Genomic DNA, 57,671 nt, shown 5'->3' on the forward strand with positions numbered 1-57,671 from the left:
GTCGCAAGACCAAAGAGGGGGACCTTCGGGCCTCTTGCCATCGGATGTGCCCAGATGGGATTAGCTAGTAGGTGGGGTAACGGCTCACCTAGGCGACGATCCCTAGCTGGTCTGAGAGGATGACCAGCCACACTGGAACTGAGACACGGTCCAGACTCCTACGGGAAGCAGCAGTGGGGAATATTGCACAATGGGCGCAAGCCTGATGCAGCCATGCCGCGTGTATGAAGAAGGCCTTCGGGTTGTAAAGTACTTTCAGCGGGGAGGAAGGCGACAGGGTTAATAACCCTGTCGATTGACGTTACCCGCAGAAGAAGCACCGGCTAACTCCGTGCCAGCAGCCGCGGTAATACGGAGGGTGCAAGCGTTAATCGGAATTACTGGGCGTAAAGCGCACGCAGGCGGTCTGTCAAGTCGGATGTGAAATCCCCGGGCTCAACCTGGGAACTGCATTCGAAACTGGCAGGCTAGAGTCTTGTAGAGGGGGGTAGAATTCCAGGTGTAGCGGTGAAATGCGTAGAGATCTGGAGGAATACCGGTGGCGAAGGCGGCCCCCTGGACAAAGACTGACGCTCAGGTGCGAAAGCGTGGGGAGCAAACAGGATTAGATACCCTGGTAGTCCACGCCGTAAACGATGTCGACTTGGAGGTTGTGCCCTTGAGGCGTGGCTTCCGGAGCTAACGCGTTAAGTCGACCGCCTGGGGAGTACGGCCGCAAGGTTAAAACTCAAATGAATTGACGGGGGCCCGCACAAGCGGTGGAGCATGTGGTTTAATTCGATGCAACGCGAAGAACCTTACCTACTCTTGACATCCAGAGAACTTTCCAGAGATGGATTGGTGCCTTCGGGAACTCTGAGACAGGTGCTGCATGGCTGTCGTCAGCTCGTGTTGTGAAATGTTGGGTTAAGTCCCGCAACGAGCGCAACCCTTATCCTTTGTTGCCAGCGGTTAGGCCGGGAACTCAAAGGAGACTGCCAGTGATAAACTGGAGGAAGGTGGGGATGACGTCAAGTCATCATGGCCCTTACGAGTAGGGCTACACACGTGCTACAATGGCGCATACAAAGAGAAGCGACCTCGCGAGAGCAAGCGGACCTCATAAAGTGCGTCGTAGTCCGGATTGGAGTCTGCAACTCGACTCCATGAAGTCGGAATCGCTAGTAATCGTGGATCAGAATGCCACGGTGAATACGTTCCCGGGCCTTGTACACACCGCCCGTCACACCATGGGAGTGGGTTGCAAAAGAAGTAGGTAGCTTAACCTTCGGGAGGGCGCTTACCACTTTGTGATTCATGACTGGGGTGAAGTCGTAACAAGGTAACCGTAGGGGAACCTGCGGTTGGATCACCTCCTTACCTTAAAGAACCTGCCTTTGTAGTGTCCACACAGATTGTCTGATGAAAAGTAAATAGCAAGGCGTCTTGCGATTGAGACTGTACGTCCCCTTCGTCTAGAGGCCCAGGACACCGCCCTTTCACGGCGGTAACAGGGGTTCGAATCCCCTAGGGGACGCCACTTGCTGGTTCGTGAGTGAAAGTCACCTGCCGTCATATCTCAAAACTGACTTGCGAGTCATGTTTGAGATATTTGCTCTTTAAAAATCTGGATCAAGCTGAAAATTGAAACGACACACAGCTCATGTGTGTTCGAGTCTCTCAAATTTTCGCAATCATGAAGTGAAACATCTTCGGGTTGTGAGGTTAAGCGACTAAGCGTACACGGTGGATGCCCTGGCAGTCAGAGGCGATGAAGGACGTGCTAATCTGCGAAAAGCGCCGGCGAGGTGATATGAACCTTTGACCCGGCGATGTCCGAATGGGGAAACCCAGTGCAATCCGTTGCACTATCGTTAACTGAATACATAGGTTAACGAGGCGAACCGGGGGAACTGAAACATCTAAGTACCCCGAGGAAAAGAAATCAACCGAGATTCCCCCAGTAGCGGCGAGCGAACGGGGAGCAGCCCGGAGTCTGAATCAGCTTGTGTGTTAGTGGAACGGTCTGGAAAGTCCGACGGTACAGGGTGATAGTCCCGTACACGAAAATGCACAGGTTGTGAACTCGAAGAGTAGGGCGGGACACGTGGTATCCTGTCTGAATATGGGGGGACCATCCTCCAAGGCTAAATACTCCTGACTGACCGATAGTGAACCAGTACCGTGAGGGAAAGGCGAAAAGAACCCCGGCGAGGGGAGTGAAAAAGAACCTGAAACCGTGTACGTACAAGCAGTGGGAGCCTCTTTATGGGGTGACTGCGTACCTTTTGTATAATGGGTCAGCGACTTATATTCTGTAGCAAGGTTAACCGTATAGGGGAGCCGAAGGGAAACCGAGTCTTAACTGGGCGTTAAGTTGCAGGGTATAGACCCGAAACCCGGTGATCTAGCCATGGGCAGGTTGAAGGTTGGGTAACACTAACTGGAGGACCGAACCGACTAATGTTGAAAAATTAGCGGATGACCTGTGGCTGGGGGTGAAAGGCCAATCAAACCGGGAGATAGCTGGTTCTCCCCGAAAGCTATTTAGGTAGCGCCTCGTGAACTCATCTTCGGGGGTAGAGCACTGTTTCGGCTAGGGGGCCATCCCGGCTTACCAACCCGATGCAAACTACGAATACCGAAGAATGTTATCACGGGAGACACACGGCGGGTGCTAACGTCCGTCGTGAAGAGGGAAACAACCCAGACCGCCAGCTAAGGTCCCAAAGTCATGGTTAAGTGGGAAACGATGTGGGAAGGCACAGACAGCCAGGATGTTGGCTTAGAAGCAGCCATCATTTAAAGAAAGCGTAATAGCTCACTGGTCGAGTCGGCCTGCGCGGAAGATGTAACGGGGCTAAACCATGCACCGAAGCTGCGGCAGCGACGCTTATGCGTTGTTGGGTAGGGGAGCGTTCTGTAAGCCGTTGAAGGTGTCCTGTGAGGGGTGCTGGAGGTATCAGAAGTGCGAATGCTGACATAAGTAACGATAAAGCGGGTGAAAAGCCCGCTCGCCGGAAGACCAAGGGTTCCTGTCCAACGTTAATCGGGGCAGGGTGAGTCGACCCCTAAGGCGAGGCCGAAAGGCGTAGTCGATGGGAAACAGGTTAATATTCCTGTACTTGGTGTTACTGCGAAGGGGGGACGGAGAAGGCTATGTCAGCCGGGCGACGGTTGTCCCGGTTTAAGCATGTAGGCGGAGGTTCCAGGTAAATCCGGTACCTTGTTAACGCTGAGGTGTGATGACGAGGCACTACGGTGCTGAAGTGATAAATGCCCTGCTTCCAGGAAAAGCCTCTAAGCATCAGGTAACACGAAATCGTACCCCAAACCGACACAGGTGGTCAGGTAGAGAATACCAAGGCGCTTGAGAGAACTCGGGTGAAGGAACTAGGCAAAATGGTGCCGTAACTTCGGGAGAAGGCACGCTGATATGTAGGTGAAGTCCCTGCGGACGGAGCTGAAATCAGTCGAAGATACCAGCTGGCTGCAACTGTTTATTAAAAACACAGCACTGTGCAAACACGAAAGTGGACGTATACGGTGTGACGCCTGCCCGGTGCCGGAAGGTTAATTGATGGGGTTAGCGGCAACGCGAAGCTCTTGATCGAAGCCCCGGTAAACGGCGGCCGTAACTATAACGGTCCTAAGGTAGCGAAATTCCTTGTCGGGTAAGTTCCGACCTGCACGAATGGCGTAATGATGGCCAGGCTGTCTCCACCCGAGACTCAGTGAAATTGAACTCGCTGTGAAGATGCAGTGTACCCGCGGCAAGACGGAAAGACCCCGTGAACCTTTACTATAGCTTGACACTGAACACTGGTCCTTGATGTGTAGGATAGGTGGGAGGCTTTGAAGCGTGGACGCCAGTCTGCGTGGAGCCAACCTTGAAATACCACCCTTTAATGGCTGGTGTTCTAACGTAGACCCGTAATCCGGGTTGCGGACAGTGTCTGGTGGGTAGTTTGACTGGGGCGGTCTCCTCCCAAAGAGTAACGGAGGAGCACGAAGGTTGGCTAATCCTGGTCGGACATCAGGAGGTTAGTGCAATGGCATAAGCCAGCTTGACTGCGAGCGTGACGGCGCGAGCAGGTGCGAAAGCAGGTCATAGTGATCCGGTGGTTCTGAATGGAAGGGCCATCGCTCAACGGATAAAAGGTACTCCGGGGATAACAGGCTGATACCGCCCAAGAGTTCATATCGACGGCGGTGTTTGGCACCTCGATGTCGGCTCATCACATCCTGGGGCTGAAGTAGGTCCCAAGGGTATGGCTGTTCGCCATTTAAAGTGGTACGCGAGCTGGGTTTAGAACGTCGTGAGACAGTTCGGTCCCTATCTGCCGTGGGCGCTGGAGAATTGAGGGGGGCTGCTCCTAGTACGAGAGGACCGGAGTGGACGCATCACTGGTGTTCGGGTTGTCATGCCAATGGCACTGCCCGGTAGCTAAATGCGGAAGAGATAAGTGCTGAAAGCATCTAAGCACGAAACTTGCCCCGAGATGAGTTCTCCCTGAGACTTTAAGTCTCCTGAAGGAACGTTGAAGACGACGACGTTGATAGGTCGGGTGTGTAAGCGCAGCGATGCGTTGAGCTAACCGATACTAATGAACCGTGAGGCTTAACCTTACAACGCCGAAGCTGTTTCGGCGAAGAGACAGACACGATTTTCAGCCTGATACAGATTAACAGAATTTGCCTGGCGGCTTTAGCGCGGTGGTCCCACCTGACCCCATGCCGAACTCAGAAGTGAAACGCCGTAGCGCCGATGGTAGTGTGGGGTCTCCCCATGTGAGAGTAGGGAACTGCCAGGCATCAAACAAGTGAAGAGGCCATCCGAAAGGATGGCCTTTTTGCGTTTATACGTCGAAAAACGGTAGGCCGGGTAAGGCGAAGCCGTCACCCGGCAGATCTCAGATCTGCACACCACGCCAAAATAAACTCTGCAATCCCCTCCACATTATTCAAATCCAGAACCGGTACTTCCAGCGTCAACGCAGCGTCACTGGCCACAGCAATCACATGTTCATCCAGCGTTAACTCACTTACATCATGCCCGGCACCGTTTCTGAACAGCAGGATCTTCGCAACAGCCTCGTGCTTAAACCCCTCAACCAGCACCAGATCCAGCGTGGAATGATCCATCCGGCTGACAAGATAAGCGAGATCCAGCGGTGCTTCATCCGGAGTTTCTGTCATTAACGCCCAGCGCTGGTTACTCGCCACCATCGTTTGTGTAGCGCCAGCCTTACGCAGCTCATAGCTATCTTTCCCCGGCTTATCGACATCCATGTTATGGTGCGTGTGCTTAATCAATCCGGGACGAATACCTTTAGCGCAAAGTGCAGGTATCAGCTTTTTTAGCAGCGTAGTCTTCCCGGTGCCGCTCCAGGCAGAGATCGCTAATACGGGTATCATTTCTTCTCCTGCATCATCTGCAAATCTTCCGTCGTGTTTACATTCACAAACGCCGATTTCATGTCACTGAAATCAACGGAATGCCCTCCTGACTGGCGCATAAATACCATGACGCGTCGCTCTCCTGCGGCCAGGTAATCTTCCAGCGCAGATATTAAAGAGCGATTAATCAATGCGATCGTCGGATGGTCGCGTTCGCCGTCGTGTACCCAGACGACGGGAGCACCCTCGCACCGCTGCACCAGACGTTCAACCAGACAGGACGGGATGAAGGGCGTATCACATGAACAAAAGAGAAACCACTCTCCATGCGACTGCTGCATAACGGAAAGCATTCCCGCAAGCGGGCCGGGGTAGTCCACAAGCTTATCCTGATAAACCGGATATCCACTGCGCTGGTAAATATCAACATGTCGGTTAGCGCTGATCGCCATCGACGACACCTGATTTGCCAGGGTATCAGCAACATGCTGCCATAAGGGGGTGTTGTTCAGGAGCTGAAGACCTTTATCTTTTCCGCCCATTCGCGTTGCCCTGCCTCCGGCAAGAACGACCCCGATGATTTCCTGGCATTGATTCACGAATATCGCCTCTTTTATTGTGGGATTGACCCTGCTAACGTGTCTCTCTAAATGAAAGGAGCACTACCATGAAATGTAAACGTCTTAATGAAGTCATTGAGCTTCTCCAGCCGGCCTGGCAAAAAGAGCCAGAGCTGAATCTGATGCAATTTTTACAGAAACTGGCGAAAGAGTCAGGTTTTGATGGCGAACTGGCAGACCTTTCTGACGACATCCTGATCTACCACCTCAAAATGCGTGACTCGGCTAAAGATGCTGTTATTCCTGGTATTCAGAAAGATTATGAAGAGGATTTTAAAACCGCATTACTGCGCGCCCGAGGCGTAATTAAAGAGTAAAAGCTTGTAAGCGGAGCCACCGAAATCGCCACAAGATGATATCCTGAATCATTCGTATAATTTCCGGATGATCGGATGAACGACCAGGCTTTTACTTTCCAGACACTACACCCGGATACCATTATGGATGCGCTGTTCGAGCAGGGTATTCGGGTGGATTCCGGGTTAACCCCTTTAAACAGCTACGAAAACCGTGTCTACCAATTTCAGGACGAAGAGCGCCAGCGCTTTGTCGTAAAGTTTTACCGGCCACAGCGCTGGTCCGCAGAACAAATTCAGGAAGAGCATCAGTTTGCCCACGATCTGCTGGATGACGATGTTCCCGTTGCGGCACCGCTCAAATTTAATAACCAAACGCTGCTGACCCATCAGGGTTTTTACTACGCGGTATTTCCGAGCCTGGGCGGAAGACAGTTTGAGGCAGATAATATCGATCAGATGGAATGGGTTGCCCGTTATCTGGGGCGCATTCATCAGACGGGACGTAAAAAATCGTTTGTTGCCCGACCGACGATTGGTGTTCAGGAATATCTTATTGAGCCGCGAGAGGTATTCGAAACATCGGCGCTGATCCCAAAGGCGCTTAAGGATAATTTCCTCACGGCGACCGATAAGCTTATTGATGCTGTAAAAGCCTGCTGGCGGGATGATATTACCGCTCTACGCCTGCACGGTGACTGCCACGCCGGGAATATTCTCTGGCGCGACGGCCCGCTATTTGTCGATCTTGATGACGCTCGTATGGGACCTGCGGTGCAGGATCTGTGGATGCTGCTCAACGGTGATAAAGCCGAGCAGCGCATGCAGCTTGAGACCATAATTGAAGCTTATGAAGAATTTAGCCCCTTTAATTCAGACGAAATTGCCCTGATAGAGCCTTTACGTGCGATGCGATTTGTTTATTATCTCGCGTGGTTAATCAGGCGTTGGGAAGACCCGGCTTTTCCCCGAAATTTCCCCTGGCTTACCGGGGAGGATTACTGGCGCAACCAGATATCCACATTTACCGAGCAGGTTAAGGTTCTACAGGAACCCCCTCTGCAATTAACGCCGATGTATTAATTGGACACACCCAGGAGAGAGTTAATCATGAAAAAAATTTGGCTGGCGCTGGCTGGTATGATTCTGGCATTTAGCGCAACTGCTGCGCAGTTTACCGACGGCAAGCAGTACATTACGCTGGACAAGCCTGTAGCTGGCGAGCCTCAGGTGCTGGAGTTCTTCTCCTTCTACTGCCCGCACTGCTACGAGTTTGAGCAGGTACTTCATGTTTCTGACAACGTGAAGAAAAAGCTGCCGGAAGGCACCAAAATGACGAAATACCACGTTGAGTTCCTTGGCCCATTGGGTAAAGATCTGACTCAGGCATGGGCGGTTGCGATTGCGCTGGGTGTGGAAGATAAGATCACCGCGCCTATGTTTGAAGCCGTACAGAAAACCCAGACCGTACAAACTACGGCAGATATCCGTAAAGTGTTTGTTGATGCCGGTGTGAAAGGTGAAGACTACGACGCTGCCTGGAACAGTTTTGTGGTGAAATCTCTCGTGGCACAGCAGGAAAAAGCTGCCGCTGACTTCCAGTTGCAGGGCGTGCCAGCGATGTATGTTAACGGTAAATACCAGGTAAATATGCGTGGTATGGACACCACCAGTATGGATATCTTCGTACAACAGTACGCTGATACCGTGAAACACCTGGTTGAGATGAAGTAACAAACATAAAGAAAACGCCGGTCATTGACCGGCGTTTTTGTATGAAGATTTTAACTCCGCTATCTGTTCGTCTTTCTCTTTCCAGAGTGTATTGAGCCAAAGCTGGAAACGACGTTTGAAGTTTTTATCGTTAACGTAATCACCGTGCAGTTCCGTATCGATGGGCAACAGATCAACGCGGACTACGATACGCGTCAGCTTGCCGCTGAGCATATCGTAGAACGGCGTCCTGTCGTTTTCCGGATAGCAGAGCGTTACGTTCAACAATTTATCAAACTGCTCACCCAGCACGTTGAGGGCCATTGCGATACCCGCTGCCTTTGGCGGCAACAGGTGCTGATACGGAGAGCGAGTCTGCTGGCGCTTCTCTTCGGTAAAGCGCGAACCTTCGACGAAATTAACTATGGTGGTGGGATGCGCGCGAAACTTCTCGCAAGAACGGCGCGTAGTTTCCACGTCCTTACCGCGGCGTTCCGGATGACGAATCAGATAGCTGCGTGAATAGCGTTTCATAAACGGCATATCCAGCGCCCAGCAGGCCAGACCAATGAAAGGCACCCATGCCAGTTGCTGTTTCAGAAAGTATTTGTTCATCGGAATATGTTTGCGAAACAGCACGCACAATACAACGATGTCGGCCCAGCTGTGATGATTGCAGATCAGCAGATACCAGTTCTTTTTATTCAGCTTCTCAAGGCCCTGAACGTCCCACTTTAACCAGGGGTTCAGATACAACAGGATCGCCAGCCCTTCACACCAGCAGTACATCATAAAATTACAAAAAGCAGACACTGCACGCCATACCGGAGGGACGGGCAGCAGGAGCTTAATTATTCCGGCAACGATGATTGGCACAGAACAGGCGATGGTAACCAGAATAGTTAAAATGACGCTTAGCAATAAGGTTATCGCAGCGAGTATTTTCGACATAATGAATTTTTTCAGATAGTTAGCTGTAATTAAGCAGCCGGCTATCCGGTGCTGGGCGCCGATCTTATCAGATATTGGCCCAGACCAGGGCGCTTTCGCACGAAGAGGCTGCGGCTTTTCCTGCCATGCAGCGAAATTTTCTATATAGACAGGGTGCTTACGTCTTATATCCACATAGACTAAATAATCATCAGCTGGGTGGGATCTTAAGTGATCTAATTTCAACTAATTGATTTTATTTGATAAATAAGTTTTCAGTATCAGTTTTATAGAACTGTTATTCACCTGTATTAAAAATATGCACAAACTTATCCACAGTTTGTTTTTGCGAGCGATCTTCACGATCGCAAAATCTTTTTCTGTATAAAGCGCTAAAACCTGATGTTTTCATCCTTCTGTGGCATCCTTTACCCATAAATTAATTAAAGGCACGGACATTATGGTTCAGATCCCAGAAAACCCACTTATACTCGTCGATGGCTCTTCTTACCTTTATCGGGCGTATCATGCGTTTCCTCCTCTGACCAACAGCGCAGGGGAACCTACCGGCGCAATGTACGGCGTGCTGAATATGCTGCGCAGCCTGATTCTGCAATACCACCCAACCCATGCGGCCGTGGTGTTTGATGCGAAGGGGAAAACCTTCCGCGATGAATTATTTGAGCATTACAAATCTCACCGTCCTCCCATGCCTGACGATCTGCGTGCGCAGATTGAACCGCTGCACGCTATGGTCAAAGCGATGGGGCTGCCTTTGCTGGCTGTCTCGGGCGTTGAGGCTGACGACGTTATTGGCACCCTGGCGCGCGAAGCTGAAAAGGCTGGCCGTCCGGTGCTGATCAGTACCGGTGATAAAGACATGGCGCAGCTGGTAACACCTGGGATCACGCTGATTAATACCATGACCAACACCATTCTTGGCCCGGAAGAAGTGGTTGCCAAATATGGCGTGCCGCCAGAACTCATTATTGATTTCCTCGCCCTGATGGGGGATTCCTCGGATAACATCCCTGGCGTGCCGGGCGTGGGCGAAAAAACAGCTCAGGCGCTGCTGCAAGGGTTAGGTGGGTTGGATACGCTGTACGCTGAGTCCGACAAAATTGCCGGACTTACCTTCCGTGGTGCAAAAACCATGGCCGGAAAGCTCGCCGATAACAAAGAGGTCGCTTACCTCTCTTATCAGTTAGCCACCATCAAAACCGACGTCGAGCTGGAGCTTACCTGCGACCAGCTTGAAGTGCAGGAACCCGCCGCAGAAGAACTGCTTGGCCTGTTCAGAAAATACGAATTTAAACGCTGGACCACGGATGTCGAAGCCGGGAAATGGCTTCAGGCGAAAGGGGCAAAAGCTGCGGCGAAGCCGAAAGAAACTATCGTTGTCGATGCCGAAGAGCAGGCAGAAGAAGCAGCGGCAGCACTCTCATTCGATAACTATGAAACCATCCTTGAAGAGTCGCAGCTCGTCGCCTGGATTGAAAAGCTGAAAAAAGCACCGGTATTTGCGTTCGATACCGAAACGGACAGTCTCGATAACATATCTGCCAATATGGTAGGTCTGTCATTCGCGACGGAGCCGGGTATGGCAGCCTATGTTCCGGTAGCGCATGACTATCTGGATGCGCCGGAGCAGATCTCGCGCGAGCGCGCCTTAGAACTGCTAAAGCCGATTCTGGAAGACGAGAAAGCGCTGAAGGTCGGGCAAAACCTGAAGTACGACCGCGGTATTCTGCAAAACTACGGCATTGAACTGCGTGGTATCGCTTTTGACACCATGCTGGAATCTTACATTCTGGACAGCGTGGCGGGCCGCCATGATATGGATTCCTTATCCGATCGTTGGCTGAAACACAAAACCATCACCTTTGAAGAAATTGCCGGTAAGGGCAAAAATCAGCTGACCTTTAACCAGATCGCGCTGGAAGAAGCAGGCCGCTACGCCGCGGAAGACGCTGACGTCACGCTACAGCTGCATCTCAAAATGTGGCCGAAATTGCAGAAGCACGAAGGGCCGCTGAATGTTTTCCAGAACATTGAGATGCCGCTGGTGCCTGTGCTGTCCCGCATTGAGCGTAACGGCGTCAAAATCGATCCAACGGTGCTGCATAATCACTCTGGCGAGCTGGCGCAGCGCCTGACCGAGCTTGAACAGAAAGCGCATGAGCTTGCTGGAGAGGCATTTAACCTGTCGTCACCGAAACAGCTGCAAACCATCCTGTTTGAAAAGCAGGGTATTAAACCGCTGAAGAAAACGCCGGGCGGCGCGCCTTCAACCTCTGAAGAGGTGCTGGAAGAGCTGGCGCTGGACTATCCGCTGCCAAAAGTTATCCTGCAGTACCGTGGTCTGGCCAAGCTGAAATCGACCTATACCGACAAACTGCCGTTGATGATCAACCCGAAAACGGGCCGCGTACACACCTCCTATCACCAGGCTGTAGCGGCGACCGGGCGGCTTTCGTCAACCGATCCTAACCTGCAAAACATTCCGGTGCGTAATGAAGAGGGCCGCCGTATACGCCAGGCTTTCATTGCGCCAGAGGATTATCTGATTGTCTCCGCAGACTACTCGCAAATCGAACTGCGTATTATGGCGCACCTGTCGCGTGATAAAGGCCTGCTGACGGCATTTGCCGAAGGGAAGGATATCCACCGGGCGACAGCTGCCGAAGTGTTTGGCCTGCCGCTGGACAGCGTGACAAACGAACAGCGTCGTAGCGCAAAAGCGATTAACTTTGGCCTTATTTACGGCATGAGCGCATTTGGCCTATCACGCCAGCTCAACATTCCGCGTAAAGAGTCGCAGAAGTATATGGATCTCTACTTTGAGCGCTATCCGGGCGTGCTGGAATATATGGAGCGTACCCGCGCGCAGGCGAAAGAGAAAGGCTACGTTGAAACGCTGGATGGCCGTCGTCTTTACCTTCCGGACATCAAATCCAGCAACGCCGCGCGCCGTGCTGGCGCTGAACGTGCTGCTATCAATGCCCCGATGCAGGGCACTGCGGCAGATATCATCAAACGCGCGATGATCGCCGTTGATGCCTGGCTGGAAAAAGAGAAACCGCGCGTGAAAATGATCATGCAGGTACACGATGAACTGGTATTTGAAGTCCATAAAGACGACCTGGAAAAGGTCTCTCAGAAGATCCATGAACTGATGGAAAACAGCATGAAGCTGGACGTTCCGTTGCTGGTGGAAGTGGGTAGCGGCGAAAACTGGGATCAGGCTCACTAAGCGTTATCGGAATAACGCGCGTTTTATGTAAGTAAGCAACATAAGTACGCGCGTTTTGTGACGATCATTAGAATTCCCTATGTAAAGAATGAAAAAAAACTACAAAAAGTGCTTTTTCAAGAGACAAAAAAAGAGTAGAGTTAACGACGTAGGGTACAGAGGTAAGATGTTCTATCTTTCAGACCTTTTACTTCACGTAATCGGATTTGGCTGAATATTTTAGCCGCCCCAGTCAGTAATGACTGGGGCGTTTTTTATTGCGGGAAGGAAAGTTTCGGGCGAAAAAAACGCGGTCATCGCCGCGCCTGTTGTTACTCTGCTTCCGCTTCTGTCGCCGGTTCCAGATCGTTAAACCAGCTGTCTAGCTTCTGTCGCAGTTTGTCCACACCCTGCTTTTTCAGCGAGGAGAACGGTTCAACCTGTACATCACCGTTGAATGCCAGCACCGCTTCACGCACCTTGTTCACCTGCGCCTTGCGCGCGCCGCTCGCCAGCTTATCCGCTTTTGTCAGCAGCACCAGCACCGCAATATCGCTTGCCACCGCCCAGTCAATCATCTGCTGGTCGAGATCTTTTAGCGGGTGTCGAATATCCATCAGCACCACCAGACCTTTCAGACACATGCGTTTTTCCAGGTATTCACCCAGCGCACGCTGCCATTTGATCTTCATCTCTTCCGGTACCTGCGCGTAACCGTAGCCCGGTAAATCGACCAGGCGTTTGCCTTCAGCCACTTCAAACAGGTTAATCAGCTGAGTACGGCCAGGTGTTTTTGAGGTACGCGCCAGGTTTTTCTGATTGGTCAGCGTATTCAGGGCGCTGGATTTTCCCGCATTGGAGCGGCCAGCAAATGCCACTTCAATCCCTGTGTCTGAGGGCAGGTGGCGAATATCGGGCGCACTGGTGACAAAATGCGTCTGTTGGTAGTTCCAGGTAGTCACGTGGTCGTCTCCAAAAATCGTAATCTGCGGGGGATTATACCTGAATGCGGGCAAAAGGCTTTTCCCTTCGTCATTGACGTGTAAGTGAAAGCCCTACGGAATGTAAGAGATCTGCCCTTAAGCGTATGAGAAATTTAAGAGAAATCGCAGGCGCTAAAAAAATCAAAATATTAAAATTCAAAGAGTTATTAATGAGTAATTATCTGAAAATCCGGTTTAGTACCTTTTCGTTGCTTGTTAGTTTAAGAGAACAAGGTAAAGTGTGCGTCAAGGCGAGGATGCCAGCAGGAAAACGACTTAAGGATAAGGGTCAGGAGCGCCAGGAGGCGAAGACTCAGGATTGTCAGGACGACCGGCGCCTGGAGGCGTTTTTAACAGGAAACGGAACCGTATCACGGACGGTAGTAGCCAAGGGATAAACAGGGTTTGTTGAAGGCAAACAGGGAATGTCTGACCCGTTAAGGGTTGTGAGTCAGGAAAAAAGGCGACAGATTGCTCTGTCGCCTTTTTTCTTTGCTTGCTTTCTGCTAGATTTCGCCGCAATTCTATACTGAAGAAAACGACTTAAAGATAAAACATCATGAAAAAACCGACCTCCGCTGCGGGCGCGAAACGCCCTGCAAAAGCACGCCGCAAAACGCGCGAAGAACTGAATCAGGAAGCGCGCGATCGCAAACGCGATAAAAAGCATCGTGGCCATACTGCGGGTAGCCGTGCTAATGGTGGCGGTGCCGCAGGCGCTTCTGCAAAAGGCAAACAGCAGAAAGATCCTCGTATCGGCAGTAAAACTCCCATTCCACTGGGCGTGACAGACACGCCGGTCACTAAGCAGCACAAACCAAAGAGCGAGAAACCTATGCTTTCACCGCAGGCTGAGCTGGATATGCTGGAGAACGATGAGCGCCTGGATGCGCTGCTGGAACGTCTTGAAGAGGGTGAAACCCTGACCGCTGAAGAGCAGTCCTGGGTAGATGCCAAACTGGATCGCATTGATGAACTGATGCAGAAGCTGGGTCTGTCCTACGATGATGAAGAAGACGAAGAGGAAGACGAAAAGCAGGAAGATATGATGCGTCTGCTGAAAGGTGGAAACTAACATTTGCACCCGGCAGGTACACTCGTCCTGCTTATAACCCTTCCGGTTATATGTTATCTGGTGTGGTTATTCGTTAAACTACGGCGGTTGTCGCGGCGACAGAAGTGGCTGCGCACCCGAATGATGGCCCGCAACGGGACCAGAACGGGCCGCCGTATACGAACGCGACACCAACGGAAGGAGTGAGCATGTCTGTACCATCTATCGACTGGGATTTGGCCCTGATCCAGAAATATAACTATTCCGGGCCGCGTTATACCTCATACCCCACCGCGCTGGAGTTTTCTGACGCTTTCGGCGAGGCGGATTTTCAGCATGCTGTGGCGCGCTATCCCGAGCGCCCGCTGTCGCTCTACGTCCATATTCCGTTCTGCCACAAGCTCTGCTACTTCTGCGGCTGCAATAAAATCGTTACCCGCCAGCAGCACAAAGCCGATCAATACCTCGATGCGCTTGAACAGGAAATTCTGCACCGCGCACCGCTGTTTAAAGGCCGTCACGTCAGCCAGCTTCATTGGGGCGGCGGTACGCCAACTTATCTGAACAAAGCGCAGATCAGCCGCCTGATGGCGCTTCTGCGCGGCAATTTCAGTTTTAACCACGACGCTGAAATTTCGATCGAGGTCGATCCGCGTGAAATCGAGCTGGATGTGCTGGATCATTTACGCGCCGAAGGCTTCAACCGCCTGAGTATGGGTGTACAAGACTTCAACAAAGAAGTACAGCGCCTGGTCAACCGCGAGCAGGATGAAGCGTTTATCTTTGCCTTACTCAACCATGCGCGTGAAATCGGCTTTACCTCAACGAATATAGACCTGATTTACGGCCTGCCGAAGCAGACGCCGGAGAGCTTCGCCTACACGCTTAAACGCGTGGCTGAGCTCAACCCGGACCGTCTGAGCGTCTTTAACTATGCGCACTTGCCGACGCTGTTCGCCGCGCAGCGCAAAATCAAAGATGCGGATCTGCCTTCCGCCCAGCAGAAGCTGGACATTTTGCAGGAGACCATCGCCTCGCTGACCGAAACCGGCTATCAGTTTATCGGGATGGATCACTTTGCCCGCCCTGACGACGAACTGGCGATTGCCCAGCGCGAAGGTGTTCTCCACCGTAACTTCCAGGGATACACCACCCAGGGAGATACCGATCTGCTCGGAATGGGTGTCTCCGCTATCAGCATGATTGGCGACTGCTACGCCCAGAACCAAAAAGAGCTGAAGCTGTATTACCAGCAGGTTGATGAAACGGGCAACGCGCTGTGGCGCGGCATTGCGTTAACGCGCGACGACTGCATCCGTCGTGATGTGATTAAGGCGCTTATCTGCAACTTCCGTCTCGAATTCCGCGAGGTGGAGTCGCAATGGGATCTGCAATTCAGCGATTACTTTGCCGAAGACCTGAAGCTTCTTGCGCCGCTGGCGAAGGACGGGCTGGTGGATGTGTCGGAGAGCGCGGTGGTCGTCACGCCGAAGGGGCGTCTGTTGATTCGTAATATCTGCATGTGCTTCGATGCCTATCTGCGCCAGAAAGCGCGTTTACAGCAGTTCTCGCGCGTGATTTAAGTTGCAATGCCGGATGGCGCTTCGCTTACCCGGCCTACAACTCGCACTTATGTAGGCCGGGTAAGGCGAAGCCGCCACCCGGCTTTTCATCGACAGCTCGTTAGCTAAACAGCCCAACCAGTGCCGCACACAATACCGCCGCAACGGCAGTTTGTGGCGTGTGGCTTTCTGCTGCACCGCTCGAAAGCAAGGTCACTAATGATTCCAGCATGATGCACCCCTCCAGTTTCCGGGCACGATCATACAAAACTCATCGGAACAGTAAAGCGCAAAATAACGGCACTTTGCGCTCAATTAGTAACCTTTACACAGCGGAGTAAGATCACTCCATTCCCAGCTCTTTCAGCTTGCGCGTGAGGGTGTTTCGACCCCATCCCAACAGGCGAGCCGCTTCCTGTTTGTGGCCCTGGGTATGACGAAGCGCGGTGGTCAACAGCGTGCGCTCCATTTCAGGCTGTGCTTCAGAGAGCAAGTTTTGATGACCGGAACGCAGCGCGCGATCTGCCCACTGCGCCAGCAGCGTCGCCCAGCTGTCCGGCAACGTATGTCCTGCGGTGCTCTCGGGCACGGTGGCTTCAAACAGTTCTGCCGGTAAATCCTGAATCAGCACTTCCTGGCCGGCGGCCATCACCGTCAGCCAGCGACAGGTGTTTTCCAGCTGACGCACGTTGCCCGGCCACGCCAGACGGGTGAGGGCGGCATCCGTTTCCGGATGAAGCTGCTTGGCTTCCACGCCCAGCTCGCGGGCCGCCACCTGCAGGAAATGGCGCGCCAGACGCGGGATATCTTCCCGACGCTCGCGCAGCGGCGGCAGGTGGACGCGGATCACGTTCAGACGATGGAATAAATCCTCACGGAATTTCCCCTCTTGTACGCGCAGCTCCAGGTTCTGGTGCGTCGCGGCGATAATGCGTACGTCCACCTTCACCGGCGCATACCCGCCCACGCGGTAAAACTGTCCATCTGCCAGCACGCGCAACAGTCGGGTCTGTACATCCAGCGGCATATCGCCGATTTCATCCAGGAAAAGCGTGCCGCCGTCAGCCTGTTCAAAGCGTCCCTGACGAATGGTATTGGCTCCGGTAAATGCCCCTTTTTCGTGGCCGAACAGCTCAGATTCAATTAAATCCTTAGGGATCGCTGCCATGTTCAGGGCGATAAAGGGGGCTTTCGCCCGCGGGCTGTGGCGATGCAGAGCGTGTGCGACCAACTCTTTACCGGTCCCTGATTCACCGTTAATCAAGACGCTGATAGACGAACGCGACAGACGCCCGATGATGCGAAACACGTCCTGCATGGCTGGCGCTTCACCGATGATGTCCGTCGTTGGTCCAAAGTCGGGGGCATTGCGGGGCTGCTGTTGCTCCTGATAGTGGCTGATAGCGCGCTCAACCAGCGCAACGGCTTCGTCGATATCAAACGGTTTTGGCAGGTAATCAAACGCGCCCTGCTGGTACGCGCTGACGGCAGCATCCAGGTCGGAGTGGGCGGTCATTATGATGACCGGAAGCATAGGGTGGCGCTGTTTGATCTGCTTTAAGAGCGCCAGTCCGTCCATACCCGGCATGCGAATATCCGAGAGCAGAACGTCCGGCGTTTTGGTGGTGAGTGCGTCGAGCACCTCGCTGCCACTCTCAAACGTCGTGCAGCTTAATCCCGCTCCTGTGAGCGCGCGTTCAAGCACCCAACGGATGGAGCTATCGTCATCGACTACCCAGACTATCCCTCGTTGCATAAACGTCACCTTTATTTTTTAATCGGCAGGAAAACCGAAAACTCGGTATGTCCCGGCCAACTGGTAAATTCAATTTTGCCGGAGTGTTGGTCAATCAAATTTCGGGCTATGGATAACCCCAGCCCGGTGCCGCCTTCGCGACCGCTGACCATCGGGTAGAACAGGGTGTCCTGGAGATGCGGCGGGATCCCCGGTCCGTTATCTTCCACATCAATACGTGCTGCCAGACGATAACGTACGCCATGCAGCGTCAGCTGGAACGCGGTGCGGGTACGCAGAATAATTTCGCCACCCTCCGGGCCCAGCGCCTGCAACGCGTTACGCACAATGTTCAACAGCACCTGTTCAATCTGGTCCGGATCGTGCGCCAGCTCCGGCAGGCTTGGGTCATAGTCACGCACCAGCGTGACGTTATCCGGCAGCTCCATCGAGACGAGTTTCACCACCCGCTCCGCGACCTTGTGAATGCTTTCTGAAACGTGCATCCCTGGCTGCTGCGGCCCGAGCAGGCGATCGACCAGATTACGCAGACGGTCCGCCTGCTCAATAATGACGTTGGTATACTCCGCCAGGGCAGGGTCAGGCAGCGCTTTGGTCAGAAGCTGTGCCGCGCCGCGTAAGCCGCCCAGCGGGTTTTTGATCTCATGGGCCAGCCCGCGCACCAGGTCGCGCGCCGCAATCTGCTGCGCATGCTGAAGCTGCTCCTGGCTGAGACGACGCTGGTTATCCATCGGCGCCATTTCCAGCAGAATCATGCCATCTGGCAGACGCTGTGCGGTGAGGGACAAAATATGCGAGCGTCCGTCAATCACCAGCGTCACTTCGTTATCGGTGAAGCCCTGACCCGCCTGCAAACTCTCCTGCATCAGGCCAATATTCAGCGAGAAATAGCTCAGCAGTTCTGGCAGCGGCGTGCCAAACAGTTTACGGGCGCTTTGGGCGAGCAGCTGCTGCGCCGCCGGGTTGGCGTAATGCACCGCCAGCTCGTCGTCGACCAGCAAAATACTGTTAATTAAAGAATTGAGGATCTGCCCAGCATCGGGCAGCGTGCCAGTTGCCATTCAGCAGTCTCCTGGAGTCGTTGCACTATTTTAGTGCAGTATAGCGTTTTAGAGGTAAAAAGCGCGTGAGATCAGGTTGTTGGTGGAGAAAAAAGCCCATCCGAAGATGGGCTAAAGTTTCCACGGCAACGACTCCCGACGCGTATGCGCCGGGTAAAACAAATCAATTAAACGCTGTAGTACAGTTCGAACTCAACCGGGTGCGGCGTCATGCGAACGCGGTCGTTTTCTTCGGTACGCAGCGCGATGTAAGCGTCGATAGCTTCATCGGTGAACACGCCGCCAGCGGTCAGGAACTCGCGGTCTGCGTCCAGCGCCTGGAGGGCTTCTTCCAGAGAGCCGGCAACCTGTGGGATCTCTTTCGCTTCTTCTGGCGGCAGGTCGTACAGGTTTTTGTCCATGGCTTCGCCTGGGTGGATCTTGTTCTTGATACCGTCCAGACCGGCCATCAGCAGTGCTGCGAAGCACAGGTATGGGTTAGCCGCCGGGTCCGGGAAGCGCACTTCGATACGACGCGCTTTCGGAGACGCAACCACCGGGATACGGATAGAAGCAGAACGGTTACGGGCAGAGTACGCCAGCATTACTGGTGCTTCGTAGCCAGGGACCAGACGCTTGTAGGAGTTAGTGGTTGGGTTCGCCAGGGCGTTGATCGCTTTAGCGTGTTTGATAACACCACCGATGTAGTGCAGCGCCTGCTCGGACAGACCCGCGTACTTGTCGCCAGAGAACAGGTTAGTGCCGTTCTTGGACAGGGACATGTGGCAGTGCATACCGGAACCGTTGTCGCCGAACATGGGTTTTGGCATGAAGGTCGCGGTTTTACCGAAACGGTGCGCAACGTTGTGCACAACGTATTTGTAGATCTGAATCTCATCCGCTTTTTTGGTCATGGTGTTGAAGCGGGTTGCGATTTCGTTCTGGCCAGCCGTTGCCACTTCGTGGTGGTGCGCTTCAACAACCAGGCCCATCTCTTCCATGATCAGACACATGGTAGAACGGATGTCCTGTGAAGAATCGACCGGAGGAACCGGGAAGTAACCGCCTTTCACGCCCGGACGGTGACCTTTGTTACCACCTTCGTATTTGGTGGAAGAGTTCCATGCGCCTTCGATGTCATCGATAGCGACGTGGGAACCAGAAATGGAAGCACCAAAACGGATGTCATCGAACAGGAAGAACTCTGGCTCTGGCCCGAACAGAACGGTGTCTGCGATACCGGTAGAACGCAGGTACTCTTCAGCGCGTTTTGCGATAGAGCGTGGGTCACGGTCATAGCCTTGCAGCGTGCCAGGTTCCAGGATATCGCAGCGGATGATCAGCGTAGGTTCTTCGTAGAACGGGTCAATGAGCGCAGTGGTTGCATCTGGCATCAGAACCATGTCGGATTCGTTAATGCCTTTCCAGCCGCCAATGGAGGAGCCGTCAAACATTTTGCCTTCTTCAAAGAATTCGGCGTTCACCTGATGAGCAGGGATCGTGACGTGCTGTTCTTTACCTTTGGTATCGGTGAAGCGCAGATCAACAAACTTCACTTCATGTTCGTTCAGCATCGTCAAAACGTGTTCAGCGGACATACTTAACTCTCCAGATTGGTCATTGTCGTCGTGGTAACGAGGTCTTCAAATCGGCTGGGCTGCCATATTTTTACTGTATTTCTGTAAAGCGAAATCTGTGCCAACTTTTAAAACACCCCAAAAAGGCGTTATCATGCGCACCATAGTGCAGAAGGGCTGCACCACATTGGATTCGTTGCACCATTATAGTGCTTCAGTGTGAACATTGAGCACCATATTGGTGCAATTTACGTTAAAGTGCCCTTTTACCGCTCCGTGAAAGCGATCACAAAGCATCTCTGCAATACTTGTTTGCGGGGGATGTTTGTGATCCTGTTTTGTAGTGCGATTAATCCGTGTACAATAACGCGCTATTTCTAAATGCCTGAGGCAAAGTTGTGATCGAAAAATTGCGTAATATCGCCATCATCGCGCACGTCGACCATGGTAAAACTACCCTGGTTGACAAGCTGCTACAGCAGTCCGGTACGTTTGATGCTCGTGCCGAAACTCAAGAGCGTGTGATGGACTCCAACGATTTGGAGAAAGAGCGTGGGATTACCATCCTCGCCAAAAACACCGCTATCAAATGGAATGACTACCGTATCAACATCGTTGATACCCCAGGGCACGCCGACTTCGGTGGTGAAGTTGAGCGCGTGATGTCCATGGTGGATTCCGTGCTGCTGGTGGTTGACGCATTTGATGGCCCTATGCCGCAAACGCGCTTCGTGACCAAAAAAGCATTTGCCCACGGCCTGAAACCTATCGTTGTGATCAACAAGGTTGACCGTCCTGGCGCGCGTCCTGACTGGGTTGTTGACCAGGTCTTCGACCTGTTCGTTAACCTCGACGCGACTGACGAACAGCTGGACTTCCCTATCGTTTATGCGTCTGCGCTGAACGGTATCGCCGGTCTGGATCACGAAGACATGGCGGAAGACATGACTCCGCTGTACCAGACGATTGTTGACCGCGTTCCTGCGCCAAACGTTGACCTGGAAGGCACCCTGCAAATGCAGATCTCCCAGCTCGACTACAACAACTATGTTGGCGTAATCGGCATTGGTCGTATCAAGCGCGGTAAAGTGAAGCCTAACCAGCAGGTCACTATCATCGATAGCGAAGGCAAAACCCGTAACGGTAAAGTCGGTAAAGTTCTGACTCACCTGGGTCTTGAGCGTATCGAGAGCGACATCGCTGAAGCGGGCGACATCATCGCTATTACCGGTCTGGGTGAACTGAACATCTCCGACACCATCTGCGATCCGCAGAACGTCGAAGCGCTGCCAGCCCTGTCCGTTGATGAACCAACCGTATCCATGTTCTTCAACGTCAACACTTCTCCGTTCTGTGGTAAAGAAGGTAAGTTCGTTACCTCTCGTCAGATCCTTGACCGCCTGAACAAAGAGCTGGTGCACAACGTTGCGCTGCGCGTTGAAGAAACCGAAGACGCTGATGCATTCCGCGTTTCCGGTCGTGGTGAGCTGCACCTGTCTGTTCTGATTGAGAACATGCGTCGTGAAGGTTTCGAGATGGCGGTATCCCGTCCGAAAGTTATCTTCCGCGAAATCGATGGCCGTAAACAAGAGCCGTTCGAAAACGTAACGCTGGACGTTGAAGAGCAGCACCAGGGTTCTGTCATGCAGGCACTGGGTGAGCGTAAAGGCGACCTGAAAAACATGAATCCAGATGGCAAAGGCCGCGTACGTCTCGACTACGTGATCCCAAGCCGTGGCCTGATCGGCTTCCGTTCTGAGTTCATGACAATGACCTCCGGTACCGGCCTGCTGTACTCCACCTTCAGCCACTATGACGACATCCGTCCGGGCGAAGTGGGCCAGCGTAACAACGGCGTACTGATCTCCAACGGTCAGGGTAAAGCGGTTGCGTTTGCGCTGTTCGGTCTGCAGGATCGCGGTAAGCTGTTCCTGGGTCACGGTGCTGAAGTTTACGAAGGCCAGATCATCGGTATTCACAGTCGTTCTAACGACCTGACGGTAAACTGCCTGACCGGTAAGAAACTGACCAACATGCGTGCGTCCGGTACTGACGAAGCAACGGTTCTGGTTCCACCGATCAAGATGACGCTGGAGCAGGCTCTGGAATTCATCGATGATGACGAACTGGTAGAAGTGACGCCTCAGTCAATTCGTATCCGTAAACGTCACCTGACCGAGAACGATCGTAAACGTGCTATGCGCGGTGCGAAAGAAGAGTAATTCGGTTATGCCGTAGGCCGGGTAAAGCGCAAGCGCCACCCGGCAACGAAAAGCCGCTGAGCGATCAGCGGCTTTTTTATTAGAACGAATAACGTAACCCTAACCGAATCCGGTACTGCTCGCGGTTGTAATCATTCCATCGGTCCAGCCACTGGAGTTCGAGGTACGGCAGCCAGTTTCTGTCGATTTTATAGCTGAACTTGTTGGTAATTTCCCAGTGATGATCTTTGCCATTTTTGCTGTGGTAATCATTCACCCGCTGGAAAAAGTGCGGCTCAAAGGTGTAGAAAAACGCATCCGTCACTTTGAAATTCCAGTAGTTGGCGAATTCGTGCGTGTCGTTTTTATCCATCTGCCCGTTATAGTCCGGCGTATCGTAATTGTTATGGTTATAGCGATAGCGGAACGTCAGATTAAACCAGTCCGTAAATTTATAGTTAGTATCTAAATAGAGTGCTCCACCCGATCCTGCGCTGCTGTCGTTAATTAACCCGCCGGGCTGGAAGGTGAGTTTGTCGGTCGGTTTGAAGAGCGGATACCAACCCTCGATTTCGTTATAGCTGTGCTTCAGTTCGTCCCATTTCCCCACGTTATAAGCGTTGGTGAACATCAGCCCCGCGCCCATATCGAAGTTATAGCCCGCACGCAGGATCACCTCGTGCAGCTCAGAGGCCGTATTGTACGCTTCGCGCGTTTCGACATAGGCCCCGGCAAAAACCGGGCAGGACACAGACGACACGATCAGTACGGTGATGATTCTATTCATAATTTGTCCATGTATCAGGTACAGAAAGGCCTCCCTCCTGATTAACAGGAAGGACATATTGGCCGGATTTATAGTTATAAAGTGACTGCTGACGCTTTATTGTTGGTGGTTATCTCAGGGGTATTTGCTGTCTGTTTTTTCCGTTTTCCAATCTCCTCGATAATAAAGGCGAAGCGCGCTTCGTTGAGTTTATAAAACAGCCCCATGGTCACGGCAGCAACGATCGCCAGGCCGCACGGCCAGAGGAAAATCAGCTGACGCAAACCCAGCAGCGTGCCCGCGCTCTGCACGGCATGGGGAACGTAGCCAATCTGGGTCAGCATGATACCGGGCAGAAAACCGGCGAGCGCCGCGGAGATTTTGCGCGAGAAGGTATAGCCGGTATACACCGACCCTTCGGCGCGAATCCCGGTTTTCCACTCGCCGTAATCAACCGTATCCGGCACCAGCGCCCAGTTCAGGCTGTTCACAAACGCCGTGCCGAAGAAGGCCATGCAGGAAAAGAGCACAAACAGCAGGGAGCTGGTTCCCCAGACGAAGTTAAGCACGTCGCCCACCGCCCACAGCGCCAGCCCGCCCAGATAGACCGGTTTCTTGCCAAAGCGCTTTACCGCGCCAGGCACCAGAAACACGCCAATCAGAATGCAGCCCATGCTGAAAAAGCCCATCCACGACAGGAGATGCAGATCGTTCAGCACGTACTGGGTGTAGTAGACCTGAATCGCCAGCTTGATGTTAAACGCGGCGAGGGTACAGAGGTTGGCGATGCACAGCACCAGCAGCGGCGGATTGCGGAAAATTGCGCAGAATGATTTCAGAATGCCGGGCTTATGGTGATCGGGCGTAAGCTCGACGTAGCGCTCTTTCACCCCGCTGTAGCACCACCACATGCAGAACAGCCCCCCGGTGACGAACACCAGCGCGGCCACCAGATAGCCGAGTGAGGGCTGGCTGACGAACAGCGCCTGAATCGGCATAAAGCCGACGGTGCAGAGCAACAGTCCTACCGTTGCGCCGCCCTGACGCCACGCCGCAAGCTGCGCGCGCTCGTTCGGGTTTTTGGTGATGGCCGGAACCATTGCACCGTAGGCGCAGTTCATCAGGCTGTAGCAGAGGCCAAACATCATGAAGAGCACGGTGGCGAGGGCCGTTTTCACTGTCAGGCTAAAGTCGTTGGCCATAAACTGCGCCGTGGCCACCAGCGCCACCGGGACGGAGGCGTAGAGAATGAATGGCCGGAATTTCCCCCGCGCGCCGATATTACGCCGGGAGTCCAGCAGCACCCCGGTCAGCATGTCGGTAAACGCGGTAAAGAACTTGGCGACCAGAAAAATGATGCCGCCGTAGAACGCGGGCATGCCCAGCTCGTCCGTGTAAAACTTCAGCAGATACAGCGTGCCAATACAGAGCATCAGGTTCGAGCCAAAATCGCCCATCCCGTAGGCGCACTTCTCTCGCAGGCTCAATTTCAGGGTTAACGGATCAGTATTGTGTGTCATGGTCGATCCTCAAAGCGCCCCGCAGGGCGCTCAATCACGTCATTTATGCCGTACGTTTGCGCAGCTCAATTTCTTCCACGATGCGCACATACATCTTCTCGTTGAGGTTGTAGAAGCAGCCCATCGCCACGATGGTGATGACCGCCAGCAGGCTCGGGTAGATAAATATCAGCTGCCGCAGCCCTTCAACCGTGCCGGCGGATTGCACCACGTTGGGCACATAGCCAATCTGCGTAAGCATGATCCCCGGGAAGAAGCCCGCCAGCGCCTGCGATACCTTGCGGAAGAAGGTAAAGCCGGTATAGACCGTCCCCTCGGAGCGTACGCCGGTGCGCCACTCGCCGTACTCCACGGTATCGGAGACCAGCGCCCAGTTCAGGCTGTTCACGAACGCGGAACCGAAAAACGCCAGGCAGGAGAACGCCACAAAGCTCACAGAGCCGCCGCCGAAGAAGTAGTTAAGCAGATCGCCTGCCACCCAAATTGCCAGGCCGCTGATATAGACCTTTTTCTTACCAAAGCGCCGCACCGCGCCAGGCATCATAAAGACGCCGATAAAAATACAGCCCATGCTGAAGAAGCCCATGTACGACAGCAGGATCGGGTCGTTCAGCACGTACTGCGTGTAGTAGACCTGAATGGCGAGTTTGACGTTAAAGGCACCCAGCGTGCACAGGTTAGCGATGCACAGGATAAACAGCGGACGGTTCCCGGCGATGGCGCGAAACGACTGCAACAGCCCCGGTTTCTGCGCCGGGTTAGCAGGCTGCGTCTCGACGTAACGCTCGGTTACGCCCTTATAGCACCACCACATAAAGAACAACCCGAACAGCGAGAAGAGGGTGGCGGCAAAGATGTAGCCAAGCTGGTCATTGCCCTCAATGAGGTTCATCACCGGTACAAAGCCCACCGTACAGAGCAGCAGGCCGAGCGTGGCGCCGCCCTGACGCCAGGCCGCCAGCGAGGCTCGCTCGTCCGGGTTTTTGGTAATGGCGGGCACCATCGCGCCGTAAGAGCAGTTCATCATGCTGAAGAACAAGCCGTACAGCATGAACAACACCGTTGCCATCACCGTTTTGCCGGTCATCTCAAACGGTGTGCCGACGAAGTTGGCAATCGCCAGCAGCGTCACAGGGAAGGCTGCATACAGCACGAACGGGCGGAATTTCCCTTTCGGGCCAATCTTGCGCCGGGAATCGAGCATGATCCCGGTGCCCATATCGGTGAAGGCGGTAAAAAACTTCGCAATCAGGAAGATAATCCCCCCGTAGGTACCGGGCAGTCCCAGCACGTCGGTGTAGAACTTCAGCAGATACAGCGTGCCGATATCCAGCAGGATGTTAGAGCCGAGATCGCCCATCCCGTAGGCGAGTTTTTCTTTAAACGGCAGGCGCAGGGTTGCCGGGTCAGAAGTATGTTGACTCATTATTGTTCTCCGTCTGCCCGCAGGTTTCCCCGCGGGCGAGCCTTATCAGATATGACGTAAGGTGCTAAACAGATCTGCCCATTCGCTTTGCTGGCGATAGAAGACCGGCGGTTTGCCGAGCGGGGCATCAACGGTCACGTCACCGCCCTGGCAGGTTTCCCCCGTCCACGCATTGACCCAGCTGTCCTGCGGCAGATAGAGCGACCAGTCGCGGCGTCCCTCTTCATGAACCGGCGCCACCAGCAGATCGCGGCCAAACAGGTACTGGTATTTCAGCGTGTAGGCGCGCGCGTCGTCCTCGTAGTGCAGGAACAGCGGACGCATCACCGGCAGGCCGCTTTTCGCGTTCTGCGCAACCGCAGCTTTGATGTACGGCTTCAGAGTGGTGAACACGGTGGTCATGCGCGCGAAGTGCGCGATGGTTTCGGCGTCGCCGTCGAACTGCCAGTTGTCGCCAGGGCGATTGCCCTCGTGGGTACGCATCATCGGCGTAAAGGCGCTGAAGTCGCACCAGCGCAGCAGCAGCTCTTTGCTGCGCTTCATCTCGAACAGCGTCGTATAGCCGCCAATGTCGCTGTGGTGCAGCCCGTGCCCGGTCATCGCCAGAGACAGCGCCGCCGGTACGACGGACGCCAGACCATCGTCCAGGCTCCAGTCGACGTTCTGATCCCCCGCCCACATCATCACCGAGTGCTTCTGGCTGCCGGTGTAGCCCGCGCGCATGAAGAACAGGATCTCCCCGAGCTTGCCGGTCTCCTCCAGTGCTTCGTAGTTACATTTCGCCCACAGGGCAGGCCAGGCGTTATGCATGATCTCCGCGCTAACGCCGTTGTGCAGGAAGGTATCGGTCGGCAGATATTCCCCGAAATCGGCCATCCAGCCGCCGCAGCCCAGTTCGATCAGGTTCTTTTTGATGACCTCTTTGTACCAGCCGTAGGCTGCCGGGTTGGTCAGGTCGATAACGCCCGCGTAGAATTCCCCGAACTCAACGTGGTAATCCTCGCCGTTGGCGTTTTTGGTCAGATAGCCGCGTTTCGCCGCCTCTTCGCAGAGATCTTTATCGCTGGCGACGTACGGGTTGATATAGGAGAGGAACTGCACGCCTTCCTGTTTCCACTGCGCAATCCGCTCATCAAGCTGCGGATAGAGCGCGCTGTTCCACTTCCAGTTCCACATCACGCGTTTGCCGAAGGAGGTCATGCGGATGCCGGACCAGTCCTGCGCCCAGATGCCGTTCACCTTCACGCCGCCCTCGCGCATGGCGTCGAGCTTCTGCTGACACACCTCGGTGCCACCCTGAATACCCAGCGTCACGCCGTCGTAAACCCAGTCCGGCAGTTCAGGCTGACGCCCCAGCAGGCCGGTCAGTTTTTCCAGCAGATCGACGTAGGTTTCTGCGCATTCGAAGCGCAGCGTGGCGTTATCTTCCCAGAACGCCAGCTCGTGGAAGTCCGGCGCGCTGAAGTCGAAGTTCATATAACAGCTGTTATCCACGTGGCAGTAGTACTTCTGGGTGCTCACGAAGGTAGGCTGCGGGAAGAAGGTCCAGTAGTAATCGCCGCCCGCGTTCTCTTTGCAGTCGGCCTGCCAGGTGACGTAGGTCTGCTTATTGCGGCCCACGCCCTGCTCGCTGGTCCACAGCGGAAACGGCTTGCCGCGCAGATCGAAATACGAGAACTGCTCTCCGCAGCCGTAGATATGATCGTCAGGCTGAGCTGCCAGCCGCAGCCAGATGCGGTTATGGCTGGCGGCGTCATTTTTCAGCTTCAGCTCCAGACGGCCTTCACCATCCACGCCCACCAACAACGTCGCGCTCACCGCGTCGCCGCGGGTAAAGCGGATTGCCCAGCCCGCGCTTTGCTGCGTAACGGTCGCGTTCGTCAGGGCAATCTTTTCGTTGAGCTTGTCTTTGATGCTGAAGTTGCCGCGAAACATCTCGATATCCGCCTCACCTGCGCCGATCCACAGGCAAGGGGCATCCGCAGAGTGGGATAAAATCAGACGGTCCTGCCAGCGCAGGGTAAAACCACTTTCGTTATTTTTCAGGTCAATATTGTGTAGGGTACGCATAAAAACTCCGTCTTTATTATTTGGCCAGGCTATCCAGTAATCCGGCGGCTACGGCAGGCGCTAAGCCCGGCGCCAGCGGCAGGCGGGGGATCACCAGGCAGTGCAGCAGATGGTAAATATCCTGCTTGCCGTCCCAGACTTTGGTGGTCACTTCGTTATTGGTGTCCAGCTCCTGCCACCATGAACCGTTTTCGTAATCCATCAGGTACTTGATGCAGTAATCCCACCACTTCTGATACCAGGCTTCGTACTGCGCCTCACCGGTGACGGTGTAGAGCGCGTAAGCCGTACCCATCGCTTCGACGATTGGCCAGCGCACGCGTTCGCGGACGATAGGTTTACCGTCCCAGCCCACGGAGTAGACAAAGCCATCGGCCCCGTCGGGTGCCCAGGCGTCGCGGATAGTGGCGTGGAACAGTCCTTTCGCATCTTCCAGCAGCCATTCCGGCGGGGTTTCAAAGCGGGCTTCCAGCGCGGCGCGCAGGTGCAGCATCAGGCGACCCCACTCAATCCAGTGCCCCGGCGTGCCGCCGTAGGCGCGGAAGCGGTGGGCGGGGTTATCGATGTTGTAGTCGCGGATCGGGTTCCAGTTGGTGTCGAAATGCTCGTTAACGCGGTACTCCCCTTTGCGCGCCACGTCGTGAATAATCACCGAGGCGATGCGCAGGGCGCGGTCGAGCCATTTGCGGTCGAGGGTCACGTCATAGACGATGAGGAAAGCTTCCACGGCGTGCATGTTGGCGTTACCGCCGCGGTAATCTTCCGTTTTGCTGAACGCTTCATTCCAGGACTCCAGGCACATCTGCTCCTGTTCGCTCCAGAAGTAGCGCTCAATCACCTCGATGGCGTCGTCCAGCAACTTGCGTGCCTGCGGATGGCCGGTGGTGACGGCGCTCGCCGCGCCCAGCAGGACGAAGAAATGCTGATAGCCCTGCTTGGAGGCATCAATCACGCCTTCATCGTTTACGCAGGCGTACCAGCCACCGTGCTGCTTGTCGCGCAGCGGACCGTTCAGGGCATTAATGCCGTGCTCAACCAGGGCGTACGCACCAGGACGTCCCATGTTCGCCGCCACCGCGTAAACGTGCAGCATGCGGGCGGTGATCCACAGATGGGTGCCCATATCGCTACGCACCTGCCCGTTATTGCCCAGCCAGCCAAAGCCGGTCGGTACGGCGGCGTTTTTACCGAAATCAAGAATGCGGTCGGTCTCTTGTTCGAGCCAGCGGTTATGGCTCAGGGTATTAAACCATTTCATGTTCGGATCCTTTCTTAACGGCGAGCCATCATTTCGTCGACGATCTCACCCAGACGCTGAAGTTTTGGTACGGAAATATCACGCAGCATCAACTCGGTGTCCGGCAGGCCAATCACAGAGGACCAGACGGCGCGACCGGCTAAAAAGCCCGATGCCCCCGCCTGCATCGCCACGCTCACCGCGCGCGGGAATAACTTATCGTCCACGCCGGAGGAGAGGATCACCCACGGCATGGCGATGTTCTCGTTCAGCTTCTGCGAGGCCGTCAATAGCTCGTGCTGCGTGCCCTTACCAAACAGCGGCATTTCCACTTTGTAGAGGTCGGCACCGCTGTCGCCCAGCTCTTTGGCCGCATCGATAATCGCCTGCTCGCGGTCAAACGCGGCGCCGCGGCGCGGTGGACGCACAACCGGCTCGATAATGCTCAACAGACCGTTATCGTGGCACAGCGTATTGAACGCTTTCACCATCTCCAGGCGCTGCTGCGGATCTTCATCGCTGCGCCACAGCACCAGCAGCTTCAGCGCCTTGCCGCCGTCGCGTTTGACCGCCTGCGCGTCAATGCTCTTGTCGATCACCACGCTGTCGACCGGAATACCGTTCCCCGGAATAAACTCGTCGGCTGCCACAATCATCGCGCAGCTTTTGGCCACGGCCCGCTGCTCGACAATCTGGCGATAGCAGAACTGCTGGTCGACGAGAATGGCAGAGGCGTACGGCGACAGAATTTTTGCCGCGTTGACTTTAAAATCCGTCAGGTGCTGGTCGGTTACCGGTACCGGCGCGCCTGCCGCCGCAAACATCAGGCGCATCGCTTCGCGCTGATCCACGGCCAGCATCGCAAAACCGCCGGAAGGTCGGGTGATATCTTTCAGGGTGTACATCGTCATTCCTCAGTCCTTTCGTATCAGTGTGATTTTTTCAGCCCGGCAGATGCGCGAACCTGTTCAAGAATGGCTGTCCAGTCTTCGCGCCCGCGCCCGGCGGCGCGTGCCTGGTTGTAAACTTCTCGTGAAGCCGCGCCCAGCGGCATTGGGACATGCAGCTGGTTGGCCACGTCGAGGGCGATCCCCAGATCCTTATGCGCAAGGTCGATCATGAAGGCGGGTGAAAGATCCCCTTTCAGCACCTTGTTCGGCCATGACGTGGTGAAGTGGCCTTTGCCCGCAGGTGTGCCGCTCATCACCTTGAGCGCCACGTCAAAGGAGAGGCCAAGCGCTTCGCACAGTACGGCGGCCTCGGCGGAAAGGGCGTTCAGGGCGATGCTCATGTAGTTATTGATGAGCTTCACGCGGATGCCCATTCCCGGCCCGCCGGCGTTAATCAGTTCATTACCCATCGCCATTAAGACGGGGGTGGCACGCTCAACCTGCTCTGCCGTGCCGCCTGCCAGCAGGAGTAGCGTACCGGCGATGGCATGATCAGAGGTGCGCCCGACGGGCACGTCCATCAGGCTGAAGCCTTGCTCAGCCATGTCGCGGATCAGCGCGTCGGTTTGCAGCGGGTGAATGGTGGACATATCAATGACCAGCGCGTCGCGGGATAATCCTTCGCACACGCCGTGCTCGCCGAATAGCACGCTGCGCACCAGGTCGCCGTTTGGCAGCATAGTGATCACGAATTCGGCATCCGTTGCTGCCTGTGCGGGCGTTGCCGCCGCCCGGGCGCCGCTCTCTACCAGCGCCTGAACCGCCTGCGGGTTCACATCAAAAACGTTAAGCTGGTGGCCCTGTTTCAACAGATTCTTCGCCATGGGCGTGCCCATCTGTCCTAAGCCGATAAATGCGATTGCTGACATGCCTCTCTCCTGTCACATCGTGTCAATTTTTGCGCGTTTGTGGTGTCTGTTTTTGATCGTATTTGTAATTTATAGTCAAAAAATTGACACGGGTCACTTTTTGAACATTTGGTGAAATTAAAATGAAGGCATCAGAAATCGCAGAAGGAATCACCATGACTCGCATCCTTTGTGTCGGCATTACCGTGCTGGATCGCATCTGGTATCTCGATGATTTACCAAAAGAAGGTGGGAAATATGTCGCAAAAGACTACACGGAAGTGGGTGGCGGACCGGCGGCAACGGCGGCAGTGGCAGCCGCGAAACTGGGCGCGGAAGTGGATTTTATTGGTCGGGTGGGGGACGACGATACCGGCAGACGGTTGCTTGCGGAGCTGGAATCCCTGGGGGTGAACACCCGCTATACGCGCGTAGTTAAGGGGGCCCGATCGTCGCAATCGGCGGTGCTGGTGGACGCAGGTGGGGAAAGAGTGATTGCCAACTACCCCAGCCCCGATCTGCCCGCCGAGGCAGGCTGGCTGCATGAAATCGACTTCTCTCAGTGGGACATTGTCTTAGCCGACGTGCGCTGGCATGACGGGGCAAAACAGGCATTTACCCTGGCCCGTCAGCAGGGCGTTCCGACGTTGCTGGATGCGGATGTTACCCCGCAGGATATCGCGGAGCTGATCGCCTTAAGCGATCACGCGGCCTTCTCTGCGCCTGGGCTGCGGCGTTTAACGCAGTTGGATGAAACAGAAGACGCATTAAAAAAAGCACAAACGCTCACGAATGGACATGTGTATGTCACGCAGGGGCGAGACGGCTGTTTCTGGCTGGAAAACGGCGCGCTATGTCATCAGCCTGGATTTGAAGTGAAGGTCATTGATACCACCGGGGCGGGCGACGTGTTCCACGGTGCGCTGGCGGTCAGCCTGGGGCAGAAATTGCCCGCCGCAGACGCCGTGCGTTTTGCCAGCGCCGTCGCACCACTGAAATGCACAAAGCCCGGCGGGCGCGCGGGTATACCCGACTGTGATCAAACCCGCTCTTTTTTGTCACTTTTTGTATAAAATGCGGGGCGTGATGGTTTTCAGAGGACAGCCCATGAGCCTTACCGAACTGACCGGCAACCCGCGTCACGATCAGCTGCTGACGCTGATTGCCGATCGCGGCTATATGAACATTGATGAACTGGCGCAGCTGCTGGATGTGTCGACGCAAACCGTGCGCCGGGATATCCGCAAGCTTAGCGAGCAGGGGCTGATCACCCGTCATCACGGCGGTGCGGGCAGGGCATCCAGCGTGGTCAATACGGCGTTCGAACAGCGTGAAGTCTCGCTGACCGAAGAGAAACGGGCGATTGCCGAAGCGATTGCGGACTATATCCCGGATGGCTCGACCATCTTTATCACTATCGGGACGACCGTGGAGCACGTTGCCCGGGCACTGCTTAATCATAATCATCTGCGCATCATCACCAACAGCCTGCGGGTGGCGCACATTCTTTATAAGAACCCGCGTTTTGAGGTGATGGTACCTGGCGGTACGCTGCGCCCGCATAACGGCGGCATTATCGGGCCTGCGGCAACGGCGTTTGTGTCTGGCTTCCGGGCGGACTACCTCGTGACCAGCGTGGGGGCGATAGAGCACGACGGCGCGATGATGGAATTTGACGTTAACGAAGCCAGCGTGGTGAAAACCATGATTGCCCACTCCCGCCACATTTTACTGGCGGCCGATCATACGAAATACCACGCCTCCGCGGCGGTTGAAATTGGCAACGTGGCGCAGGCGACGGCGCTGTTCACCGATGAGCTGCCCGGCCCGGCGCTGCAAAGTCACCTAAAATCCAGCAAGGTTGAGGTTGTCGAAGTGAATTCCGGAGAAGAGCAGCAGGCTGGCTGATCGTCTTATGGCCCGATATTGCGATTCGGGCCTTTCCTTTCTCTAAGCTGAATCTGGCGCATAGCTAAACTTTCTCTTTCCCGCTACAGTTACTTTTCCACGGCGAAAGGAGATAAACATGCTTTATATCTTTGACTTAGGAAATGTAATCGTCGATATCGATTTTAACCGGGTGCTGGGCGCATGGAGCGATTTTAGCCGTGTTCCGCTGGCGACGTTAAAGCAGAATTTCGCGATGGGTGAGACTTTCCATTTGCACGAGCGCGGTGAGCTCAGCGACGAAGCGTTCGCAGAGCGTTTCTGTCAGGAAATGGGTCTCTCGTTAAGCTACGAGCAATTTTCCCACGGCTGGCAGGCCATATTTGTCGCGATCCGCCCCGAAGTGATCGACATCATGCACAAGCTGCGCGAGCAGGGGCATCGCGTTGTCGTGCTGTCTAATACCAACCGCCTGCATACCACCTTCTGGCCGGATGAATACCCTGAAATTCACGCGGCGGCAGATAAAGTGTATCTCTCCCAGGAGATGGGGATGCGTAAACCTGAGGCGCGCATCTATCAGGCGGTATTGCAGGAAGAAGGATTTACGGCAGCGGATGCGGTCTTTTTTGACGACAACGCCGATAATATAGAAGGGGCTAATCAGTTAGGTATCACCTCCATTCTGGTGACCGGAAAAGAGACGATACCGAACTACTTTGCGAAGCAGTTATGCTAAAAACCGTTCATCAAAAAGCCAATCACCACACGCGCCCGCTGAGGGCGTGGCTGAAACTCCTCTGGCATCGCATTGATGAGGACAACATGACCACGCTGGCGGGCAATCTCGCTTACGTGTCCTTGCTCTCGCTGGTTCCGCTGGTGGCGGTGATTTTTGCGCTTTTTTCGGCGTTTCCGATGTTTGCCGATGTGAGCATGCAGCTTCGCCATTTTGTTTTCGCAAACTTTATTCCTGCCACCGGCGATGTGATCCAGAACTACATTGAACAGTTTGTCGCTAACTCCAGCAAGATGACGGCGGTGGGGGCGTGTGGGCTTATTGTTACCGCGCTGCTGCTGATGTACTCCATCGACAGTGCGCTCAACACTATCTGGCGGAGCAAAAAAGTCCGCCCAAAGGTCTATTCCTTTGCCGTCTACTGGATGATTTTAACCCTCGGCCCCTTGCTGGCGGGGGCTAGCCTGGCGATCAGCTCCTACCTTCTTTCGCTGCGCTGGGCGAGCGATTTAAACAGCGTGATCGATAACGTGCTGCGCATCTTCCCGCTGATTTTATCGTGGCTTTCGTTCTGGCTGCTTTATAGCGTGGTGCCAACTACGCGCGTACCCAACCGGGATGCCGTGGTGGGTGCGCTGGTCGCGGCGTTGCTCTTTGAGTTGGGCAAGAAAGGATTCGCGCTTTATATCACCATGTTCCCCTCTTATCAGCTGATTTACGGCGTACTGGCGGTGATCCCCATTTTGTTTGTCTGGGTCTACTGGACGTGGTGCATCGTCTTGCTTGGCGCCGAAATAACTGTCACTCTCGGGGTCTACCGCGAACTTAAAAAAGCAGCAGAAGCTGAAAAACAACAAGAAGCAGACCAACCATGATTGCATTGATTCAGCGCGTAACCCGTGCCAGCGTCACCGTGGCGGATGAGGTGACGGGTGAAATCGGCCCAGGACTTTTGGTGCTCTTGGGTGTCGAAAAGGATGACGACGAACAAAAAGCCAACCGCTTGTGTGAGCGCGTGCTGGGCTACCGCATTTTCAGCGATGCGGAAGGCAAGATGAACCTGAACGTTCAGCAGGCGGGCGGCAGCGTGCTGGTGGTGTCCCAGTTTACGCTGGCTGCGGATACCGAACGCGGCATGCGGCCGAGTTTTTCGAAGGGCGCGGCACCGGATCGCGCAGAAGCCCTTTACGAGTACTTTGTTGAGCGCTGTCGCCAACAGGACATGAATACACAAACCGGACGATTCGCTGCGGATATGCAGGTTTCGCTGGTGAACGATGGCCCCGTCACATTCTGGCTCCAGGTATGAGCCAACTGGCGGCCTGGCCGCGGGTAACAAGAGAGAGTACAGCTATGTATCACCTTCGAGTACCGCAAACGGAAGAAGAGTTAGAGGTTTATTACCATTTCCGCTGGGAAATGCTGCGCAAGCCACTGCATCAACCTAAAGGGTCTGAACGCGACGCCTGGGACGCGATGGCGCACCACCAGATGGTGGTTGATGAAGAGGGCAATCTGGTTGCCGTGGGGCGTTTGTATATCAATGCCGACAACGAAGCTTCAATCCGCTTTATGGCCGTTCACCCCTCCGTGCAGGACAAAGGCCTCGGAACGCTGATGGCAATGACGCTGGAATCCGTCGCCCGTCAGGAAGGGGTCAAGCGCGTCACCTGTAGCGCCCGTGAAGATGCCGTTGAGTTCTTTGCCAAGCTTGGTTTCGTGAATCAGGGGGAAATCACCGCCCCGCAAACTACGCCGATTCGTCACTTTTTGATGATCAAACCCATCGCCACCCTGGACGATATTCTCCATCGTGCCGACTGGTGCGGGCAGCTCCAGCAGGCGTGGTATCAGCACATTCCGCTCAGTGAAAAAATGGGCGTGCGTATTCAGCAATATACCGGGCAAAAATTTATTACCACCATGCCGGAAACCGGCAACCAGAACCCACACCATACCCTGTTTGCCGGTAGCCTGTTTTCACTCGCCACGCTCACCGGCTGGGGACTGATCTGGCTGATGCTGCGCGAACGTCATCTCGGCGGCACCATTATTCTGGCCGATGCCCATATCCGCTACAGCGCGCCGATCAGCGGCAAGCCGAGCGCGGTAGCTGACCTGGGCGCACTGGGCGGCGATCTCGACCGTCTGGCGCGTGGGCGTAAAGCACGCGTACAAATGCAGGTTGAGCTGTTCGGCGATGAAACGCCGGGCGCGGTGTTTGAAGGCACCTATATCGTTCTGCCTGCGAAGCCGTATGGCGCGTATGAAGAGGGCGGGAACGAGGAGGAGTAGCAGTCGTCTGGAAAGCGGCTCGCAAATACACAACGTAGCAGGAATTATACTTCGCTTTATTCAGCGTATCCCATTAACGTAATCAGCTAGGGGTACGTCATTGACGTACATTGGATGTTTGCTACTATAAGCCAATGGCGTATGATTTATGCTATTCATTGAAACGGATATTTTTACAGAAGACGTCAAAACGTTACTGGATGACGACGAATATCATAGGTTCCAAATATTCCTGGCAACGCAACCGGATTACGGCGATCTGATCCAGAATACGGGAGGCTTGCGAAAGATTCGCTGGCTTGCTGGCGGTAAGGGAAAGCGTAGTGGAGTCAGAGTTATCTATTTTCACCGTACGCGTGAGTGTGAAATCAGGTTGCTGCTCATCTATCGCAAAGGGATCAAAGATGACCTCTCCGCGGGTGAAAAAGCCATACTGAAAAAGATGATTGAGAGGTGGTAAATGGATAAGGCGCTGTTTGAGCGATTAACCCAAAGCATTGCGCAAATCAACGAAATTGCCGAGGGCCAACGAGAGCCGTCGCGTACGTTTCAAATTGATGCGATGAAAATAAAAGAAATTCGTCAGGCGTCCGGGTTGTCGCAGAGTAAATTCGCGAACTTAATCTCAGTTAGCGTTGATACGTTGCGTAACTGGGAACAAGGCAGACGCTCACCTACAGGCCCCGCTAAAGCGCTATTGCGCGCCATTGCTAACGACCCTCAACATGTCATCCCAGCCCTATCGCAGTAAATTGCCCGGTTGCACAGAGGCTCGCCGGGCTTTAGTGGAAATTACTCCCCTTCCCCCGGGAACAGGAACGGGTTGATCGAGCTACGGGCAAAGCCCTCCTGCTCCATCTTCGCGTCCAGGATCAGCGAGGCGAGATCGTCGGCTACCGCTTCGACTTTCGGGTCTTTTTCCTGATACAGAATCTTCAGGTAGGTCCCGCAGTCGCCGCAGCTTTCGGCTTTCACCGCCGCGTCTTCGTTTTCCAGCGACCAATAGTTCAGATCGCGGGTCTGTTCGCAGTTGCTGCACTTGATGCGCACCACGTGCCACTCGGTTTCACACAGGTTGCAGTGCAAGTAGCGCAGCCCCTGCGTCGTACCAATCTGTACCATGCTGGAGACCGGCATTGAGCCGCACACCGGGCAAAACTGGCGCGCTTCGCCATATTCAGCGCGGGCTTTACCCGGGATCAGGCTCGCCATTTGCGCCCAGTAGAGCGACAGCGCAGCCCAGATGAACGGCGCTTTATCGCTGCTCACCAGCGAGAAGTCGGAGGCAAACAGCGCGCTCGCCATCTCTTCCAGCTCTTGCTCTGAGGCTTTTTCCAGGTTCTCAATGACCGCCAGCGCCGTGCCGCTCATTTCGGGCTTCAGCTCGGCAATCAGCGAATGCAGCAGCTTATGCCAGTGCTTGTCGCGCGGCAGAACGTGAATGTCCAGCGGCGGCTTGCCCTGCGCATTGGCTTCTTTGATGCGTGCGGTCAGATCCATTTGCAGCGGGTGGTCGTATAGCACCACTTCCTGCGCATGGGCGACCAGCGCGGCAAAACGCAGAAAATCGCCCAGCGGGTTGTTCTCTGCCAGCTCGCGCAGACGCTCTGCGCGGCGGTTGTAGAGGTTCTTGAGTCTGGGGAACAACAACGGCGGAATATAATCCGCCGTGCGTTTCTCGCTCGACCCCAGCTCATCTTGCGGGATTATGCGAATACTCATTCAGATGACTTTTCCTGTTTCTGGCGGACTTCACGGTACCAGCGCGGGTGATGTTTCTTCGCCCACGTACTGGTTACCCATCCTTCCACCATCGCGGTAATGGTGCCTTTCACCCAAAGGGCGGCGTAGATATGCACCATGATAACCACAATTAACGCCACTGCGGCAAATGAATGCAGCATCAGCGCAAATCGGATCACCGGGATTGAGAAAGCAGGCGCAAAGTACGGACGCCAGATGATCACGCCGCTCACCAGCAACAGGACCAGGAAGATAATCGCCGCCCAGAATACGCATTTCTGGCCGAAGTTATAACGCCCGGTATCACCCACTTCCTCGTTGACGACGATCTTACGAATATTCTTCGCCCAAAAGATATCATCCCGATTGATTAGGTTATGGTGCCAGTAGCGGAAAAACATGATGATAAACGAGGCAAACATCACCACACCCACGAACGGGTGCAGGATGCGCGCCAGCTGCGGCGTGCCCAGTATCTGCATCAGCCAGTTGAAGGAGGGGAAGAAGAACCCCAGCCCGCTTATCGCCGCCAGCATGAAGCAGAAGGCGGTGACCCAGTGGTTGATGCGTTCCGGCGCGGTGTAGCGCACGATGGTGTCACGTTTTCTCATTTGCGCACCTCGTCTTTCTCTTCATGCAGGTTATCGTCTTCCTCTTCCGCGCGGTTCGGACCAACGCCGACGTAGTGGAAGATGCTCGCTGCAAAGGTGGCCGCAAAACCGACCGCGGCCAGCGGTTTCCAGATACCTTTCCAGAACTTCACGGTGGCGCTGATTTCCGGGTTCTCCGGCAGGCCATGGTACAGATTCGGCTTGTCGGCGTGGTGCAGCACGTACATCACGTGCGTACCGCCAACCCCGGCCGGATCGTACAGGCCCGCGTTATCGTAACCACGGGTTTTCAGCTCGCCCACGCGCTCTGCCGCCAGCGTTTTCATATCCTCTTTGGAGCCAAAGTGGATAGCGCCGGTTGGGCAGGTCTTCACGCAGGCTGGCTCCTGACCGACATTTACGCGGTCAACGCACAGCGTACATTTGTAGACGCGGTTGTCTTCCGGGTTCATGCGCGGCACGTCGAACGGACAGCCCGCGATGCAGTAGCCGCAGCCAATACACTGCTCAGACTGGAAGTCGACGATGCCGTTGGCATACTGAATGATAGCCCCTTCTGACGGACACGCCTTCAGGCAGCCCGGATCCGCACAGTGCATACAGCCGTCTTTGCGGATAAGCCATTCCAGTTTGTCGTTCTGTTCCACTTCCGAGAAACGCATTACCGTCCAGGACTTGGCGGTCAGGTCCGCCGGGTTGTCGTACACCCCGACGTTGTGACCCACTTCGTCACGGATGTCGTTCCACTCTGAACAAGCCACCTGACAGGCTTTACAGCCGATACAGGTGGTCACGTCGATAAGTTTCGCCACTTCCTGCTGGTGGTCCCGCGCCTGAGGCGCGGGCGTGAAACCGTTAGTCGCGGAACGACGGATAATGTCTTGAGATTGATAAGCCATAAGTCGTCTCCGTTACACCTTTTCCACGTTCACGAGGAAGGCCTTAAACTCCGGCGTCTGCGTGTTCGCATCACCGACGAACGGCGTCAGGGTATTCGCAATGAACCCTTTCTTTGCCACGCCCTCATAACCCCAGTGAATTGGGATGCCGATGGTATCCACCTGCTGACCATGAACGTTCAGCGTGCGAATACGCTTGGTCACCACCGCCTTGGCTTTGATGTAGCCGCGGTTAGAGGAGACCTTCACGGTATCGCCATGGGCGATGCCGAGCTTGCCCGCCAGCTTCTCGCCGATCTCCACAAACTGTTCCGGCTGCGCGATGGCGTTAAGCAGCGCGTGCTTGGTCCAGTAGTGGAAGTGTTCGGTCAGACGGTAGGTGGTGCCGACATACGGGAACTTGTCCTTTTTACCCAGCGCTTCAAAATCACCCTTGAAGATACGGGCTGCCGGGTTAGAGACCACGTTCGGGTGCAGCGGGTTAGTACCCAGCGGCGTCTCAAACGGCTCATAGTGTTCCGGGAACGGACCTTCCGCCATCTTATCGATAGCAAACAGGCGCCCCATCCCTTCAGGCTGCATGATAAACGGCCCGACATCGCTGCCTGGTGCGGCAGTGCTGTAGTCCGGAATATCCACGCCGCCCCATTTCGCGCCGTCCCACTTGAGTAGCTGACGCTTCGGATCCCACGGGTTGCCCTGCGGGTCAGCAGAGGCACGGTTATAGAGGATGCGGCGGTTAAGCGGCCATGCCCATGCCCAGCCCAGCGTATTACCGAGGCCCGACGGGTCGGCGTTATCGCGGTTGGCCATCTGGTTGCCTTTCGGCGTCCAGCTACCGGCAAAGATCCAGCAGCCGCTTGACGTCGTACCGTCGTCACGCAGGTGTGCGAAGGTGCTGAGCTGATCGCCTTTCTTCGCCAGCACGGTGCCGGTCGCCGGGTCGATAACGTCCGCCAGCGCCTTACCGTTGCTCTCCATGGCCACTTCTTCCGGCGCAGGGTTTTCCGGCGTCGAATAGTTCCAGGTCATGTTCAGCACCGGCTCAGGCGTTGCGCCGCCTTCAGCCGCGTACATTTTACGCAGGCGTAAGAAGATACCGGCCAGGATCTCGCCGTCGTTCAGGGCGATGCCCGGGGCGTCCGCGCCTTTCCAGTGCCACTGCAACCAGCGGCCAGAGTTGACGATAGAGCCGTTCTCTTCCGCGAAGCAGGTGGACGGCAGACGGAACACTTCGGTCTGAATCTTCGACGGGTCGACATCGTTCGACTCACCGTGGTTCTGCCAGAACGTCGAGGTTTCGGTATTGAGCGGGTCAATTGTCACCAGGTACTTCAGTTTCGACAGAGACTCGACAACCTTGTTCTTGTTCGGGAACGACGCCACCGGGTTAAAGCCCTGGCAGATATAGCCGTTGACCTGGCCCTGGTGCATCATTTCGAAGTACTGGAGGACGTCGTACCCTTTGTCCCACTTCGGCAGCCAGTCAAAGCCCCAGCTGTTTTCCGCCGTCGCCTTGTCGCCGTAGAAGGCTTTCATCAGCGAGACGAAGAACTTCGGATAGTTGCCCCAGTAGTTTACCTGGCCTTCGAGCAGCGGTTTTGGCGTGCTGGCCGTCAGATAGGTTTGCAGGTCGGTCTGTTTCTCGCTCGGCAGGTTCATGTAACCCGTCAGGCTCTGAGACAGCAGGCCAAGGTCGGTCAGACCCTGGATGTTGGAGTGACCGCGCAGGGCGTTAACGCCGCCGCCTGCCATCCCCATGTTGCCGAGCAGCAACTGAACCATCGCCATGGTGCGGATGTTCTGCGCGCCGATGGAGTGCTGCGTCCAGCCGAGTGCATACAGGAACGACGCGGTTTTATCTTTGGCGCTGGTTTCGGCGATAAGCTCGCACACCTTCAGGAAGTCCGCCTTCGGCGTCCCACAGATGTTTTCGACAACCTCTGGCGTATAGCGGGACACGTGCTCTTTCAGCAGGTTCCACACGCAGCGCGGGTGTTGCAGGGTGGTGTCGCGCTTCGCAAAGCCGTTTTCGTCCAGCTCGTAGTTCCAGCTGGTTTTGTCGTATTTGCGTTTTTCGGCGTCATAACCGCTGAACAGGCCATCTTCGAAGTGGTAATCCTCACGCACGATCAGGCTGGCGTTGGTATAGGCTTCGGTGTACTCGCGGTTATATTTTTCGTTGGTCATCAGGTACAGCAATACGCCTGACAGGAAAGTGATGTCAGTACCTGAACGAATAGGGGTGTAGAAATCCGCCACTGACGCTGTACGCGTAAAGCGGGGATCGATCACAATCAGCTTCGCGCCGTTGTGGATTTTGGCTTCCATCGCCCAGCGGAACCCGACAGGGTGCGCTTCAGCGGCGTTACCGCCCATCACCACAATAAGGTTGGCGTTCTTGATGTCGACCCAGTGGTTGGTCATCGCACCGCGACCAAATGTTGGAGCAAGACTTGCTACCGTTGGTCCGTGTCAGACACGCGCCTGGTTGTCGACCGCGAGCATACCGAGTGCGCGCGTAAATTTCTGGGTTAAATAGCCGGTTTCGTTACTGGACGCTGAAGCACACAGCATGCCGGTGGAGAGCCAGCGGTTAACGGTGGTGCCTTCGGCATTCTTCGCAATAAAGTTGGCATCGCGGTCTTCTTTCATCAGCTTAGCGATGCGATCGAACGCCTCTTCCCAGGTGATTTGCTGCCATTTGTCAGAGCCGGGAGCGCGGTACTCAGGAAACTTCAGGCGGCTTTCGGAGTGGATAAAATCTACCAGACCGGCCCCTTTCGGACACAGCGCACCACGGTTGACCGGATGATCCGGATCGCCTTCGATGTGGAAAATAGATGCTTTGGCGTTTTTCGCACCGTCGCCGAGGCTATACATTAACAGCCCACAGCCGACGGAGCAGTACGTACAGGTGTTACGGGTTTCGCGGGTGCGCAGCAGTTTATACTGCCGAGTTTCCGCCAGCGCTACGCCGGGCGCAAAGCCCAGTGCCGCCGCCGTGGTGCCTGCCATACCGCCAGCGCAGATCTTAAAGAACTGCCTTCTGCTGACCTGCATGGGTCACTCCTTGGTTCATTACGACATTGCTATGTAGTTTTACTTTGCGGTTGAGAATTAACCGCAAAGGAGAAAAATTTGCGTTAATCCCTCATTTCTCCGAGGGATAAGCCCAGAATACCACAATGTCGGTACGCCTGTTCCAACGGCGTTAAAACAAAGTGAACGTATTATCACGGCATTGATTATAAAGTGTGATATCAATCACATTTCTCTCTGCGGATGTTAAGGGTGTGTAGCAGATGCCCGGTTGCACCCCTCCGAATTGAGTAGGAGAATGGATGCTGAAAAGTTGATCCATACTATGCGTAAGGTCCGCTGTTTGTGGTGCAATAGCAGGCTCACTTCCGTGGTTGTTCAGGAATACCGTCGTGTTTAAACAAAACCGTGCTACCCACGCGTCGCCACTGCCTGCGGGCATTGTGGAACTGTCGGTACACAGACCGCCTCACATTTCACATGCCACGCCGGATTTTCTGGCGGAAGAGGTCCCCGTTGCCCTTGTTTACAACGGGATTTCGCATGTGGTGATGATGGCCTCGCCGAAAGATCTCGAGCTGTTCGCCATCGGTTTCTCCCTCTCGGAAGGCATCATTGCGCATCCGCAGGAGATCTACGGCATGGACGTCGTACCGGCCTGTAACGGTCTCGAAGTGCAAATCGAACTCTCCAGCCGCCGCTTTATGGGGCTGAAAGAGCGCCGCCGGGCGCTGGCCGGACGTACCGGCTGCGGCGTGTGCGGTGTTGAACAGCTTAACGATATCGGCAAACCCATTATCCCGCTGCCGTTCACCCAGACGTTCAATCTGGCGCATCTTGATCGGGCGCTTGAGCACCTGAATGACGTTCAGCCCATCGGCCAGCTCAGCGGTTGTACGCATGCGGCGGCGTGGGTATTGCCGTCGGGGAGCATTGCAGGCGGGCATGAAGATGTTGGCCGCCACGTCGCGCTGGATAAGCTGCTGGGCCGTCGCGCTCGGGAAAACAACGTCTGGCAGCAAGGGGCCGCGCTCGTTTCCAGCCGCGCCAGCTACGAGATGGTGCAAAAATCCGCCATGTGCGGCGTGGAAATTTTGTTTGCGGTGTCAGCGGCAACCACGCTGGCGGTTGAAGTGGCGGAGCGCTGCAACCTGACGCTGGTGGGGTTCTGCAAGCCAGGCAGGGCGACAATTTACACCCATCCGCAGCGATTAATTGTTAATCAGTAATTTTGAATGAGTATAGCAAATCCTTCCGCTTTTAGTTGTTCATGATGAGGTCTAGTATTTATCTCATCAAGGCACGGTGCCTTATCTAAACAACTTAACGAAAGGGTTTATCTCATGAAAAGCATCAAAACTTTTGTCGCAGTAATCGCTCTGGCTACATCTTTCGGTTCTTTCGCTGCGCAGACTGTGACCGCATCCGCCTCTACGCTGGACGGTGCAGAAGCTAAAATCGCCGCACAGGCTCAGGAAGCGGGCGCGTCATCCTACAAAATTACTCAGGCATTCACCGGTAACCGCGTACACATGACCGCTGAACTGAACAAATAATTTCGCAGTACCGTCGAAAGAGCGCCCATGGGGCGCTTTTTTAGTTTATGCCCGCCAGACGCAGCAGCGCCGTCACCACCGCCGCCGCGACGATCACCACAATTAACGGCATTTTGCGCCAGGCCAAAAACACCGCGAACCCCACCCCCAGCACGCGCGCCATCCCGGCAAAATGGTCCCCTTCATAAAACGTTGTCGCCAGCGCGACGGAGAACAACAAAACGGTAGCCGCGTCTGAAAGCAGCGCCTGCGACCGTTCAGAAAGCGCCAGCCGGCTGCCGAGTTTTGCCCCGCCGAGACGCATCAGATAGGTTCCGGCAGAAAGAATGGCGATGCCGAGAATAAAGACCGTCATGTTTTCCATTATTTTTTCCTCGCGGCAAGGCCGAGCAAAGAGAGCAGCACCGGCAGGCCCACCGGTGCGAACGGCACGGCGGCCAGCGACAACAACGCGCCGCTACAGGCGCGGATCAGCGTGGTGCGGTTTTTAAATGCCGGCACCACTAACGCCAGCAGGATCGCCGGGAACACCGCGTCCAGCCCGATGGTTTCCGGGTCTGGCAGTAGCTTGCCGACCATCGCCCCCAGCACCGCGCCCAGCGGCCAGATGATTGCCACGCCTAACCCGCACAGCCAGTAGGCCGCTTTACGCTGCTCGGCGGTTTTTTGCGACAGGCCAAACACCACGCTTTCATCGTTCATGATATGACAGCCCAGAAAGCTCAGGCCGCGCTTGCCCACCAGGTCACGCACCGTCACGCCGAACGGCACATGGCGCGCGTTTACCAGTAAACCGGCTGCGGCCGCCGCCAGCGGATTGCCGCCGCTCGCCACGATGCCGATGAACATAAACTCGGATGCGCCTGCCAGCACCGTGAGGGAGAGAACAAACGGCACCCACAGCGGGAAGCCGTAGGCCATCGCCAGTGAGCCATAAGACATGCCGACCACGCCCACCGCGAGGCAGACCAGGACGATCGCTTTTATCGTGTCGCCTTTCAGGCAAGAGAGGTGATTCTTCATACCATTTTAGCCATATCGAACGTATTTCCATTATAATGAACGCATCAAAAACGTTTTACAAGGCGAACGATTCGTTCGTTATAGAGAGAATGAGGCCGTTATTATGACGCAGCCAATCAGCGTAATCGCCAGAAGCCTGGTGCGAGAACGCCTGCGAACCGGACTTTCGCTGGCGGAGATCGCCCGCCGTGCCGGGATCGCCAAATCCACGCTTTCACAACTGGAGTCTGGCAACGGCAACCCTAGCCTGGAAACGCTCTGGTCGCTTTGCGTGGCGCTGGATATTCCGTTTGCCCGGTTACTGGAGCCACAGCAGCCCGTCACGCAGGTGATCCGCCGCGGCGAGGGCACAAAAGTTGTCGCCGGGCAGGCGAACTACGAGGCGATTTTGCTCGCGGCGTGTCCGCCGGGGGCGCGTCGTGATATCTACCTGCTGCTGACTCAGCCGGGGGCAGACCGTATTTCCCAGCCGCATCCGCCTGGGTCGGTTGAGCATATTATCGTGACCCAGGGGCGGGCGATGGTCGGCCTGATCGACGCGGCGGAAGAGCTCGGCCCGGGGGATTACATTTGCTATCCCGCTGACCAGCCGCATATCTTTAAGGCGCTGGAGCCAGATACGCACGCGCTGCTGGTGGCGGAACAAAGCTAAACAGCGGCAAACCCGCTGCCGGTAAGACGACAGCGGGGCGATAAAATGAGACTAAGATCATAAAACAAAATATCCATATTAAATATATTCGACCATTAAATCATTTATGGCGTGAATTGTTCTTTGTACTTTAATTTAAGTTTAATACAGTTTTAAGAATATTTAATCATTTGGATTATAAATAAATATGAAAGACTAATTGTTCGTTATGCGAGAATTCATTGGGTTAGGTGGGAGACGTCACGTTTAATGGCGATACTTTATCCTGTTAACCTATTTTTGTTATTCATGGAATTTATGTGTGATTACCTTGTTTTTTCGCAGGGCTGCTTATTTTTATGATTTGTTAACCTCTGAAATATATTTACACATAATTTTTATAGGGGTATGTTTGTTCTAAGGAATAATCATTATTCGCGCATTGGCTCTTATAACGATAAGGGCATGTAAAGGAGACAATAAAAATGAAAAAAAGAGTGCTGGTAGCATTTATTGTATCTGTCGGAGTAAGTGGCGCTGTCTATGCAAATAATACCGTACGTTTTTTAGGAGAAGTTACCGATCAAACCTGTACCATAAAAATTAATGGCACCGATTCTTATCCGGTTGTCCTGTTGCCTGCCGTCAGTAAAAGCGAGCTGACGGCCGCGGGGTCCAGCGCAGGGCAAACGCCTTTCACTGTGACGTTGAGCGGCTGCGATGTTACTGCGACGTCGTCATCTTCGGCAGGCGTACGTTTTGTCAGTAATTATCTGGACGGTAACAACCTAAAAAATATCGCGGCGGCAAGCCCGGCGACGAACGTTGCTATTCAGCTACTTGAAGGCACGACCGAGCTGGACTTCACCAGCGGCATAGCAAAAACGTCTATGCAGACGGTAGGTGGAACGAGCGGTCCAGACTCTGTCTCCTTTGATATGGCTGCACGTTACTACTCTTCTGCTGGCGGGGCTACGGCCGGAGCAGTAGAAGCGCAAGCACAGTTCGCAATTACCTATTTGTAACTCTTTTAGGCGCTACTTAACGTAGCGCCATTTATTCCCTATTAATTAGGGAGGTGTATATGCTGTACACTAATAAATGCTGTTTTATTGCTGTAATGGCATTTTTGTCTTCTATTTTTATATCGAACATAGCATCTTCCAGTGTTATTCTTAAAGGTAATAGAATAATTTATTCTGCCGATGCAAAAGATAAGGTTGTAGAATTTTCTAACAATGGTGATACACCGATGCTGGTGCAGGTGTGGCTGGATAAAAATAACCCAGATTCAACGCCAGACACAGCGGATGCACCTTTTATCGTCACGCCACAAATATTTCGGATTAATGCGCTGAATGGTCATGCGCTGCGGCTAAAATTTACAGGGCAGACCCAACAGCTCCCACAGGATCGCGAGTCCGTGTTCTGGTTTAATTATTTGCAATATCCCGCCATTAAATCGTCCGATCTTGCACAGAATCGCCTGGCATTGATTGTAAAAAGCCGGCTCAAAGTATTTTATCGCCCGCCCGGTCTGCGCGGCGACGCCAGTCAGGCTCTGACGCAACTTCAGGTGCAGCGTAAAGGAAATATGCTGACGTTACAAAACCCTACGCCATGGCATATTTCACTGCGCAACGCGCTGTTAACCCGAGGTGAGAAATCTACGGCGGTTGGCCAATCGGTGATGATTCCACCATTTGGCGACACACGCTGGGTTTTAACCGATCCGGTGGCCACATCTGTCACGGTTTACGCCATGAATGATTATGGCACGGCGGTGAGCCACACCTTCACGCTGCCTCGCTAGAAGTCGACATGGAAAGAGTGGGCAGGGAGGGTTTTATGCTCCGACATCGCGCGTATCCCCGGTGTTGTCTGTTTGTCTCGACGCTGACGTTAATCAGCGCCTCTTTCGTGCAAGCGCAAGAAGCGTATGTCTTTGACGCGTCGCTACTTCGCGGGTCTGGCCTGAATAAGGTTGATATTGAACAGTTAAACCAGGATTCAATGATCAAGCCCGGCAGTTATACACTGGATCTATATGTTAACGGTACGCTGGCCGCGAGGGATGACATCGTATTTACAGCCGTGGAACATCGCGTAATGCCGTGTTTTAGCTGGGGTACCTTAAAAAAGATTGGGCTGAAATCGTTGCCGGAAGAGCCTGGAGAAGGCTGCTATCGTCCGGACAATGCGCTTTTTTCCGGCATCACGGTGAGCAGCGTGATGTCGCAAATGCGTGTTGATTTTTCGGTACCACAAACCCTGCTGGATAAACTGCCGCGAGGAGGAATACGTGAAGAGAGCCTGGAGCCCGGTGAAAGTATGCTCTTTCTCAACTACATGGCTAACCAGTACCACGTCACGCAAAAGCAGGATGGCGGTGGCACGACAGACTCCACTTACCTGAACCTGAATGGCGGGTTAAATCTGGGACTGTGGCGCTATCGTCAGCAGTCTGCGCTCAACTATGACAGCGATCTGGGCAGCCATTGGACAACAACGCGGCGCTATGTCCAGCGAGCGATTGTGCCGCTGCGCAGTGAAATGATGATTGGCGAAGGCTACACCGACGGCAGATTTTTTTCCGGGATCAGCTTTCGCGGCGTGCAGCTCACCTCCGATACCCGAATGCGTCCGGAATCTCAGCGCGGCTACGCGCCAGTGGTGCGTGGGATTGCGCGAACCAACGCCAAAGTGACCATTCGCCAGGGCAACAACACGCTCTATGAAACCACGGTCGCGCCCGGTGCGTTTGCGATTGACGATCTTTATCCCACTAATTACGCAGGCGATCTGAACGTCATTGTCACGGAAGCGGATGGGAGTGAAAGTACGTTTAACGTACCCTTTTCCGCGCTGGCGGAATCCATGCGCGCGGGGTTTTCGGAATACAGTGCGACAGTGGGGCGCGTGCGGGACGTGGGCAACAATGACGAATTCAGTGAAATTGTCTGGCAGCACGGGGTAACGAATGCGCTCACTATCAATGCGGGCAATCAACTGGCAAACGGCTATCAGGCGTTTATGCTCGGCGGCGTTTACAGTTCCACGCTGGGCGCATGGGGGATGGACAGCACTTTCTCGCGCGCACGGCTGAACAGCGACGATTACCAAACCGGCTGGATGTCCAGGCTCAACTACAGTAAACATTTTCCACAGACGGGGACGTCGGTTGCGTTGGCGGGCTACCGCTACTCTACAGGCGGCTATGCTGAGCTGTACGATGTGCTCGGTTCACGCGCTGCGCATAATGAGGAGTGGCAATCCTCCACCTGGCGGCAGCGCTCCAGGGTTGAGCTTTCGGCCAGCCAGGCGCTGGACTGGTTGGGTAATATTAATCTTTCCTTCTCTTCACAGGACTATCGCGACCAGAAAAGCCGCGATAAGCAGCTTCAGGCCAGCTGGAGTAAGGCATTTGCCTACGGCATATCGGTGAACCTTACGGCGGCGCGCACCCGACGAATCACCCCATCTTCACAAAACGGCATGGGGAACGCCGTCGACTGGAGCGACGCCTGGCAGGCAAAAACGCAAACGCTGTGGTCATTATCGTTTTCTGTTCCGCTTGGGCAGAGTCACTACTCGCCAATGCTTTCGATTAGCGCTAACCATAGTGATGATGACGGCGGAGATTATCAGTCGACGCTTAGCGGGGTGATGGGTGAGCGCGATCCGCTGAGCTACAGCCTCAACTACGCCACAAACGATCGCGGGGAGCAGTCCGTCTGGGGAGCAAATTTTCAGAAGAATTTCCCTTGGGCCAGCGGCGGCGCGTCGTGGTCTTCCTCCAGCGATTACTGGCAGGCGTCGGCATCGTTACAGGGGGCACTGGTATTGCATCGTGGAGGTATCACGCCGGGACCGTATCTTGGTGACACCTTCGCATTGATTGAAGCACCCGGTGCGGATGGCGCACGGATATCCGGCGGGCAAGGGGCACAGGTGAACGCGTTTGGCTATGCGCTTGCACCATCGTTGGTGCCTTATCAGTTCAATACTGTCAGCCTGGACCCGCAAGACATGGCCGACGATGTGGAACTCCAGACATCGGTTCAGCGTGTTGCGCCATTCGCCGGGGCGATGGTTCGCCTGCGCTACACCACGCTTCAGGGACAGGCCATGTTGATCACTGCGCAGAGGCTGAAAGGTGAGGTTATCCCGATGGGGGCCGCCGTTTACGATGAGTATGACAACAGCATTGGCATGATGGGGCAGGCGAGTCAGCTTTATTTTCGCGCCAGCGACGAGAAAGGCATATTGCGGATTAAGTGGGGGGAGGCCCAGCAGGAAAGCTGTCGAATAGCCTGGCAAAATACGCAGCCGTCGGAACCGTTACGGGTATTAACGTTGCCTTGCCGTTAAGCCCACCAGGGAGGAAATCATGAACAGACTACGTTTTGTCGTCGCGGCATTTTGCCTGATGAGCGTGGCGGCGTTTGCCCCAGTGCGAAAAAGGGCCAAAATTCGAGCACACCGAAGAGGACGCAATGGGGACAGGGCTTGCGCTGGGGCGTATCAATGTCAGCAGCATTGACGTTCAGCCGGAAGGTACAGTTTTGGCTAGTAGCGTGGTGCGCTTCTCTGATAATCCGCTCTATAGCAGCCCCGATAATATTTTGTGGGTCTGCGATATTAGCGATAAAAATAACATCTTCGAAATCATTGCCACTAACGGAGATGACCGTTACGGCGGCTACTGGGATATGGGGCAGGCAAGCGGTAATCCGAATGTTTACGGCACCTTATTTAAAAAAGTCGGGGTGCGTTTAACGCACCTTAACTCAGGCACTGTGTTTACCCGAAATTATCAACGGATACCGATGACCCGTTACGCGGTCTCAGACGATGGCAAAAAAATTTATATTCGGGTCAAGGATTTTAGCCCCATTCGCGCCGAGGCGATTCGTCTCAGCGCAGATGTTCCCACCAACACGGGAGCTGGAACCTGGTGTGGCGCTCCGGTGAGTAGCGGCAGCTATAGCTGTAATCAGCCCAATGGCTACGTCAGTTTTTGTTCGCCGGGCAGTAAAAATAACGATGCTTACTGTGATTCCGGAGACTCGGCAACCAGTTACACCGGGTGGGGTTACGATAACTGGATGGCGTTAAACATGGGAACGGCACCTGTCTCAACGCTGACCACCATCGCTACGTGCGTGGCGAAAAACGTCACGCCTGTGGTCGTGTTCCCTTCTGTTACGCGAACTGAGCTGGAAAGCGGCAAAGCGGCGCAAGCCAATTTCAGCGTGACGGTTCGTTGTGAAAATACAGCCGTCGGCGGTGTGGCGCAAAACCAGACGGCGCTGGGGTTACAGGTGCCTTACGAAAGCTTTCTCGCCGCGCAAACTCTTGGGCTGGTAAACAGCAGCGGCGGGGTGAGCCATCTCCTTTCCGAGAATTACGGACAAACCGGTATGGCAAGGGGAGTGGGGATACAGATTGCTAATGCCAGCGACGGTATAGTTCGCCAGTTCCTCGGTTGGGATCGCTGTACGACCACCAGTTGCGCAACGGGCAATAGCGGTGGCTGGTATCCCGTCAATGTAGGGGCAACCCGAATTGCAGGATCAGGGAATACCCAGGACTATTTGATTAACTTTAATGCTTCACTGGTGCGTTTACCTGACGAGGCGATCGCTGCCGGTAAGGTAGATGCCAGGGCGTATGTTTGGGTGAAAGTGCAATGATGCGTATTTCTCTGTTATTGCTATGGATGCTTGTGTCCTGGCCCTGCGCAGCGGGCATTATTGCCTCCGCAACGCGTGTGATTTTTCATGAAGGCGAAGCGCAACAGAGTCTGATGCTGGTGAATACCAATCCGTGGCCGGTAGTCGTGCAAACCTGGGTGGATGATGGCGATATCAATCGCGAACCGGGAAGTGTTAAAACGCCGTTTGTTGCGGTGCCGCCGTTGTTTCGTCTGGAGCCTAAGGGCGTACAAGGGCTACGTATCATGCACAACAAAGCGCGTATGCCCACTGACCGGGAATCGGCATTCTGGCTGAACATCTATGAAATCCCGCCTACCGGAAGTGTTGCCACACAACAACAAAGCATGGTGCTGACGATGAATACACAGATGAAAATATTCTGGCGTCCGGCGTCGCTCAACAATCCAGAAAGCGCGTGGGCGCGATTAACCTTTCATCGCGAGGGTTCTGTGCTGGTTTGTCATAATGATTCGCCTTACTTTGTCTCTTTTGCGGGCATTAACTTTAAGGCAGGCGAAAAGCTGTATCCGGTGACACAACTACCCGACATGATGGTTGCCCCCTTCGGGGAGAAGCGCTACGCCTTTGCCGCCAATGCCCCCTTCTCCGGGCAGGTGCAGGGGGAGTTAATCGACGACAACGGTAATAGCGCTGTTTATAACTGGCCGGTTAAATAACGCGACCCGACACAATATGCCGGGCCATGGCTCAGTCCAGGTAAAACACCTCGTTCAGCTCCGCACTCACCGGGCTGTTATCCGGGTTCGACGGCATGACGTCACCCATATGCTTCCACCAGCGCTGGCAGACGTCGGTATTCGCTACCGCGTTCCAGCGCTCTTCCGATTCAATCTCCACTGTCGCAAACAGCAGGTTGCGGGCTTTGTCGAGGTAAATGGCGTAGTGGTGCGCGCCGTGGGCTTTCAGTACCGCTTCCAGCTCAGGCCAGATCGGGTTGTGGCGGCGCGCATACTCCTCGTGCGCATCCGGGTTTACCTGCATCACAAACGCTTTGCGGATCATAATGCCTCCAGGTACAGCTCGCGGACCTCATCGCGGCTGGCGGTGCGCGGGTTGCACGGCGCGCACGGGTCAGCGAGCGCTTTATCCAGCCAGCCTTCAATATCGGCTTTGGTCACGCCGAGCTGGCTAAATCCGGACGGAATGCCGACCCGGGCGCTCAGATCGCGAATCGCCTGAATGGCGGACATGCTGGCCGCTTCGTCGCTCATGCCGCGCGTGTCAACGCCCATCGCCTGCGCCACACGGGCGAATCGGGCGACCGCGTTCGGACGGTTAAAGTTTTCGATGATCGGCAGCAGGATGGCGTTGCAGACGCCGTGCGGCAGGTTGTGCGTCGCGCCCGGCTGGTGCGCCAGAGCATGCACCAGCCCCAGCCCGGCGCTGTTAAACGCCATGCCCGCCAGATACTGCCCAAAGGCCATCTGCTCGCGCGCTTCCAGGTTGTGACCGTCGTCGACCGCTTTCGGCAGCCAGAGGTTGATCAGACGAATGGCTTCCAGCGCGTTGGCATCGGTCAGTGGGTGTGCGCCCACGGAGACGTAAGCTTCAATGGCGTGGGTTAGCGCGTCCATGCCGGTTGCGGCGGTCACGGAGGCCGGAATATCGAGCATCACGCTGGCATCGTCCACGGCGATATCCGGGATGATGTTCGGGTCGATAATCACCTCTTTAACCTGACGCGCGGCGTCGATGATCACCGCGTTGCTGGTCATCTCCGCTGCCGTGCCTGCGGTGGTGTTGATCGCCACCAGCGGCACGCCCGCGTTTTTTACTTTGCCGACGCCGGAGTAATCGGTTGACGGACCGGGGTTGGCGGTGAGGATTTTGATCGCCTTGGCGGTATCAATCGGGCTGCCGCCGCCGAAGGCAATCACGTAATCACACTCCGCATCCTGATATGCCGCATAGCCTTTCTGCACCAGCGCTTCCGTTGGGTTTGGGAAGACCTCATCGAACAGGTGATACGACATCTGATGGGCGTCCAGCGCGTTAAACAGGCTGTCGAGCAGGCCGAGTTTTACCAACTGACCGTCGGTGACAACCAGTGCCTTTCCCCACTGCTTGCTCGCCACCAGGTTGACCATATCGCCGATTGCGCCCGCGCCGTGCAGGCTGATTTTGGGGAGTGCCAACATAAAGCTCATGATAATTCTCCTTAATATGCTTTTGAGGTAATCCGTTCCCCTCACCCTAACCCTCTCCCCGGAGGGGAGAGGGGACTGCTTGGTGCGGCTTTTCACCCTCTCCCCTCAGGGGAGAGGGCAGGGGTGAGGGGCAATTTAATTCCGTCTTCGCTGCATCATCCGGCGGGTAATAATCGGCAGCGAAATCACCACGATCAGCATCGCGCCGATAATCACCGACATCACAATGCCGGGCACGTTGAGCAGGCTCAGGCCGAAGGTCACCAGCCCCATCAGGAAGGCGGCGATAATCACGCCCACCATGCTGCCGGACCCACCGAGAATATTGACGCCGCCGAGCACCGCCATCGTCACCACCGCCAGCTCCCAGCCCATCGCGATGGTCGGGCGGGTGCTGCCCAGACGCGAGGTAAGCAGCACCGACGCCAGGCCGGACATCAGCCCAACCAGTGCGAAGAGGATCAGGTTGTGGCGCTTCACGTTGATGCCGGAGTACCACGCGCCGGTCGGGTTGTTGCCGATGGCGTAGGTGCGGCGGCCAAAGTTGGTGCGGTGCAGCACAAAGGCAAACAGAGCGGCCAGCACGATAAACAGCGCGAATTCAAACGACAGCGCGCCCCAGACGTAGCCCTGGCCGAACCAGGCGAAGCTCTCAGGGTAGCTGTTCAGCGCCTGGTCCCCGAGCAGAATGTAGGTGATCCCGCGGTACAGGCTCATGGTGCCGATGGTGATGACGATGGACGACAGGTTAAAGCGCGTCACCAGAATGCCGTTGAACAGCCCGCACAGTAGCCCGACGCCTAATCCGACGCAGACCAGCAGCGGCGTATCGACGCCCGCCGCCGCGCAAAAGCCCATCACCGTGGAGCTGAGCGCGATGGTGGAGGCTACCGACAGGTCAATTTCCCTGGCGATAATCAGCATCGCCATCGGCAACACGATGATCGCTTTTTCGGTGAAGTTGAACGTCGCGTCGGAGAGGTTCCAGATATTGAGAAAGTAGGGTGAGGCGAGCGCGTTCACCAAGAACACCGCCAGCGTCACCGCCAGCAGGAACCCCTCCCAGCACAGCAGACGCTGGAAGATGCCCGGCGCAGAAGTGGGTTTGATTGCTTCAGATGTCATCATTTTGCTCATGATTTCACCGCCAGTTTCTGACGTGCCAGCGCAGCATCGCGCAGTATCAATCGGCCTTTACGTTTATTGCCGCGCTCGTTCAGCAGCACCGCTATCACAATTACCGTGCCGGAAATCGCCATCTGCCAGAACGGTGAGACGCCGATCACCGGCAGGGCGTTGTTAATCACCCCGAGGAACAGTGCGCCAAACAGACAGCCGAGCACGCGCCCGGTGCCGCCCATGGTGCTGATCCCCCCAATCACACAGGCTGCCACCACCTGCAATTCAAAACCGTTAGCGACGTCAACATACGCAACGGCAAAGCGCGATATCCACAGGTAGCCGCAGAACCCGGCCAGCAGACCGGAAAGGCAGAAACTAATGAACTGCATTTTTCCGGCGTTGATCCCGGTGTAGTACGCTGCCGTGGCATTACCGCCTGCGGTGTAGAGCGCTCGTCCGGTGCGGCTGTAGCGCAGGAAGTAGCCCACCAGCAGCAGCGCGGCGATGGCGCACCAGCTCAGCACCGGCAAGCCCAGCACTGACGCACGTGGCAGGCCGAGGAAATCTGTACCCATCTGGTTTGAGTTCACCCAGCCGCCGCCGGAGAGCAAAAAGATCATTCCGCGGTAGATGCTCATAGTGCCGAGCGTTACCACAATCGCCGGAATGCCCAGCTTCCACACCAGCAGGCCGTTTATCGCGCCCATCAGCAGCCCAAGCACGCTGGCAAGGATCAGCAGCGCCCAGACGGGCACGTCCGGGTAATGGAAATTAATCAGGGCGACAATCATCCCGGTCAGGGCCAGATTGGCCGCCATCGACAGGTCGATGCCTTTCGTGAGCAGCACCATCATCTGCCCGAGCGCGAGGACGATCAGAATGGCGGTGTCGTTAAACATCTCCACCAGGTTGTCCGGCGCGATAAACGATGGCACGCGGCTACCAATGGCGACGATCATCAGGATAATCACCGCGCCCAGCAGGGCTTCGCGGTGTTTTAAGAGTGAGCTAAGCATTATGCCGCCTCCTGTTTTGCACCGCTGGCGGCGCTGACGATGGTTTCCGCCGTCGCGTCTCCCGCCCGGTACTCGGCCACCATCAGCCCCTCGTGCATGACGATAATGCGATCCGCCATGCCCATCACTTCCGGCAGTTCGGACGAGACCATAATTACCGCCAGCCCCTGACTGACCAGCTCGGACATAAACTGATGCACGGCTGCTTTTGAGCCGATATCGATGCCTTTTGTCGGCTCATCGAGGATAATCACGTCAGGGTGCGTCGCCAGCCATTTGCCGATCACGACCTTTTGCTGGTTGCCGCCAGAGAGGGTCTCCACCGCCTGCTTCCAGCTGAAGGCTTTCACTTGCAGGCGTTTGGCGTATTCGTCCGCCAGCTTCCATTCACGGTCGTCATGCAGCACACCGTTCGGATTGAGCTTGCTGAGCTGAGGCAGGCTGATGTTCTGGGCAATCGGCAGGGCGATAATCGCCCCCTGTTTCTGTCTTTCTTCCGGCACGCAGACGATACCGGCTTTGATCGCATCCGCAGGCTGGCGGAAGCGCCGGGGCTGTCCGTTGAGGATAATTTCCCCGGACGATGGCCGCGTGACGCCGGAAAGCGCCTGCATCAGCTCGGTACGCCCGGCCCCCACCAGCCCGTAAAAGCCGAGGATTTCTCCTTTACGCAGGGAGAACGAGATATGCGCAAACTCGGTCGGATGGCAGAGGTTTTTCACCTCCAGCACCGTCTCGCCTTTTTCGCAGTCTATTTTAGGGAAAGTTTGGGTAATGGCGCGCCCGACCATCATCGACACCATGCGCTCCTCGGTGATCTCATTTATTGCACCTGCGCCGACGAACGCGCCGTCGCGCAAAATAGTGTAGTGATCGGCCAGCTCAAAAATCTCGTCGAACTTGTGGGAAATAAACAGGATGGCTTTGCCCTCCTGCTTTAAGCGCTCCACAATCTGGTAAAACTCGAGGATTTCATGCTGCGACAGCGCCGCCGTGGGTTCATCGAGGATCACCACCTGCGCCTCAAACGACAGCGCGCGGGCAATCGCCACCATGTGACGCTGGGCGATGCTCAGGGTTTTCAGCGTCGCGCGCGGGTCGATTTGCACTTCCAGCCGCGTGAGGATCGCCTGCGCCCGGCGGTGCATTTCCGGCCAGTCGAGCTTTTTCAGGAAGCCTTTGTGAAGGTACTGACCGACAAAAATATTCTCGGTGACCGAGAGTTCATCAAACAGCACGGTTTCCTGGTGAATGGCGGTGATGCCCATTTTATGCGCCGACTCCGGCGTCGGGAGATGAACGGGGATCGCTTTATAGAGAATTTCGCCCTCGTCGGGCTGGTAAATGCCGGTCATCACTTTGACCAGCGTCGACTTGCCCGCGCCGTTTTCGCCGATAAGCGCCGTCACTTTACCGGGCCACAGCGCAAGCTGCACGTTCTCAAGAGCACGCACGCCGGGGAACACCTTGGTGATGCCAGAAAGCTGTAGCAATGGGGTCATGATAGTTCTCCTGGACAGAGGAATTTGTAGGGCGGGTAAGCGGCAGCGCCACCCGCCTTTTGCCGGATGGCGCTACGCTTATCCGGCCTACAAATTGCATCAAAAGATTTTCGAGAACTTATCAATATTGCTGGCATCGTAGACGAACGGCTCGGCCATCGCGCCGTTGCCGTCAGCATCCAGCTTCACTTTGCCCAGTCTGCCCATGCTGGCCTCACCTTTCTTGGCCGTGCCTTTCACCAGGTCATCCGCCAGGTAGGTTGCCGCATAGCCGAGGTCAATCGGGTTCCAGATGGCAAAGCTCTTGCTCGCGCCGGACTTCACCGCGCCCGCCATCTCGGACGGCAGGCCTAAACCGGTGACGTACACTTTGCCAATCTTGCCCTGGTCCTTCACCGCCTGCGCAGCGGCCACAATGCCCACGGACGATGGCGAAACAATCACTTTCAGTTCGGGGTAGGTTTTCAGCAAGCCGACCGCTTCGCGGTAGCTTTTGTCAGAGAGATCGTCTCCGTAGGCCACGGTCACCAGATTGACGGACGGGTACTTCGGCAGCA

General features: G+C 55.1%; 50 protein-coding genes, 1 tRNA gene and 3 rRNA genes (1 of these 54 running past the window's edge). 27 read left to right on the forward strand and 27 right to left on the reverse strand.

Annotated features, from left to right (window positions below):
• From L350_RS01720 to rrf, 4 genes are all read left to right on the forward strand, one after another.
• Positions 1-1,359 (forward strand): 16S ribosomal RNA (locus L350_RS01720); the annotation flags it as partial.
• 84 nt (positions 1,360-1,443) lie between these two features.
• Positions 1,444-1,519 (forward strand) — tRNA-Glu (locus tag L350_RS01715).
• Between the two features lie 183 nt (positions 1,520-1,702).
• Positions 1,703-4,608: ribosomal RNA gene (locus L350_RS01710) — 23S ribosomal RNA — on the forward strand.
• A 69-nt stretch (positions 4,609-4,677) separates the two neighbouring features.
• A 5S ribosomal RNA gene (rrf, locus tag L350_RS01705) occupies positions 4,678-4,793 on the forward strand.
• An 85-nt stretch (positions 4,794-4,878) separates the two neighbouring features.
• Here the strand turns inward: rrf and mobB are convergent.
• Complete coding sequence (mobB, locus tag L350_RS01700; protein ID WP_032626911.1) at positions 4,879-5,397, reverse strand: molybdopterin-guanine dinucleotide biosynthesis protein MobB; 519 nt, start codon at positions 5,395-5,397, stop codon at positions 4,879-4,881.
• The gene (gene mobA / locus L350_RS01695; RefSeq protein WP_022649860.1) at positions 5,394-5,978 is read right to left on the reverse strand and encodes a molybdenum cofactor guanylyltransferase MobA; all 585 of its coding nucleotides are present in this window, start codon (positions 5,976-5,978) and stop codon (positions 5,394-5,396) included. The genes mobB and mobA overlap by 4 nt, the downstream gene beginning before the upstream one ends.
• A gap of 68 nt (positions 5,979-6,046) precedes the next feature.
• Between mobA and L350_RS01690 the strand changes: the two genes are divergently transcribed.
• The 3 genes from L350_RS01690 (at position 6,047) to dsbA (ending at position 8,029) form a co-directional block, all read left to right on the forward strand.
• Positions 6,047-6,316 (forward strand): YihD family protein, encoded by a 270-nt coding sequence (locus tag L350_RS01690; protein WP_003861904.1) that lies wholly within the window; start codon positions 6,047-6,049, stop codon positions 6,314-6,316.
• A 75-nt stretch (positions 6,317-6,391) separates the two neighbouring features.
• Complete coding sequence (locus L350_RS01685; protein WP_022649859.1) at positions 6,392-7,378, forward strand: serine/threonine protein kinase; 987 nt, start codon at positions 6,392-6,394, stop codon at positions 7,376-7,378.
• A 27-nt stretch (positions 7,379-7,405) separates the two neighbouring features.
• Positions 7,406-8,029 (forward strand): thiol:disulfide interchange protein DsbA, encoded by a 624-nt coding sequence (gene dsbA, locus L350_RS01680; protein ID WP_022649858.1) that lies wholly within the window; start codon positions 7,406-7,408, stop codon positions 8,027-8,029.
• A gap of 21 nt (positions 8,030-8,050) precedes the next feature.
• Here dsbA and L350_RS01675 read toward each other — a convergent pair whose 3' ends face one another.
• Positions 8,051-8,959 carry an acyltransferase gene (locus L350_RS01675; RefSeq protein ID WP_032626912.1) on the reverse strand — a complete coding sequence of 303 codons (909 nt, stop codon included), beginning with the start codon at positions 8,957-8,959 and terminating at the stop codon, positions 8,051-8,053.
• Between the two features lie 439 nt (positions 8,960-9,398).
• On the opposite strand from L350_RS01675, the gene polA reads away from it, so the two are divergent.
• Complete coding sequence (gene polA / locus L350_RS01670; protein ID WP_032626913.1) at positions 9,399-12,191, forward strand: DNA polymerase I; 2,793 nt, start codon at positions 9,399-9,401, stop codon at positions 12,189-12,191.
• A gap of 311 nt (positions 12,192-12,502) precedes the next feature.
• Here the strand turns inward: polA and yihA are convergent, their stop codons facing one another.
• Entirely contained in the window at positions 12,503-13,132 is a 630-nt protein-coding gene (gene yihA, locus L350_RS01665; protein WP_003861913.1) for a ribosome biogenesis GTP-binding protein YihA/YsxC, read from the reverse strand.
• A gap of 580 nt (positions 13,133-13,712) precedes the next feature.
• Between yihA and yihI the strand changes: the two genes are divergently transcribed.
• Both yihI and hemN read left to right on the forward strand, forming a co-directional pair.
• Positions 13,713-14,228 (forward strand): Der GTPase-activating protein YihI, encoded by a 516-nt coding sequence (yihI, locus tag L350_RS01660; protein WP_022649854.1) that lies wholly within the window; start codon positions 13,713-13,715, stop codon positions 14,226-14,228.
• A 188-nt stretch (positions 14,229-14,416) separates the two neighbouring features.
• Positions 14,417-15,790 carry an oxygen-independent coproporphyrinogen III oxidase gene (gene hemN, locus L350_RS01655; protein ID WP_032626916.1) on the forward strand — a complete coding sequence of 458 codons (1,374 nt, stop codon included), beginning with the start codon at positions 14,417-14,419 and terminating at the stop codon, positions 15,788-15,790.
• A gap of 100 nt (positions 15,791-15,890) precedes the next feature.
• Here hemN and L350_RS24385 read toward each other — a convergent pair whose 3' ends face one another.
• The 4 genes from L350_RS24385 to glnA form a co-directional block, all read right to left on the reverse strand.
• A complete protein-coding gene (locus L350_RS24385; RefSeq protein WP_017382667.1) occupies positions 15,891-16,001 on the reverse strand; it encodes a YshB family small membrane protein in 111 nt (36 codons plus the stop codon).
• A gap of 111 nt (positions 16,002-16,112) precedes the next feature.
• Complete coding sequence (gene glnG / locus L350_RS01645; RefSeq protein WP_022649852.1) at positions 16,113-17,525, reverse strand: nitrogen regulation protein NR(I); 1,413 nt, start codon at positions 17,523-17,525, stop codon at positions 16,113-16,115.
• 11 nt (positions 17,526-17,536) lie between these two features.
• A complete protein-coding gene (gene glnL / locus L350_RS01640) occupies positions 17,537-18,586 on the reverse strand; it encodes a nitrogen regulation protein NR(II) (protein ID WP_003861923.1) in 1,050 nt (349 codons plus the stop codon).
• A gap of 167 nt (positions 18,587-18,753) precedes the next feature.
• Positions 18,754-20,163 carry a glutamate--ammonia ligase gene (gene glnA, locus L350_RS01635; protein WP_003861925.1) on the reverse strand — a complete coding sequence of 470 codons (1,410 nt, stop codon included), beginning with the start codon at positions 20,161-20,163 and terminating at the stop codon, positions 18,754-18,756.
• A 377-nt stretch (positions 20,164-20,540) separates the two neighbouring features.
• On the opposite strand from glnA, the gene typA reads away from it, so the two are divergent.
• Positions 20,541-22,364, forward strand: a complete 1,824-nt coding sequence (gene typA, locus L350_RS01630) for a ribosome-dependent GTPase TypA (protein ID WP_022649851.1) — start codon at positions 20,541-20,543, stop codon at positions 22,362-22,364.
• A gap of 79 nt (positions 22,365-22,443) precedes the next feature.
• On the opposite strand, the gene ompL is transcribed toward typA, so the two are convergent.
• From ompL to yihU, 7 genes are all read right to left on the reverse strand, one after another.
• Positions 22,444-23,130 carry a porin OmpL gene (gene ompL / locus L350_RS01625; RefSeq protein ID WP_032626918.1) on the reverse strand — a complete coding sequence of 229 codons (687 nt, stop codon included), beginning with the start codon at positions 23,128-23,130 and terminating at the stop codon, positions 22,444-22,446.
• A gap of 74 nt (positions 23,131-23,204) precedes the next feature.
• A complete protein-coding gene (locus L350_RS01620) occupies positions 23,205-24,629 on the reverse strand; it encodes an MFS transporter (protein WP_023298928.1) in 1,425 nt (474 codons plus the stop codon).
• A 43-nt stretch (positions 24,630-24,672) separates the two neighbouring features.
• Positions 24,673-26,055, reverse strand: coding sequence for an MFS transporter (locus L350_RS01615; protein ID WP_022649848.1), 1,383 nt, complete (start codon positions 26,053-26,055; stop codon positions 24,673-24,675).
• A gap of 45 nt (positions 26,056-26,100) precedes the next feature.
• Positions 26,101-28,125: an alpha-glucosidase gene (locus tag L350_RS01610; RefSeq protein WP_032626920.1), complete on the reverse strand. Its 2,025-nt coding sequence runs from the start codon at positions 28,123-28,125 to the stop codon at positions 26,101-26,103.
• A 16-nt stretch (positions 28,126-28,141) separates the two neighbouring features.
• Positions 28,142-29,383 (reverse strand): sulfoquinovose isomerase, encoded by a 1,242-nt coding sequence (gene yihS, locus L350_RS01605; RefSeq protein WP_032626922.1) that lies wholly within the window; start codon positions 29,381-29,383, stop codon positions 28,142-28,144.
• 14 nt (positions 29,384-29,397) lie between these two features.
• A complete protein-coding gene (yihT, locus tag L350_RS01600) occupies positions 29,398-30,273 on the reverse strand; it encodes a sulfofructosephosphate aldolase (RefSeq protein WP_023305113.1) in 876 nt (291 codons plus the stop codon).
• A 17-nt stretch (positions 30,274-30,290) separates the two neighbouring features.
• Entirely contained in the window at positions 30,291-31,181 is an 891-nt protein-coding gene (yihU, locus tag L350_RS01595) for a sulfolactaldehyde 3-reductase (RefSeq protein ID WP_032626924.1), read from the reverse strand.
• A gap of 155 nt (positions 31,182-31,336) precedes the next feature.
• Here yihU and L350_RS01590 point away from each other — a divergent pair, with 155 nt between their 5' ends.
• The 8 genes from L350_RS01590 (at position 31,337) to nadS (ending at position 36,832) form a co-directional block, all read left to right on the forward strand.
• Positions 31,337-32,233, forward strand: a complete 897-nt coding sequence (locus L350_RS01590; RefSeq protein ID WP_032626926.1) for a sugar kinase — start codon at positions 31,337-31,339, stop codon at positions 32,231-32,233.
• 34 nt (positions 32,234-32,267) lie between these two features.
• Positions 32,268-33,068, forward strand: a complete 801-nt coding sequence (locus L350_RS01585; RefSeq protein WP_023298924.1) for a DeoR/GlpR family DNA-binding transcription regulator — start codon at positions 32,268-32,270, stop codon at positions 33,066-33,068.
• Positions 33,069-33,186: 118 nt separating this feature from the next.
• Positions 33,187-33,786, forward strand: coding sequence for a glucose-1-phosphatase (gene yihX / locus L350_RS01580; protein WP_023315056.1), 600 nt, complete (start codon positions 33,187-33,189; stop codon positions 33,784-33,786).
• Entirely contained in the window at positions 33,780-34,661 is an 882-nt protein-coding gene (locus L350_RS01575; protein ID WP_023298923.1) for a virulence factor BrkB family protein, read from the forward strand. The genes yihX and L350_RS01575 overlap by 7 nt, the downstream gene beginning before the upstream one ends.
• A complete protein-coding gene (gene dtd, locus L350_RS01570) occupies positions 34,658-35,095 on the forward strand; it encodes a D-aminoacyl-tRNA deacylase (RefSeq protein WP_015569909.1) in 438 nt (145 codons plus the stop codon). Before L350_RS01575 ends, dtd begins: the two co-directional genes overlap by 4 nt.
• A 44-nt stretch (positions 35,096-35,139) precedes the next feature.
• Positions 35,140-36,081: a fatty acid biosynthesis protein FabY gene (gene fabY, locus L350_RS01565; protein ID WP_022649838.1), complete on the forward strand. Its 942-nt coding sequence runs from the start codon at positions 35,140-35,142 to the stop codon at positions 36,079-36,081.
• A 148-nt stretch (positions 36,082-36,229) separates the two neighbouring features.
• Positions 36,230-36,541, forward strand: a complete 312-nt coding sequence (locus tag L350_RS01560) for a hypothetical protein (RefSeq protein ID WP_022649837.1) — start codon at positions 36,230-36,232, stop codon at positions 36,539-36,541.
• Positions 36,542-36,832 (forward strand): NadS family protein, encoded by a 291-nt coding sequence (gene nadS / locus L350_RS01555; protein WP_032626927.1) that lies wholly within the window; start codon positions 36,542-36,544, stop codon positions 36,830-36,832. It abuts the gene before it with no gap.
• Between the two features lie 41 nt (positions 36,833-36,873).
• On the opposite strand, the gene fdhE is transcribed toward nadS, so the two are convergent.
• The 4 genes from fdhE to fdnG are packed head-to-tail and all read right to left on the reverse strand — an operon-like array spanning position 36,874 to position 42,397.
• Positions 36,874-37,803, reverse strand: coding sequence for a formate dehydrogenase accessory protein FdhE (fdhE, locus tag L350_RS01550; protein ID WP_022649835.1), 930 nt, complete (start codon positions 37,801-37,803; stop codon positions 36,874-36,876).
• The gene (fdoI, locus tag L350_RS01545; protein WP_006808711.1) at positions 37,800-38,435 is read right to left on the reverse strand and encodes a formate dehydrogenase cytochrome b556 subunit; all 636 of its coding nucleotides are present in this window, start codon (positions 38,433-38,435) and stop codon (positions 37,800-37,802) included. Before fdoI ends, fdhE begins: the two co-directional genes overlap by 4 nt.
• Positions 38,432-39,334 carry a formate dehydrogenase subunit beta gene (gene fdxH, locus L350_RS01540; protein ID WP_003861960.1) on the reverse strand — a complete coding sequence of 301 codons (903 nt, stop codon included), beginning with the start codon at positions 39,332-39,334 and terminating at the stop codon, positions 38,432-38,434. The genes fdoI and fdxH overlap by 4 nt, the downstream gene beginning before the upstream one ends.
• A 12-nt stretch (positions 39,335-39,346) precedes the next feature.
• Positions 39,347-42,397: a formate dehydrogenase-N subunit alpha gene (gene fdnG, locus L350_RS01535; RefSeq protein WP_115504207.1), complete on the reverse strand. Its 3,051-nt coding sequence runs from the start codon at positions 42,395-42,397 to the stop codon at positions 39,347-39,349.
• Between the two features lie 371 nt (positions 42,398-42,768).
• Between fdnG and fdhD the strand changes: the two genes are divergently transcribed.
• Together fdhD and L350_RS01520 are read left to right on the forward strand one after the other, a co-directional pair.
• The gene (fdhD, locus tag L350_RS01525) at positions 42,769-43,605 is read left to right on the forward strand and encodes a formate dehydrogenase accessory sulfurtransferase FdhD (protein ID WP_032626930.1); all 837 of its coding nucleotides are present in this window, start codon (positions 42,769-42,771) and stop codon (positions 43,603-43,605) included.
• A 114-nt stretch (positions 43,606-43,719) separates the two neighbouring features.
• Positions 43,720-43,932, forward strand: coding sequence for a YdgH/BhsA/McbA family protein (locus L350_RS01520; protein WP_003861966.1), 213 nt, complete (start codon positions 43,720-43,722; stop codon positions 43,930-43,932).
• A gap of 40 nt (positions 43,933-43,972) precedes the next feature.
• Here L350_RS01520 and L350_RS01515 read toward each other — a convergent pair whose 3' ends face one another.
• Positions 43,973-44,296, reverse strand: coding sequence for an AzlD domain-containing protein (locus L350_RS01515; protein WP_022649832.1), 324 nt, complete (start codon positions 44,294-44,296; stop codon positions 43,973-43,975).
• Positions 44,296-44,955, reverse strand: a complete 660-nt coding sequence (locus tag L350_RS01510; RefSeq protein WP_022649831.1) for an AzlC family ABC transporter permease — start codon at positions 44,953-44,955, stop codon at positions 44,296-44,298. The genes L350_RS01515 and L350_RS01510 overlap by 1 nt, the downstream gene beginning before the upstream one ends.
• Positions 44,956-45,058: 103 nt before the next feature.
• On the opposite strand from L350_RS01510, the gene L350_RS01505 reads away from it, so the two are divergent.
• The 6 genes from L350_RS01505 to L350_RS01480 all read left to right on the forward strand — a co-directional run bounded on the left by L350_RS01505 (position 45,059) and on the right by L350_RS01480 (position 51,983).
• Positions 45,059-45,607 carry a helix-turn-helix domain-containing protein gene (locus L350_RS01505; RefSeq protein ID WP_022649830.1) on the forward strand — a complete coding sequence of 183 codons (549 nt, stop codon included), beginning with the start codon at positions 45,059-45,061 and terminating at the stop codon, positions 45,605-45,607.
• Positions 45,608-46,071: 464 nt separating this feature from the next.
• Positions 46,072-46,611 carry a fimbrial protein gene (locus L350_RS01500; protein WP_022649829.1) on the forward strand — a complete coding sequence of 180 codons (540 nt, stop codon included), beginning with the start codon at positions 46,072-46,074 and terminating at the stop codon, positions 46,609-46,611.
• Positions 46,612-46,670: 59 nt separating this feature from the next.
• Positions 46,671-47,399 (forward strand): fimbrial biogenesis chaperone, encoded by a 729-nt coding sequence (locus tag L350_RS01495; RefSeq protein ID WP_022649828.1) that lies wholly within the window; start codon positions 46,671-46,673, stop codon positions 47,397-47,399.
• A gap of 35 nt (positions 47,400-47,434) precedes the next feature.
• The gene (locus L350_RS01490; protein ID WP_050595086.1) at positions 47,435-49,957 is read left to right on the forward strand and encodes a fimbria/pilus outer membrane usher protein; all 2,523 of its coding nucleotides are present in this window, start codon (positions 47,435-47,437) and stop codon (positions 49,955-49,957) included.
• Positions 49,958-50,082: 125 nt separating this feature from the next.
• Positions 50,083-51,282, forward strand: a complete 1,200-nt coding sequence (locus tag L350_RS01485; RefSeq protein ID WP_240183890.1) for a fimbrial protein — start codon at positions 50,083-50,085, stop codon at positions 51,280-51,282.
• Positions 51,279-51,983 carry a fimbrial biogenesis chaperone gene (locus L350_RS01480; RefSeq protein ID WP_022649825.1) on the forward strand — a complete coding sequence of 235 codons (705 nt, stop codon included), beginning with the start codon at positions 51,279-51,281 and terminating at the stop codon, positions 51,981-51,983. Before L350_RS01485 ends, L350_RS01480 begins: the two co-directional genes overlap by 4 nt.
• 31 nt (positions 51,984-52,014) lie before the next feature.
• On the opposite strand, the gene rhaM is transcribed toward L350_RS01480, so the two are convergent.
• The 6 genes from rhaM to rhaS all read right to left on the reverse strand — a co-directional run.
• On the reverse strand, positions 52,015-52,329 hold the full coding sequence (gene rhaM, locus L350_RS01475; RefSeq protein WP_032626934.1) for an L-rhamnose mutarotase: 315 nt from the start codon (positions 52,327-52,329) through the stop codon (positions 52,015-52,017).
• Positions 52,326-53,474: a lactaldehyde reductase gene (gene fucO, locus L350_RS01470; protein WP_032626936.1), complete on the reverse strand. Its 1,149-nt coding sequence runs from the start codon at positions 53,472-53,474 to the stop codon at positions 52,326-52,328. The genes rhaM and fucO overlap by 4 nt, the downstream gene beginning before the upstream one ends.
• Before the next feature lie 135 nt (positions 53,475-53,609).
• Positions 53,610-54,611: an ABC transporter permease gene (locus L350_RS01465; protein WP_032622004.1), complete on the reverse strand. Its 1,002-nt coding sequence runs from the start codon at positions 54,609-54,611 to the stop codon at positions 53,610-53,612.
• The gene (locus tag L350_RS01460; protein WP_022649821.1) at positions 54,608-55,612 is read right to left on the reverse strand and encodes an ABC transporter permease; all 1,005 of its coding nucleotides are present in this window, start codon (positions 55,610-55,612) and stop codon (positions 54,608-54,610) included. The genes L350_RS01465 and L350_RS01460 overlap by 4 nt, the downstream gene beginning before the upstream one ends.
• Positions 55,612-57,114: a sugar ABC transporter ATP-binding protein gene (locus L350_RS01455; protein ID WP_022649820.1), complete on the reverse strand. Its 1,503-nt coding sequence runs from the start codon at positions 57,112-57,114 to the stop codon at positions 55,612-55,614. The genes L350_RS01460 and L350_RS01455 overlap by 1 nt, the downstream gene beginning before the upstream one ends.
• Before the next feature lie 99 nt (positions 57,115-57,213).
• On the reverse strand, positions 57,214-57,671 hold the final stretch of the coding sequence (gene rhaS / locus L350_RS01450) for a rhamnose ABC transporter substrate-binding protein (RefSeq protein WP_032626938.1). 529 nt of this gene lie beyond the right edge of the window; only the last 458 of its 987 coding nucleotides appear in the window; its start codon lies off the right edge, out of view — the gene reads right to left on this strand; it ends in the stop codon at positions 57,214-57,216.

The organism is Enterobacter sp. MGH 4 (assembly GCF_000534735.1).
In the GTDB taxonomy this organism is placed as follows: domain Bacteria; phylum Pseudomonadota; class Gammaproteobacteria; order Enterobacterales; family Enterobacteriaceae; genus Enterobacter; species Enterobacter intestinihominis.

Bases quoted from the DNA above. Each gene is read 5' to 3' on its own strand.
- mobB (WP_032626911.1), bottom strand. From the start codon at position 5,397: ATGATACCCGTATTAGCGATCTCTGCCTGGAGCGGCACCGGGAAGACT.
- L350_RS01690 (WP_003861904.1), top strand. From the start codon at position 6,047: ATGAAATGTAAACGTCTTAATGAAGTCATTGAGCTTCTCCAGCCGGCC.
- L350_RS01685 (WP_022649859.1), top strand. From the start codon at position 6,392: ATGAACGACCAGGCTTTTACTTTCCAGACACTACACCCGGATACCATT.
- dsbA (WP_022649858.1), top strand. From the start codon at position 7,406: ATGAAAAAAATTTGGCTGGCGCTGGCTGGTATGATTCTGGCATTTAGC.
- L350_RS01675 (WP_032626912.1), bottom strand. From the start codon at position 8,959: ATGTCGAAAATACTCGCTGCGATAACCTTATTGCTAAGCGTCATTTTA.
- polA (WP_032626913.1), top strand. From the start codon at position 9,399: ATGGTTCAGATCCCAGAAAACCCACTTATACTCGTCGATGGCTCTTCT.
- yihI (WP_022649854.1), top strand. From the start codon at position 13,713: ATGAAAAAACCGACCTCCGCTGCGGGCGCGAAACGCCCTGCAAAAGCA.
- hemN (WP_032626916.1), top strand. From the start codon at position 14,417: ATGTCTGTACCATCTATCGACTGGGATTTGGCCCTGATCCAGAAATAT.
- L350_RS24385 (WP_017382667.1), bottom strand. From the start codon at position 16,001: ATGCTGGAATCATTAGTGACCTTGCTTTCGAGCGGTGCAGCAGAAAGC.
- glnG (WP_022649852.1), bottom strand. From the start codon at position 17,525: ATGCAACGAGGGATAGTCTGGGTAGTCGATGACGATAGCTCCATCCGT.
- glnL (WP_003861923.1), bottom strand. From the start codon at position 18,586: ATGGCAACTGGCACGCTGCCCGATGCTGGGCAGATCCTCAATTCTTTA.
- glnA (WP_003861925.1), bottom strand. From the start codon at position 20,163: ATGTCCGCTGAACACGTTTTGACGATGCTGAACGAACATGAAGTGAAG.
- ompL (WP_032626918.1), bottom strand. From the start codon at position 23,130: ATGAATAGAATCATCACCGTACTGATCGTGTCGTCTGTGTCCTGCCCG.
- L350_RS01620 (WP_023298928.1), bottom strand. From the start codon at position 24,629: ATGACACACAATACTGATCCGTTAACCCTGAAATTGAGCCTGCGAGAG.
- L350_RS01615 (WP_022649848.1), bottom strand. From the start codon at position 26,055: ATGAGTCAACATACTTCTGACCCGGCAACCCTGCGCCTGCCGTTTAAA.
- L350_RS01610 (WP_032626920.1), bottom strand. From the start codon at position 28,125: ATGCGTACCCTACACAATATTGACCTGAAAAATAACGAAAGTGGTTTT.
- yihS (WP_032626922.1), bottom strand. From the start codon at position 29,383: ATGAAATGGTTTAATACCCTGAGCCATAACCGCTGGCTCGAACAAGAG.
- yihT (WP_023305113.1), bottom strand. From the start codon at position 30,273: ATGACGATGTACACCCTGAAAGATATCACCCGACCTTCCGGCGGTTTT.
- yihU (WP_032626924.1), bottom strand. From the start codon at position 31,181: ATGTCAGCAATCGCATTTATCGGCTTAGGACAGATGGGCACGCCCATG.
- L350_RS01590 (WP_032626926.1), top strand. From the start codon at position 31,337: ATGACTCGCATCCTTTGTGTCGGCATTACCGTGCTGGATCGCATCTGG.
- L350_RS01585 (WP_023298924.1), top strand. From the start codon at position 32,268: ATGAGCCTTACCGAACTGACCGGCAACCCGCGTCACGATCAGCTGCTG.
- yihX (WP_023315056.1), top strand. From the start codon at position 33,187: ATGCTTTATATCTTTGACTTAGGAAATGTAATCGTCGATATCGATTTT.
- L350_RS01575 (WP_023298923.1), top strand. From the start codon at position 33,780: ATGCTAAAAACCGTTCATCAAAAAGCCAATCACCACACGCGCCCGCTG.
- dtd (WP_015569909.1), top strand. From the start codon at position 34,658: ATGATTGCATTGATTCAGCGCGTAACCCGTGCCAGCGTCACCGTGGCG.
- fabY (WP_022649838.1), top strand. From the start codon at position 35,140: ATGTATCACCTTCGAGTACCGCAAACGGAAGAAGAGTTAGAGGTTTAT.
- L350_RS01560 (WP_022649837.1), top strand. From the start codon at position 36,230: ATGCTATTCATTGAAACGGATATTTTTACAGAAGACGTCAAAACGTTA.
- nadS (WP_032626927.1), top strand. From the start codon at position 36,542: ATGGATAAGGCGCTGTTTGAGCGATTAACCCAAAGCATTGCGCAAATC.
- fdhE (WP_022649835.1), bottom strand. From the start codon at position 37,803: ATGAGTATTCGCATAATCCCGCAAGATGAGCTGGGGTCGAGCGAGAAA.
- fdoI (WP_006808711.1), bottom strand. From the start codon at position 38,435: ATGAGAAAACGTGACACCATCGTGCGCTACACCGCGCCGGAACGCATC.
- fdxH (WP_003861960.1), bottom strand. From the start codon at position 39,334: ATGGCTTATCAATCTCAAGACATTATCCGTCGTTCCGCGACTAACGGT.
- L350_RS01520 (WP_003861966.1), top strand. From the start codon at position 43,720: ATGAAAAGCATCAAAACTTTTGTCGCAGTAATCGCTCTGGCTACATCT.
- L350_RS01515 (WP_022649832.1), bottom strand. From the start codon at position 44,296: ATGGAAAACATGACGGTCTTTATTCTCGGCATCGCCATTCTTTCTGCC.
- L350_RS01510 (WP_022649831.1), bottom strand. From the start codon at position 44,955: ATGAAGAATCACCTCTCTTGCCTGAAAGGCGACACGATAAAAGCGATC.
- L350_RS01505 (WP_022649830.1), top strand. From the start codon at position 45,059: ATGACGCAGCCAATCAGCGTAATCGCCAGAAGCCTGGTGCGAGAACGC.
- L350_RS01500 (WP_022649829.1), top strand. From the start codon at position 46,072: ATGAAAAAAAGAGTGCTGGTAGCATTTATTGTATCTGTCGGAGTAAGT.
- L350_RS01495 (WP_022649828.1), top strand. From the start codon at position 46,671: ATGCTGTACACTAATAAATGCTGTTTTATTGCTGTAATGGCATTTTTG.
- L350_RS01490 (WP_050595086.1), top strand. From the start codon at position 47,435: ATGCTCCGACATCGCGCGTATCCCCGGTGTTGTCTGTTTGTCTCGACG.
- L350_RS01485 (WP_240183890.1), top strand. From the start codon at position 50,083: ATGGGGACAGGGCTTGCGCTGGGGCGTATCAATGTCAGCAGCATTGAC.
- L350_RS01480 (WP_022649825.1), top strand. From the start codon at position 51,279: ATGATGCGTATTTCTCTGTTATTGCTATGGATGCTTGTGTCCTGGCCC.
- rhaM (WP_032626934.1), bottom strand. From the start codon at position 52,329: ATGATCCGCAAAGCGTTTGTGATGCAGGTAAACCCGGATGCGCACGAG.
- fucO (WP_032626936.1), bottom strand. From the start codon at position 53,474: ATGAGCTTTATGTTGGCACTCCCCAAAATCAGCCTGCACGGCGCGGGC.
- L350_RS01465 (WP_032622004.1), bottom strand. From the start codon at position 54,611: ATGAGCAAAATGATGACATCTGAAGCAATCAAACCCACTTCTGCGCCG.
- L350_RS01460 (WP_022649821.1), bottom strand. From the start codon at position 55,612: ATGCTTAGCTCACTCTTAAAACACCGCGAAGCCCTGCTGGGCGCGGTG.
- L350_RS01455 (WP_022649820.1), bottom strand. From the start codon at position 57,114: ATGACCCCATTGCTACAGCTTTCTGGCATCACCAAGGTGTTCCCCGGC.